General features: G+C 68.5%; 40 protein-coding genes and 11 pseudogenes. 24 read left to right on the top strand and 27 right to left on the bottom strand.

The genetic code is table 11. From position 1 onward, the window contains the following. Positions 1 to 92: 92 nt before the first annotated feature. The 3 genes and pseudogenes from KUM38_RS28775 to KUM38_RS28765 all read left to right on the top strand — a co-directional run. Positions 93 to 734 (top strand): annotated as a pseudogene (locus tag KUM38_RS28775) (IS3 family transposase); the annotation flags it as partial. Positions 735 to 785: 51 nt separating this feature from the next. Continuing rightward, positions 786 to 1304: a hypothetical protein gene (locus KUM38_RS28770; RefSeq protein ID WP_217133447.1), complete on the top strand. Its 519-nt coding sequence runs from the start codon at positions 786 to 788 to the stop codon at positions 1302 to 1304. Between the two features lie 201 nt (positions 1305 to 1505). Next, positions 1506 to 1715 carry a hypothetical protein gene (locus KUM38_RS28765; RefSeq protein ID WP_217133445.1) on the top strand — a complete coding sequence of 70 codons (210 nt, stop codon included), beginning with the start codon at positions 1506 to 1508 and terminating at the stop codon, positions 1713 to 1715. A gap of 21 nt (positions 1716 to 1736) precedes the next feature. Here the strand turns inward: KUM38_RS28765 and KUM38_RS28760 are convergent, their stop codons facing one another. Next, on the bottom strand, positions 1737 to 2315 hold the full coding sequence (locus tag KUM38_RS28760; RefSeq protein WP_217133444.1) for a DUF6461 domain-containing protein: 579 nt from the start codon (positions 2313 to 2315) through the stop codon (positions 1737 to 1739). A 163-nt stretch (positions 2316 to 2478) separates the two neighbouring features. Between KUM38_RS28760 and KUM38_RS28755 the strand changes: the two are divergent. Continuing rightward, a pseudogene (locus KUM38_RS28755) lies at positions 2479 to 2910 on the top strand (aldo/keto reductase); the annotation flags it as partial. Positions 2911 to 2927: 17 nt separating this feature from the next. Here KUM38_RS28755 and KUM38_RS28750 read toward each other — a convergent pair. From KUM38_RS28750 to KUM38_RS28720, 7 genes and pseudogenes are all read right to left on the bottom strand, one after another. After that, the gene (locus tag KUM38_RS28750; protein WP_254397908.1) at positions 2928 to 4178 is read right to left on the bottom strand and encodes a serine hydrolase; all 1251 of its coding nucleotides are present in this window, start codon (positions 4176 to 4178) and stop codon (positions 2928 to 2930) included. 578 nt (positions 4179 to 4756) lie between these two features. Beyond that, complete coding sequence (locus KUM38_RS28745) at positions 4757 to 4912, bottom strand: DUF6131 family protein (protein WP_086173352.1); 156 nt, start codon at positions 4910 to 4912, stop codon at positions 4757 to 4759. Between the two features lie 90 nt (positions 4913 to 5002). Beyond that, positions 5003 to 5173, bottom strand: a pseudogene (locus KUM38_RS28740) (transposase); the annotation flags it as partial. Positions 5174 to 5192: 19 nt separating this feature from the next. Further along, a complete protein-coding gene (locus tag KUM38_RS28735; RefSeq protein ID WP_217133442.1) occupies positions 5193 to 5843 on the bottom strand; it encodes a transposase in 651 nt (216 codons plus the stop codon). Then, positions 5819 to 6685 (bottom strand): transposase, encoded by an 867-nt coding sequence (locus KUM38_RS28730; protein ID WP_217133440.1) that lies wholly within the window; start codon positions 6683 to 6685, stop codon positions 5819 to 5821. Before KUM38_RS28730 ends, KUM38_RS28735 begins: the two co-directional genes overlap by 25 nt. Before the next feature lie 100 nt (positions 6686 to 6785). After that, a pseudogene (locus tag KUM38_RS28725) lies at positions 6786 to 8108 on the bottom strand (NF041680 family putative transposase); the annotation flags it as partial. Continuing rightward, positions 8092 to 8511: a hypothetical protein gene (locus KUM38_RS28720; protein WP_217133438.1), complete on the bottom strand. Its 420-nt coding sequence runs from the start codon at positions 8509 to 8511 to the stop codon at positions 8092 to 8094. The gene KUM38_RS28720 and the pseudogene KUM38_RS28725, both read right to left, overlap by 17 nt. Positions 8512 to 8539: 28 nt before the next feature. Here KUM38_RS28720 and KUM38_RS28715 point away from each other — a divergent pair, with 28 nt between their 5' ends. After that, the gene (locus KUM38_RS28715) at positions 8540 to 9313 is read left to right on the top strand and encodes an MBL fold metallo-hydrolase (RefSeq protein WP_308409079.1); all 774 of its coding nucleotides are present in this window, start codon (positions 8540 to 8542) and stop codon (positions 9311 to 9313) included. On the opposite strand, the gene KUM38_RS28710 is transcribed toward KUM38_RS28715, so the two are convergent. Beyond that, positions 9232 to 10170, bottom strand: a complete 939-nt coding sequence (locus KUM38_RS28710; protein ID WP_217133436.1) for an SDR family oxidoreductase — start codon at positions 10168 to 10170, stop codon at positions 9232 to 9234. The genes KUM38_RS28715 and KUM38_RS28710 overlap by 82 nt on opposite strands. Positions 10171 to 10455: 285 nt before the next feature. Here KUM38_RS28710 and KUM38_RS28705 point away from each other — a divergent pair, with 285 nt between their 5' ends. Next, positions 10456 to 11298, top strand: coding sequence for a helix-turn-helix transcriptional regulator (locus KUM38_RS28705; protein WP_217133434.1), 843 nt, complete (start codon positions 10456 to 10458; stop codon positions 11296 to 11298). A 37-nt stretch (positions 11299 to 11335) separates the two neighbouring features. Here KUM38_RS28705 and KUM38_RS42355 read toward each other — a convergent pair whose 3' ends face one another. Then, positions 11336 to 11584, bottom strand: a complete 249-nt coding sequence (locus tag KUM38_RS42355) for a hypothetical protein (protein ID WP_254397921.1) — start codon at positions 11582 to 11584, stop codon at positions 11336 to 11338. A gap of 299 nt (positions 11585 to 11883) precedes the next feature. Next, positions 11884 to 12642: an IS6 family transposase gene (locus KUM38_RS28695; RefSeq protein WP_254397907.1), complete on the bottom strand. Its 759-nt coding sequence runs from the start codon at positions 12640 to 12642 to the stop codon at positions 11884 to 11886. A 1273-nt stretch (positions 12643 to 13915) separates the two neighbouring features. On the opposite strand from KUM38_RS28695, the gene KUM38_RS28690 reads away from it, so the two are divergent. After that, a complete protein-coding gene (locus KUM38_RS28690) occupies positions 13916 to 14785 on the top strand; it encodes an IS5 family transposase (RefSeq protein WP_217133430.1) in 870 nt (289 codons plus the stop codon). 22 nt (positions 14786 to 14807) lie between these two features. On the opposite strand, the gene KUM38_RS28685 is transcribed toward KUM38_RS28690, so the two are convergent. Beyond that, positions 14808 to 15269, bottom strand: coding sequence for a MarR family winged helix-turn-helix transcriptional regulator (locus tag KUM38_RS28685; RefSeq protein ID WP_217133428.1), 462 nt, complete (start codon positions 15267 to 15269; stop codon positions 14808 to 14810). 127 nt (positions 15270 to 15396) lie between these two features. On the opposite strand from KUM38_RS28685, the gene KUM38_RS28680 reads away from it, so the two are divergent. Beyond that, entirely contained in the window at positions 15397 to 16134 is a 738-nt protein-coding gene (locus KUM38_RS28680) for an SDR family oxidoreductase (RefSeq protein WP_217133426.1), read from the top strand. 66 nt (positions 16135 to 16200) lie between these two features. Here KUM38_RS28680 and KUM38_RS28675 read toward each other — a convergent pair whose 3' ends face one another. Together KUM38_RS28675 and KUM38_RS28670 are read right to left on the bottom strand one after the other, a co-directional pair. After that, positions 16201 to 17016, bottom strand: coding sequence for a transposase family protein (locus KUM38_RS28675; RefSeq protein ID WP_217133480.1), 816 nt, complete (start codon positions 17014 to 17016; stop codon positions 16201 to 16203). A 289-nt stretch (positions 17017 to 17305) separates the two neighbouring features. Then, a complete protein-coding gene (locus tag KUM38_RS28670; RefSeq protein WP_217133424.1) occupies positions 17306 to 18190 on the bottom strand; it encodes an alpha/beta fold hydrolase in 885 nt (294 codons plus the stop codon). 93 nt (positions 18191 to 18283) lie between these two features. Here KUM38_RS28670 and KUM38_RS28665 point away from each other — a divergent pair, with 93 nt between their 5' ends. The 3 genes from KUM38_RS28665 (at position 18284) to KUM38_RS28655 (ending at position 19574) form a co-directional block, all read left to right on the top strand. Next, positions 18284 to 18766, top strand: coding sequence for a MarR family winged helix-turn-helix transcriptional regulator (locus tag KUM38_RS28665; RefSeq protein ID WP_254397906.1), 483 nt, complete (start codon positions 18284 to 18286; stop codon positions 18764 to 18766). A gap of 90 nt (positions 18767 to 18856) precedes the next feature. Then, positions 18857 to 19180 (top strand): hypothetical protein, encoded by a 324-nt coding sequence (locus KUM38_RS28660; protein WP_217133423.1) that lies wholly within the window; start codon positions 18857 to 18859, stop codon positions 19178 to 19180. A gap of 10 nt (positions 19181 to 19190) precedes the next feature. Beyond that, the gene (locus tag KUM38_RS28655; protein ID WP_254397905.1) at positions 19191 to 19574 is read left to right on the top strand and encodes a DUF4238 domain-containing protein; all 384 of its coding nucleotides are present in this window, start codon (positions 19191 to 19193) and stop codon (positions 19572 to 19574) included. A gap of 653 nt (positions 19575 to 20227) precedes the next feature. On the opposite strand, the gene KUM38_RS28650 is transcribed toward KUM38_RS28655, so the two are convergent. Then, positions 20228 to 21757 (bottom strand): FAD-dependent monooxygenase, encoded by a 1530-nt coding sequence (locus tag KUM38_RS28650; RefSeq protein ID WP_217133421.1) that lies wholly within the window; start codon positions 21755 to 21757, stop codon positions 20228 to 20230. An 80-nt stretch (positions 21758 to 21837) separates the two neighbouring features. Beyond that, the gene (locus tag KUM38_RS28645; protein WP_217133417.1) at positions 21838 to 22716 is read right to left on the bottom strand and encodes an NAD-dependent epimerase/dehydratase family protein; all 879 of its coding nucleotides are present in this window, start codon (positions 22714 to 22716) and stop codon (positions 21838 to 21840) included. Between the two features lie 86 nt (positions 22717 to 22802). On the opposite strand from KUM38_RS28645, the gene KUM38_RS28640 reads away from it, so the two are divergent. Continuing rightward, positions 22803 to 23375 carry a TetR/AcrR family transcriptional regulator gene (locus tag KUM38_RS28640; RefSeq protein ID WP_217133415.1) on the top strand — a complete coding sequence of 191 codons (573 nt, stop codon included), beginning with the start codon at positions 22803 to 22805 and terminating at the stop codon, positions 23373 to 23375. A 21-nt stretch (positions 23376 to 23396) separates the two neighbouring features. Here KUM38_RS28640 and KUM38_RS28635 read toward each other — a convergent pair whose 3' ends face one another. Continuing rightward, positions 23397 to 23552, bottom strand: a complete 156-nt coding sequence (locus KUM38_RS28635; protein ID WP_217133413.1) for a hypothetical protein — start codon at positions 23550 to 23552, stop codon at positions 23397 to 23399. A gap of 745 nt (positions 23553 to 24297) precedes the next feature. Further along, positions 24298 to 25142, bottom strand: a protein-coding gene (locus KUM38_RS28630) for an IS5 family transposase (protein ID WP_374227099.1) whose coding sequence is annotated in 2 segments (ribosomal slippage) — positions 24298 to 24770 and positions 24770 to 25142 — 846 coding nt in all. Because the reading frame shifts where the segments join, the coding sequence is not laid out codon by codon here. A 33-nt stretch (positions 25143 to 25175) separates the two neighbouring features. Between KUM38_RS28630 and KUM38_RS28625 the strand changes: the two are divergent. From KUM38_RS28625 to KUM38_RS28615, 3 genes and pseudogenes are all read left to right on the top strand, one after another. Next, positions 25176 to 25724, top strand: a pseudogene (locus KUM38_RS28625) (transposase); the annotation flags it as partial. Between the two features lie 86 nt (positions 25725 to 25810). Next, positions 25811 to 27021 (top strand): IS3 family transposase gene (locus KUM38_RS28620; protein ID WP_217133411.1). Its coding sequence is split into 2 segments (ribosomal slippage): positions 25811 to 26057 and positions 26057 to 27021, totalling 1212 coding nucleotides; the frame shifts between segments, so codons are not numbered across the junction. After that, positions 27018 to 27539: a DDE-type integrase/transposase/recombinase gene (locus KUM38_RS28615; protein ID WP_217133409.1), complete on the top strand. Its 522-nt coding sequence runs from the start codon at positions 27018 to 27020 to the stop codon at positions 27537 to 27539. The genes KUM38_RS28620 and KUM38_RS28615 overlap by 4 nt, the downstream gene beginning before the upstream one ends. Before the next feature lie 44 nt (positions 27540 to 27583). On the opposite strand, the gene KUM38_RS28610 is transcribed toward KUM38_RS28615, so the two are convergent. Beyond that, positions 27584 to 28195 (bottom strand): TetR/AcrR family transcriptional regulator, encoded by a 612-nt coding sequence (locus KUM38_RS28610; RefSeq protein WP_254397902.1) that lies wholly within the window; start codon positions 28193 to 28195, stop codon positions 27584 to 27586. A gap of 150 nt (positions 28196 to 28345) precedes the next feature. Between KUM38_RS28610 and KUM38_RS28605 the strand changes: the two genes are divergently transcribed. Then, positions 28346 to 29881 carry an MDR family MFS transporter gene (locus KUM38_RS28605; RefSeq protein ID WP_217133407.1) on the top strand — a complete coding sequence of 512 codons (1536 nt, stop codon included), beginning with the start codon at positions 28346 to 28348 and terminating at the stop codon, positions 29879 to 29881. Between the two features lie 67 nt (positions 29882 to 29948). Next, a pseudogene (locus tag KUM38_RS28600) lies at positions 29949 to 31073 on the top strand (FAD-dependent oxidoreductase); the annotation flags it as partial. A gap of 542 nt (positions 31074 to 31615) precedes the next feature. On the opposite strand, the gene KUM38_RS28595 reads toward KUM38_RS28600, so the two are convergent. The 6 genes and pseudogenes from KUM38_RS28595 to KUM38_RS28570 all read right to left on the bottom strand — a co-directional run bounded on the left by KUM38_RS28595 (position 31616) and on the right by KUM38_RS28570 (position 36636). After that, positions 31616 to 32662 (bottom strand): Tn3 family transposase, encoded by a 1047-nt coding sequence (locus KUM38_RS28595; RefSeq protein WP_217133472.1) that lies wholly within the window; start codon positions 32660 to 32662, stop codon positions 31616 to 31618. 22 nt (positions 32663 to 32684) lie between these two features. Continuing rightward, positions 32685 to 32906 (bottom strand): annotated as a pseudogene (locus KUM38_RS43750) (Tn3 family transposase); the annotation flags it as partial. 185 nt (positions 32907 to 33091) lie between these two features. Next, the gene (locus KUM38_RS28585; RefSeq protein ID WP_217133401.1) at positions 33092 to 33811 is read right to left on the bottom strand and encodes an IS6 family transposase; all 720 of its coding nucleotides are present in this window, start codon (positions 33809 to 33811) and stop codon (positions 33092 to 33094) included. A gap of 201 nt (positions 33812 to 34012) precedes the next feature. Beyond that, a complete protein-coding gene (locus KUM38_RS28580; RefSeq protein WP_217133400.1) occupies positions 34013 to 34963 on the bottom strand; it encodes an alpha/beta fold hydrolase in 951 nt (316 codons plus the stop codon). A gap of 511 nt (positions 34964 to 35474) precedes the next feature. Continuing rightward, positions 35475 to 35822 (bottom strand): ATP-binding protein, encoded by a 348-nt coding sequence (locus tag KUM38_RS28575; RefSeq protein ID WP_308409078.1) that lies wholly within the window; start codon positions 35820 to 35822, stop codon positions 35475 to 35477. Between the two features lie 352 nt (positions 35823 to 36174). Next, complete coding sequence (locus KUM38_RS28570) at positions 36175 to 36636, bottom strand: transposase (RefSeq protein ID WP_217133488.1); 462 nt, start codon at positions 36634 to 36636, stop codon at positions 36175 to 36177. Between KUM38_RS28570 and KUM38_RS28565 the strand changes: the two are divergent. After that, positions 36622 to 37284, top strand: a pseudogene (locus KUM38_RS28565) (monooxygenase); the annotation flags it as partial. The gene KUM38_RS28570 and the pseudogene KUM38_RS28565 sit on opposite strands and share 15 nt — an antisense overlap. A 340-nt stretch (positions 37285 to 37624) precedes the next feature. On the opposite strand, the gene KUM38_RS28560 reads toward KUM38_RS28565, so the two are convergent. Beyond that, on the bottom strand, positions 37625 to 38068 hold the full coding sequence (locus KUM38_RS28560) for an Rrf2 family transcriptional regulator (protein WP_217133398.1): 444 nt from the start codon (positions 38066 to 38068) through the stop codon (positions 37625 to 37627). Positions 38069 to 38229: 161 nt separating this feature from the next. Between KUM38_RS28560 and KUM38_RS28555 the strand changes: the two genes are divergently transcribed. From KUM38_RS28555 to KUM38_RS42340, 5 genes and pseudogenes are all read left to right on the top strand, one after another. Beyond that, positions 38230 to 38700 carry a nuclear transport factor 2 family protein gene (locus tag KUM38_RS28555; RefSeq protein ID WP_217133397.1) on the top strand — a complete coding sequence of 157 codons (471 nt, stop codon included), beginning with the start codon at positions 38230 to 38232 and terminating at the stop codon, positions 38698 to 38700. A gap of 592 nt (positions 38701 to 39292) precedes the next feature. Beyond that, positions 39293 to 39451, top strand: a pseudogene (locus tag KUM38_RS43745) (transposase); the annotation flags it as partial. Next, on the top strand, positions 39452 to 39583 hold the full coding sequence (locus KUM38_RS43740) for a hypothetical protein (protein WP_374227098.1): 132 nt from the start codon (positions 39452 to 39454) through the stop codon (positions 39581 to 39583). Continuing rightward, positions 39580 to 39876, top strand: a pseudogene (locus KUM38_RS42345) (IS3 family transposase); the annotation flags it as partial. The gene KUM38_RS43740 and the pseudogene KUM38_RS42345, both read left to right, overlap by 4 nt. Positions 39877 to 40014: 138 nt before the next feature. Beyond that, the gene (locus KUM38_RS42340) at positions 40015 to 40542 is read left to right on the top strand and encodes an integrase core domain-containing protein (protein WP_308409081.1); all 528 of its coding nucleotides are present in this window, start codon (positions 40015 to 40017) and stop codon (positions 40540 to 40542) included. Between the two features lie 163 nt (positions 40543 to 40705). Here the strand turns inward: KUM38_RS42340 and KUM38_RS28540 are convergent, their stop codons facing one another. Then, positions 40706 to 41362: a LysR substrate-binding domain-containing protein gene (locus KUM38_RS28540; protein ID WP_308409077.1), complete on the bottom strand. Its 657-nt coding sequence runs from the start codon at positions 41360 to 41362 to the stop codon at positions 40706 to 40708. Positions 41363 to 41416: 54 nt separating this feature from the next. On the opposite strand from KUM38_RS28540, the pseudogene KUM38_RS42335 reads away from it, so the two are divergent. Continuing rightward, positions 41417 to 41548, top strand: a pseudogene (locus tag KUM38_RS42335) (IS6 family transposase); the annotation flags it as partial.

Here is a 41548-nt window from a genome sequence, read left to right as displayed (position 1 = left end):
CTGATCGGCCTCGGCAAGGGGCGTAGCGGGCGGGCGTTGGCGATGCCTTGATGGGGCCGGTGGGAGTTGTGGAAGTCTTCGAACTCGCGTAGCGCGTGAGCCGGCTGATGAGGATCAACCACATCGTCGGCCGTCATCTGCGGCGCAAGAAGCGCACGACGATCCAGGACAAGACGGCCCCGCCCGTGCCCGACCTGGTGATGCGCGACTTCACGGCGGACGTGCTGAACACCAAGTGGTGCGGCGACATAACGTACGTCGCCGTCGGCTCTTCCTGGCTGTATCTCGCCACGGTCATCGACATCTGCTCGCGGCGCGTGATCGGCTGGTCGATCGCGGACCACATGCGCACCTCGCTGGTCACCGACGCGATCGAGATGGCCGTGGCCTCCCGCGGCGGCCAGGTTCATGGCGTCGTCTTTCACACGGACAGGGGCGCGCAATATCGCTCGGCCGCCTTCGACGAGGTCTGCCGCCGGCACGGCATCCGCCGCAGTATGGGCCGCGTCGGCTCGAGTTATGACAATGCCCTCGCCGAGTCGTTCTTCCAGAGCCTCAAGCGCGAGTTGTTCCACGGGAGGCGCTGGATCTCCAAGGCGCAGACGCGGTTGGAGTTGTTCAAGTGGCTGTCGTACTACAACCGGCGCCGCCGCCACTCCGCTCTCGGCTACATCGCGCCAGCCGAGTTCGAACAGCAACTGACCACCTCACGTACGCTGTCACTCGTCGCATGAAACCCGGTGTCCACTCCCGGGGATCAACCTCAGTGCCAGATCGATCCCAACGTGAAGTACACCTACTTCGACAACGACGGCAAGATCGCCGGTACCGCACTGTTCGCCACCGCCCAGCAGATGGACCTGTCCACCACCAGCCTGCAGTGGAGCGAAACCGACCAGCTCGTGATGCTGAAGTCGACGGGCGACCTCCCGCCGCTGACCATCACCTGGACCACCAAGTGCGCACCCACCTGCAGTCCCGGCAGCACCACGTTATGGACCAAGCAGCCGATCAGCGTGGGACAGCGACTGGAGAAGACGTACACGATCTCCGACACACCCACGACGACGTACGACTACCTCGACGTGACCTACGAGCTCGACATCGACGCTCCCAACGCCGATCAGCTCACACCGCCGATCAGCTGGGGCTCCGAAGTACGCTGCGACGACAAGCTCTCCATCGCCAACACCTCCGGCTGTGTCGTGCCCTGGACCACCCCAACCCTGTTCGTCTCACGCGCCGAGTACGGGTCATCCGCCGACATGATCGACTGGGCGCAGCAGAATCTTTCAGGGCACTGAGGGCTCAAGGACACCGGCGCGCCGCTGCACCGACTTCAGAATGACTCGGACCAGAAGGCCAACCGCCGGGCGATCTGCGACAAGAGCAAGTTCACCAAGGACCCGGCGATCACGGACGACACCTGTGACGAGTTCCCCTTCGCCGGCACCTACGAGAGCGGTGCCCTCAACGGCGTCACTCACGGTAAGGACTGCGCCCAGGTGACCGCTGTCCGCGCCGGCAACACAGGTGACAACGCCACCGACTGGCCCACGATCACTCCTGTCGGCCCGTTCACCGGGGAGGAGAAGTGCGTGCGCGGCCACATCCCCGGCAATCTCAACTCCGACCTGGGCGGTACCTACGGAGTTTTCATCAAGAGCGCGCGTCTGGCTGACAATGACGGCTTCTGGCTGAAGGTGACCTTCTAACCGGCGGCCGCTGCTGGTTGGTCAGTCGACCCGTACGGGAATGACGACCGTCGGCAGCGGCCCCGCCACTTCCCGCGGGTCCACCACCAGGCCGAACTCGCTCTCCACCGCCTCCAGAGCGGCAGCCGGATCAGAGAAGTCGTCACCCGGCTCGTCCAAGAAGAAGCCGACCCGCTCCAGGGCCCGGTTGAGCCGGTCCGGATCCGTCCCGGACGCCGGGTCAAACTTCCACGAGTCGAACAGGGCGAGAATCTCCCCATCACGGGCGTGCGCCACCCGAGTGGTGCCGTCGAGGAACTTCCACACGGACACCGCTTCCGTGCCCCTGGACAGCTCCTTGAGCACCGGCTCCCTGAACGGGACACCCACCTGCGGGAGCGCATCGAACACATACGCCCAACCCGTCCCCTCCGGGCAGTAGACTCGCACCGCCCAGCTGCCCAGGCTGTAGTGCTCAGCCACACCGTCGATGGGATACCGGGGCAGCGGATCCGGGCCGACGGCACCCAGCCGGGCCAATACGTCCGCCTCCCCCAGACTCCGGACCGCGGTCACGCAGAACCACTCGTTCCCCAGCACATCGAACAGCGTGGAAGCCATCACGACCCGCGCCTTCCCGATCAACATCCGCCTGGCGGCCGAACGCTACGACACGTACCTGAACTCCCGGTGACGAACGCGGGCATCATGAAATCGGCAAGGACCTGGTGGCTGGTCTCCCGGTTACCCGGCCACAACAGACTGAACCGCTCCGGGAGCCTCCATCGAACCCGGAGCGGTTCACTCGCAGGCCGAGGCCGTGCTGCTGGTGGAGACGGTCCGCAAGACCGGCCTGCACAAGGCGCTATCGGTGGCGTTCGCGCCGTGGCGCAAGGCCCGGGCGGTGCAGGGTCCAGGCAAGGTGCTGCTGGATGTGGCGCTCGCGGTGGTGCTGGGCGGGGACTGCCTGGCCGATGTCGCGATGCTGCGGGCCGATCCGGCCGTGTTCGGGCCGGTCGCCTCCGACCCGACCGTCTCCCGGCTCGTCGACACCCTCGCCGTCGGCGGGATACGGGCCCTGACCGCCCTCCGCGCCGCAGTACGCGAATCGCTGGAGGCGAGCCTGCGACGTCTGAGAACCGATCGAGTGGACCTGTTGTGGGCCCACGCTTCCGACTACGCGACTCCTATCGAAGAAATCAAGCGGTGTCTTCTGCGGGTGTGCGCCTCTGGTCACCCGCGCTTCCGGTCGCCGCACACCGCCCGGTCCAGCAGGCGGACCGCGGCCTCCGCCTGCTCGAGGAAGCGCTTCTCGTCACCGAAGCGCGTGGTGAAGACAGCGGCCGCGGCCGACACCCGGCCGTCGGGCGTGACGGCGGTCTCGGAGGCGGTGCCGAAGGACGTGCCGCCGTGGTACCAGATCCCGCCCCCGCAGCTCTCGGCCGGGCGCCAGGCGAGGCCGAGCCCGTAGCGGGTCCTGCCGTCGGTGGCGTAGCCGGGCGCCGGGACGGTGGTGCGCATCTGCTCCAGCTGCTCCGGCGGCAGCAGCCGACCGCCCATCAGAGCGCGCAGGAAGGTGTTCATGTCGCGGGTGGTGCTGATGATGCCGCCGTCCGCGCCGCCGCCCACGGCCAGCGTGGTGTCGGTGAGGTCGTCCCGGCCGGGGAACTGCGTGTACCCGGCGGCCGTCGGCATCGGCACGTACGGCGAGGTGTCCGGTATCAGCGTGCGGCGCAGCCCCAGCGGCTCGATGATCCGGTCGTGCACCTCCTGCGCCCAGGGGTTGCCAGTGGCCTTCTCGATGACCATCTCGAGCAGCACGTAGTTGGTGTTGGAGTACGCCCACTGCGTCTCGGCGCCCGGATCGTCCGCGTCCGGCAGCCAGCCGGGGGCGCGCTCCATCGCCACGGCGACCTGCTCCTCGGGGGTCTGCGAGCGGAACCGCTGTGCGTGGAGGCGCTCGGGCGTCAGCTCTGCCGGGTCCTCGAAGGCGATGTCCGTGTAATTGGCCAGGCCGCTGGTGTGCTGGAGCAGGTTGCGCAGGGTGATGCGGCTGCCGTCGTTGCCGTTGCCGGCGACCACCCCGGGCAGCCACTGCTCGACGGTGTCGTCCAGGCTCAGCGTGCCCTCGCCGACGAGCTGGAGCGCGGCCACGGCCGTGAAGGTCTTGGTGTCGCTGCCGATGCGGTAGTAGGCGTCGAAGGGCACCCGGCCCCCGTCCTTCAGGCTCGCAGTGCCGGACCTGGCCTGCGTCTCGCGCCCGGCCGCGTCCCGGGCGAGCACCGTCAGCCCGGTGGCTCCCGTGTCCCGTACCGCGTCCGCGTCCCGCTGCAGCCGCGACCGCGCGTCCCCGCCGCCCATGGCCTCGGCCGTGGTACCCGGCCCGAGAAGCGATGCGGTCCCGATTGCGGCGGCCCCGGCCACGGCCAGCCCCGCACGCCACCGTCCGGACCGGCCCCACCGCGCACTCTTCGTGATCTCCATGGCCGGAACGCTACGGAAGGCCGGCGCCGCGGACCATCCAGCTGGCTGCCCGGACGGGGGTGGTGCTGGCCCCCTACCACCCGGCGGCCACCGCCCTCCTTGCCGCACCCCCTGCTGATTGTGCCGGTGAGAAGCAGCAACGTGCGATGGTGAAGTCCTGCCGTCCAGCTCCGAGGGGTACTGATCGCACACGGCCCTCGCGCACGCATCACCAGTTCCAGTGCTGTCGCCGGCACCTGCGGCGAGCCGGACCGGCCCGCTCAGGTTGGCCCTCGGCCAGCAGGCGGGGCTTGGTCGCAGCAGGCGTGAGATGAACCGTGTGCAACCCGAGGAGAGCCGTCGGTCGCGCCCGGAAGGCCGGTTCGGGGCCGTAGGTGGGTCCCGGTTGCTCCATGGGGAAGGCGACGGCGGCGGCGCGATGTCCTGCGGTGTGTTGGGAGTCTCTGGCTTGCATCTCTGTATGGCACCCCGCCCACACCCCCGCCCAACGCGTCCCCTGCACGCGCTGGAGGACATTTGGGCGAGTGCGCCGGGCCCTGCCTGGGATCGCCGCCGGGTTCAGTTCGTGTTCCGGGAGATCACCAGTAGTGCCGGCGCCCGGCGACGGCGTGCCCCATGGAGCCCATGATCCACAAGATCGCGCCGATGACCGCGAGGATGATTCCGATCGTCCACAGGATCGATATGCCGGTGACGAAGCCGACGACCAGCAGGATGATGCCGAGGAGGAGCATGACCGCCTCCGTTGCGCAGGAGTACTGCTCTCACTATGAACCGCAGCACTGCGTCAGGGAAGCCTCAGGGTGGCTGAGCTTGTTCTTTATCTACCAAGATCGGCCGGGTTTGCCGATGGCCTTGAGGGTCTCGGGGCGTTTGACGGTCTTGCCGACCTCGTAGCGGGGTGCTCGGCGCTGGTTCTTGGCGCCGGGTGGCCGTCCGGGGCCGGTGCCTCGGGGTTTGGGAACACGGGCCGGGCAGGCGAGAGGCTGTCGCACGGCTCCTGCCCGGTGAAGGTCAAGAGCGATTCTTGGGCGTGTGCTTGATGAGTTTGTTGAGGTTGTGCACTGTGCCGAGGAGCTTGATCTCGGCGTCCACCGCGTGGCGGCCGCGGTAGTTGAGGTGTCGTCCGAAGCGTTGGAAGATCTGGGCGAATCCCGGCTCGACCAGGGCACTGCATTGACGGTACTGGGCCCGTCCTGTCGGGGTGGCAAGGCGGGCCGCCATGTCCTGCTGGCCGGCAGGGGCCTGCTGGCGTTTCGCGGGAAAGCCTGCCTGGTCAGCATCGCTGGTGACCGAGACCAGTAGCGGGAGGTCGGCGAGGGTCTCGAAGGACGCGGCGGAAGCGTATCCGCTGTCAGCGAGCCAGAGTTGGATGTCGCCGGGGAGTCGTGCGGCCTGGTGATTGTGCTGCGTTTTCTTCACCATCGGAACGAGGGCCGTCCTGTCCGAGGGATTGTCGTGCGCTTCGATGGCCAGCAGGAACTGACGACGGGCGCAGACGATCTGGATGTTGTATCCCTGCAGGTAGCCGCCGCGTTTGCCGGGAATTAGCCTGGAGTCGGGATCGCTCAGGCAAGCACGGGACTCCGGGGATGGGACGGGTCGGGGTGTGCGCGCCCGCTCCAGCCAGGCCCGCATCTTTACCAGTCGCGTTCGCTGGCGCACGAGGAGGTCTTGCGCTCCATCGGGACCGGCGGACGTCCGTTCGCTCCACGACGTCCTGCCGCCCGGTCCTCTCGGACACGGAGCTCGTACCTCCTCAGTTTCTCCTGGTGAGCCTCGGTCTCCGCGGCCAGGCGCTTCTCCGCGCGGGCCACCATCCGCTCGGCGGCTTCGACCTTGATCCGGATCTCCGTGGGTGAGGGCATGGCCCGTTCATGCAGTCTGTCCTTGGCCAAGCGGGATCTGGTGAGTCGGTCACACAGCCGGGACAAGCGAGGCCAGTTGTCGCACGCGTCCTCACCATCGCCCTGTGCTGTCGAACCATCGGCCTCGACGCTCAGCGCGTGGTCGGCTGCATCTTCCATCAGCGCGTGGATCTCCTTCTCGCACTGGGAGGCGGTCTCCTCCAGGCGCTGGAGCCGCTGGTTGGCGTCGCGTGAGGCGTTCGCGTCCATCGGTGAGCCGTCGACGGCGACCGCAGAGAGATCGACCAGGCCACGTCGGCCGCACAGCGCCAGCACCTGCACGAACAGCGAGTTGAGGGCGGCACGGTGGCGTCGGACGAACCGCGCGACGGTGGCGTGGTCCACTCGGCGGTTCGCGGTGATGATCCGGCAGCCCACATCGTCCCAGCAAGCCTGCTCGATGCGACGGGAGGAACGTATTCCCTTGCTGTAGCAGTACAGGAGCAACGCGATCAGGCTCGCGGGAGGGTAGGCCGCACCTCCCCGCCCGTCATCACGGTAGCTGTTCTCGAACGCCGACAGGTCAAGCAGCTCGACGATGTCGAGCACCTTCCAGCACAGGTGCTCGGGCGGCAGCCACTCCCGCACATCCCGCGGCATCTCAAGATCATGTTCACGGTCGCACGACAAGAAGTTCCGCCCCACCAACCAAGATTCCGACGCTTCCTTGATCCTCGGAACCGAACAACAAATCGCTCTTGACCTTCACCGGGCAGGAGCCGTGCGACAGCCTCGCGAGGTGGGAGCGGATGTTCCTGAACCCCCGGCGGACCCGGGCCGGGGTGAGCCGGTCGAGGGCGGTGGGTTTCTCCCAGAGCCGGCGGAGGTCCGTGGCGAGTGTCCGGGCCAGCCGGAGCTGGGTGTGAGCAACGATCAGGATCCAGGTCCAGCGGTCCGCCGCCTCGGGAGTGCGGAGTTTCGGGGTGGTCCAGCCAAGGGTCTGCTTCGCGAAGCGGAAGGTGTGCTCCAGATCGAAGCGGCGGAGAAACGCCTGCCAGAAACGGTCCACGTCGTCCGGGGTGGCACCGATCTTCGAGGACCATAGCCACACCGGCGGGGCATCCCGGTCCTTCGATAGATGCTCGACCTTCAGCCGGATCAACGTGCCTTCCACCAAGGGAAGTTCGCCTTCATGGTCGAGCCATGAGGAGCGGTGGGTGAGCCGGGGGTGGACCCGGTCCCACGCCTGGGTCTCGGCCTTGCCGTAATTGGCGGTGCCGGTGACCGTGGTGATCGCAGGCTCAGGCCAGGTCTCCGGCTTGGTGAAGCGGAACTCCGGGTCGTGCTTGGGCGGCCGGCCGTTCGTCCCCGGCCGGCGGGGCGGCTTCGGCAGGCGCATCACGCAGTCAGAGCGGACCCGGCCGACCAGTTCGACGGGCAGGTCGCGCAGGACCCAGGCCAGGCGAGTGACGTCGTAGCCGGCGTCGCTGACGATCACGATATGTGGGTCCCCGTTCTGCCACTGCCCCGCGGTGATGAGTCGCTCGACGACTCCCCGCAACTGGGCGGCGGTGATCGCGGTCGCGTCGTCCGCCGGGCCGAGCCGGACCGCGTCCAGGATCGCGGTCCAGGACGTGGCGCCCGGCTCCAGCGCGGCCACGAAGGAGTAGGGCCAGCCCGGGATGAACTGCGACGCCGTCTTCGCCCGGCCGTAGACGTGGCAGAACAGCCGCTCCGCCGAGCACGGTGCGTCCGAACGCAGCCACGGCGACACATCGACCGCCAGGACCAGGCGCCCGCCGTCGAAACGCGGCAGCGACAACCCGGCCAGCACCGTCCGCAGTCCGCCGGTGTCGATCCGGCCGTGGTTCAGACCGCCGTACATCGCTCCGTGCCCACGCCGGTGCTCGGGCAACAGCGTCAGATCCACAGGGGGCTTCACCGCACCATCCGCACACAACACCGCGTCGGCGAGTTCGAACAACTCGTCGCGCCGGGCGGTCAGACACTCGTAGAAGTCACCCCGGAAGCGTGACGCTTCCGCGAACGATTCCCTCCGGACAGCATCAGGCAGCAGACTCACCCTCACGGCCTTCGTCTTGATCACGTGCACCTTGGTCGGAGCACAGGATCAGACGAAGGCCGCCCCCGCGTCCGGAGAATCCCCAGGTGAGCGACCCAGTTCGAGGCACCGTTCGAGGCCGGAAGAAAAAGAACAAGCTGAGGACTCCGAGCAGCGGCAGGTCGTGACCGAGCTTCAGGCACTGGTGGCCGAGCAGCAGGAATTCGCGGCCCGCCAAGGCGTGGTCGGCAACACCTTCAACGGCCCCGCCGCTCTGCAGGTCGGAAACCACAACCAGCAGGAGAGCCGCTTCCACATCGCGAGCTACCTGCCCGCTCCCGTAGGCCCCCGGGTCGTCCTCCAGGTCTCCAATTCCATTCCTGTGTACGACCTGCCCGACGGGAGCCAGGACCTGGGCGATCATTTCGTCAGCGTGGAGGCGGTCAACACCGGTGACCAGCCGATCGCCATCACCAGCTGGGGCACCGAGCTCCCCGGCGATCGGCGCACATTCGTCACGCGAAGCGAGAACTGGGCAACTCCACTCCCCCACGTGCTCGCTCCCGGCGCCCCTCCGCGGAGAACGGCATCGAGGCGCGCCGCAAGAGCGGGGGCGGCCCCGCCGTATCGGCCAGCTGACGGTGACGCCGGTCGCCTCGCTGGACTGGCGGGGCAGCGAGTCCGACCAGGTCGCCTGGGTGGTGGAGGGCGTCGGGGCCCGGATCATCCACTGCGGGGACACCATGTGGCACGGCGACTGGTGGGGCATCGCCCGGGAACGCGGCCCCTTCGGCCTGGCCTTCCTGCCCGTCAACGGGACCATCGCCACGTTCGAGGGTTACGAGGCGGACGTGCCCGTCACCCTGACGCCCGAGCAGACCGTCGAGGCCGGGGCGATCCTCGGCGCCACCGCCGTCTGCGCCAGCCACTACGAACTGTTCGACGACCCGCCCACCTACGTCGAGCAGCGCGACATCGCCGGGCGGTTCGTTCGCGCCGCCGCGAGGCGCGGCCTTACCGCCCACCTGCCGGGTGTCGGCGAGGTGGTCCCCCTGGTCACCCGTCGGGGCGGGAAGGCCGCCTGGCCCAAGCCGCCGTCGGCCTTCGGGCCGTCATACCGCGGTGGTGAGGGTCGCCGTCGCGCTCAGGCGCAGCGGACTCCGGTCAGTTCCTCGGAGCGGGCCCAGACGCGGTGGGCCTCGTCCGTGCTGCGCAGACGGCTGTAGAGCTTCTGCCGCACGGGCGGGCCCCCGAGGTGGCCGGGCCCACCGGGACCGTAGAACGCTCCGCCCTCGGCCTCGGGCGAGGTGGCGGCGTACAGGGCGGGGAGCTGCGCGGTGCGGACCGTGCCGAGGAGGATGCCGCGGGCGGAGAGGGCGCGGACGACGCGCACGCCCACGGTGTCCTTGGCGCGGCCCAGCTCGGGGCGGGCGGCGAGGAGGCTGGTGGGGGCGACGCCCGGGTGGGACAGGTTGCTGGTGATGCCCCAGCCGCCGGCCGCACTGCGACGGTCGAGTTCCAGGCCGAACAGTCCGGCCGCGATCTTCGACTGGCTGTAGGCGCGGCCGCCGCTGTACGAGCGTTCCCAGCCGAGGTCCGCCCAGTTGATCGCGTAATGGTTGGCCGCGATGCTGATCTGCGTCGTCACACGGGCGCGGCCGGCCCGGAGCAGCGGCAGCAGATGGGCGACGAGGGCGAAGTGGCCGAGGTGGTTGGTGCCGAACTGCAGCTCGAATCCGTCCGCGGTCGTCTGTCGCTCGGGCGGTGTCATGACGCCGGCGTTGTTGACGAGCAGATGGATCGGGCGGTCCTCGGCCAGCAGGGTCTTGCCCAGTGCCGTGACGGACGTGAGCGAGGAGAGGTCCAGCGTGCGCAGCGCCACGTCCGCGTCGGGGACTGCCGTGCGGATCGCGGCCAGTGCCGCCTCGCCCTTGCGAGGATTGCGGACCGGCAGAAGCACCTCGGCGCCGGCGGCCGCGAGGCGAGTGGCGAGGGCGAGTCCGATGCCGTCGCTCGCGCCGGTGACGACGGCGCGCCTGCCGGACAGATCGGGGACGGTGATGTCGATGTCGGTACGTGGCATGAGTGGGCTCCCTCGTGATGTGCGGTGAGACCACCGTGACCCGATCCGCCGGCTGGGTGCAGGGCCTGCCGAGCCACTGATCGCGGGGCCGTGGATACGGCGGACTTCCTCGGGCACAGCGGACTTTCCTCGTGTTTCGGCGCGCCAAGGATGACGCCAGGCCGCCGACCGGGCGCGTCGCGGCCGGAGCGCCGCCCCGAGAGGGGGATCGACGATCCGTGGCTGCGCCACCGTGACCACCTGTGGAAGGCGGTAGAAAGGAAAGCGTCACGGAGGAGGGGAAACATGGCGATCGACCGGGCCGGACTGGCCGCGTTCCTGCGGCATCGGCGGGAGTCGCTGCAGCCCGAAGACGTCGGCCTCCCCCGCGGGCAGCGCCGCAGGACGAGCGGTCTGCGGCGCGAGGAGGTCGCGGCGCTCTGCCACATGTCGACCGACTACTACGCACGGCTGGAGCGCGAGCGCGGCCCCCAGCCCTCCCCGCAGATGGCCGCCTCGATCGCACAGGGGCTGCATCTGTCCCTGGAGGAGCGCGACCATCTGTTCCGTCTCGTCGGGATCAGTCCGCCCGTGCGCGGCTCGGCCGGTGACCACGTCGGCCCCGGCTTGCTCCGCATCCTCGACCGCCTCGCCGACACCCCCGCCGAGGTCGTCGGCGAACTCGGCCAGACCCTGCGCCAGACCCCGCTCGGTGTGGCCCTGACCGGCGACACCACGCGATTCACCGGCCCCGAGCGCAGCATGGGCTACCGCTGGTTCACCCGGCCGGAGACCCGTGCCCTGTACGCGCCGGAGGACCACGACCACCTCTCCCGCATGTTCACGTCCGGGCTGCGGGAGATCGCCACACTGAGGGGTCCGGGTTCGCGGGCGGCGCACTACGCCGACCTCCTCCTGGAGCGCAGCGAGGAGTTCCGCACGCTGTGGGACACCCACGAGGTGGGTGTCGGCCCCCAGCCGGTCAAGCGGTTCCTCCATCCCGAGGTGGGGCTCCTGGAGCTGAACTGCCATTCCCTCCTGGACACCGACCAGTCGCACCGGCTGCTCGTCTACACCGCCGCCCCCGGCTCCGAGAGTTACGAGAAACTGCGTCTGCTGTCCGTCATCGGTACCCAGACGGTCGGCTGAGCCCGGGCACGGGCGGCGACTGCTCGGTAATAGTCCCTCAGCCGAGGTAGTCCGCAATAAGGTCGGCGAACTCGTCGGGGGTGGCCAGGCGGATACCGCGGCTCCCGGCCTTGGCCCGCTTCGAACCCGCGCCCGCGCTCGCGGTGGTGGTGTCGCCGGCCAGCAGCATCCGCTGCGCCCCGCTGTCGCGGGGCGTGAGAATCAAATCGGAGCCGGGCAGGTCCGCGGCGGTGGCGCGGACGGCGGCCGTCCCCTTGAGCGACTGTGACTGCGGGAACCCGGGCACCGGAGAGCAGGGCGGTGACCGTGACAGTAACCGTCACCTTCGCCCCCGGCCGGGGCCTGGGCCACCTTCGGCGTGACGGCCAGCTACGAGGTTCCCGACCGACCCGGGCAGGAACTGTAAATCGTTCGGCCCTGTCTCACATTCGGTTGTGACGGAGAGTCATGAGGGTCGTTGGCCTTCGTGTGAAGGACGTCAACGAGCTTGTGCAGATGGTGTTTTCGGGCGTTGTCACGTTGTTGGGTGCGTGACTGGTTTGATGGGGCTTCGGGGCGTGGTGGGCCCACGGCTCGGGCCTGTATTCAGGCCGTGGTGGGCTGGCCGGCGGCGCCAGTGACCTGCTCCCAGATGGCGAAGCGGACGGTCGTCTCGGCTCGGTGGTCGGGGGCGGTCATCAGGTGACGGCGAGGCCGGAAGTGCGGTGAGATACCGCTGAACGCGGACAGGAACCGCTGGGCCCCGCCGACGCTGCGAAAGCTTTTCATGGCGCGTTCGCGCTGCCGGGTGGGCTGGTGGGAGTTCTCGGCCCGGTTGTCCAGGCCCTTGTGCGGGCGGTGCTCCACCGACGGCATCGCCTCGCGGTGGGCGGCGCCGTAGGAACGGAGCGTGTCGGTGACGATCACTCGTGGCACCGACTGGGTGGCCTTCCTCAGCTTCCTGAAGAAGCGCTTGGCCGCGGCCTTGTCACGACGGTTGTGCACGAGTATGTCCAGCACGGTCCCGTCGGCTTCCACCGCCCGCCACAGGTACTTGTGCTCTCCGTTGATTTTGATGAAGACCTCGTCCAGGTGCCATCTGTCCCCCGGGCGGGAGCGTCGGCAGCGCAGTGCGTTGGCGTAGGACTGCCCGAACTTCAGGCACCACCGCCGGATGGTCTCGTGGGAGACGAGCACATCGCGCTTCAGCATCAACTCCTCGACCTCGCGGAAGCTGAGCGGGAAACGGTGGTACAGCCACACGCAGTGCGCGATGATCTCCACCGGATACCGGTGACCCCTGCACGACGGCGGCGCGGACGACACGAGCGATCCCCTCCCCGGCACGATCAACTCCAAGATCATCTCAGACCGGTCAGCCAACGTGACAATGCCCCGACGAGAGAATCCAGCCGGGTGCCGCTATCGATGCTGGCGAACGGTCGCATTCGACGGCTGCAGCTCCACCAAGGCGCCTGACCGGGCGTGTCAACGCTTCAGCCTCCCCTGGCACTGCAACGACTTCGCCGCCGCGGCCGGGCGAGCACTGGCCGTGATGGCGTCCAAGGTCGAGGATGCGGGCCTGTTGTGGGAGGCAGGCGCCGCCCTGGGCGGTGACATGCCGCTGATTCCACTCGTCGAGACGGCCCTCGGAGTGCGTCTCTGCCGGGTATCGAGCGTCGTAGGCCCTGCGTTCGGCAGCGTGGACCCGGCGGCGCAGCTCCACGTGGACCACCACTCCAGAGAAGTCCTGCGTCACGCGTGCTCGGAACTGGTGATCGCCGCCGCGGCTGCGGGGTGTGGCGCCCCGTGGGCGGGGCCACCACCACGCTCAACTGCGCGGACACCCTCGACACCGACCTGCGGCATGCGGTGACGCTCGGCTTCACCGGCAAACTCTGCGTCCATCCCCGCCAGGTCACCACCGTCAACGACGCGTTCACCCCGTCGCCCTACTCGGCCACCTGGGCCCGGTCCGTTCTCCGGGCCGGCCAGGACGGATCCGCGACGTCACATGCTGGGGAGATGATCGACCAGCCTGTACTCCTGCGGGCCGAGGCGATCCTTGCGGGTCACCGGACTCGGCTGACCGCGATGACGCCAGCACCCGGGTGGTGGACTCACTGGACGCCGGCTCGAACGTGCTCCGCAGTGTGTCGGTACGGCTCCACGGCGAGGACGGCCAGTTTGGCGTCGTCGGCACATGGCGGACCTGGGCCTCAGTGACCTCGGCGACGTCGTCGGCCGGCCCCAGCCTCCTGGCATCCAGAATCTGACGCCACGAGGTCCGCCCCGACTCCAGAGTAGTGACGAACAAGTAGGGCCAGCCGGGCCGGAGGCTTTGGACTATAAGGCCAGCCATGCCTGAAAAGATGCGACGGTACAGGACCAAACGCCCAGTCAGAGGTCGTTTTCGTCTGGATTATCTGTGTATTCGGCGATTTTCAGGCCGTCGGGTTGTGGTGCTCGTGCTGCTGAAGATGCGGGTTGAGTCTTGCTGGTCAGATGGGGTGACAGGTGAGGCGGGAAGCGACCTGTGCCTGTCTCATCCCAGGATGCCCGGCCGTCTCGGACGCGTGCTTCCGTTGATGTCGCTGTGCGCCTGGGCGCACTCGGTCCGCGGCGGTACGCCGGAAACATGCCGACGCGACGCCCGTATCCGAGTGATCTGTCCGATGCCCGCTGGGAGTTGATCGAGCCGGTGCTCTCCGCCTGGCGGCTCGAGCGCCGTGTCAGGGCCCTGGACTTCGGCCGGCCGCCGGAACACGACCTGCGCGACGTCATGGACGCGATCTTGTATGTGGACCGCACCGGGGTCCAGTGGCGCTACCTCCCCCACGACTTCCCGCACTGGAACACCGTCTACGGCTACTTCGCCAAGTGGCAGCAGGACGGTATATTCGCCCAGCTCAACGGCCTGCTCCGGCAGCAGCTACGAGAGAAGGAAGGACGGGACGCCGAGCCGTCGGCCTGTGTGATCGACGCGCAGAGCGTCAAGACCTCCACCAGCGTCCCCGCCGCCGGCCAGGGCATCGACGCCGGGAAGAAGATCGTAGGCAGAAAGCGGAACATCGTCACCGACACCCTCGGACTTTTGCTTGCCGTGCTGGTCACCGCGGCAAGCGTGCAGGACTCAGCCGCTGGCGCCCGGCTCCTGGACCAGGTCGCCGCCGACCATCCCGGCATCCGCAAGACCTGGGTCGACGGTGGCTACCGCCAGCACCTCGTCGAACATGCCGCCGTTCTCGGCATCGACATGGAAATCACTGCCCGCAAGCCCGGCACCAGGGGTTTCACTCCGATCCCGAAGCGGTGGGCGGTCGAACGGACCTATGGCTGGCTCATGCTCCACCGCCGCCTCGCTCGCGACTACGAAACCCTGCCCACCCGCTCCGAAGCCATGATCCACCTCGCCATGACCGACCTTATGGCCCGCCGCCTTACTGGCGAGAACACCATCTCCTGGCGCGACCCGACACCACAGACTAAACAGCAGATTCCGGGATAAAACATCGGGCGAAAACGACCTCTCAGAAAGCGGGTTGGGAGCCGTCTTTGCTGCGCCGAGCTACGAGTTCGTCCTCGATTCGCCGCAGCGTGGCGTTGACGATCTTGATCGTAGCGGGGTCATCGACGATGCCGCGAAGAGTTCGGTCCCAATTGTCGCGTAGGCACTGGAGATTCTGGTTGGCCTTCTCGGTGGGGTACAGGCGCACACCTCGAGCGTTGCGGTCGTCTATGACGCGGTTCACAAGGCCTCGCTTCTCCAAGCCACGCAGTACGCGACTGAAGTTGCTCGATGGAAGTAGCGCTGCTTCCGCCGCCGCCCGGGCAGAGGCGCCAGGGTTGCGATTGATGAACCGCATGACACTGATCTCAATCGGCGTGCACGGCTCGAAGGCAGGGTCAGTCGGGGGTCGCAGCTGCCGACTCACAGCGAAGATCAGGTCGGCCAGCTCATGCAAGCTCGATGCGTGGACATCATCTCTCATGACGCGAGGGTCTCCTATCAAGTAACAGCTATCACCTGATAGGATACAAGGGATGGCGGTCGCTCGGCTGCAGATCGCGACCGCGCTGCATGCAACCATTCCCTACTCGCACATGAGGATACTTCCCATGGACATCAACAGATCCGTAGTGCTCGTGACTGGAGCGTCATCGGGCATCGGAGCTGCTACTGCACGGGCCGCTTCTGAGGCCGGCGCGCGGGTAGCGCTCATCGCCCGCCGCGAGGAGCACATCCGGCGGCTCGCCCTGGAACTTGGCCAGTCCGTAGCCATAGCTGTTCCCTGCGACGTGACCGACCGGACGCAAGTCCAGAAAGCCGTGCAGGCAACGATCCAGAAGTTTGGACAAATCGACGCCCTCGTGAACAGCGCAGGTCAAGGGCTCCAGGCCGGCATCGACGCTATCGATCTCGACGACTTCCGAAGTATCCTCGAGCTCAACCTCGTCGCACCCTTGATGATGACGCAGGCGGTCCTTCCGCATATGCGTAAGCAGGCAGCCGGAGCCATCGTAAACGTGGGCTCTGGCATTGTCTGGTCCACGCTGCCCGGGTCCGGCGCGTACTCCGCTTCCAAGGCCGCCCTGCAAAAGCTCACGGCCATCGCCCGCGCGGAGCTCGCAGGCGAAGGCATCACCGTGTCAATGATGTTCCCCTCGATCACCGAGACCGAGTTCGTCGGAACGGTCCGCGGTGACGTCGAAGGGGCACGTCGGATGGAAACCGCCAGCGGGTTGGTGCCACACTCACCCAAGAACGTCGCCGATGCCATCATTGGTCTGCTCAAGAGTGGTGCCGCGCAGGCCGACTTGCTCCCGGAGAAGTTCGGTGGCACGCTCAAAAACTGACATGCGAGACATACCCGGCCAATGAACTCTTCTCGGTAACGCTTCGTGACGCGTTGTGATCTTCGTTCAGGTGGTGCGGCCGTGTTCGAGCTGGAGCAGGACGAGGACGGCGCGGGCGATCCGGATGATGGCCGCGGGGTCGAGGCTGACCCGGCGTAGGGCCTTGAAGGTGACCTTCAGCAGAGCGTTGGCGCGTTCGGCGACGGCGTGGACGCCTCGGATCACGGCGTTGAACGCCTTTCCATGCTCGGCGAGCTCACTGCCCCTGGGCTTCTTGACTGGGTGCCGGAAGCCGCCTCCGGTGTTCTGGTAGCCGAGGTCGGTCAGGGTGGGGATGCCCAGGGTGGCGGCGAGCCGGTTCAGGGCATCGACCAGGCCGTGGGCGCGGGCGCAGGTGGTGTCGTGCTCGCGGCCCAGGCGGACCGGAGAGATCCAGTTCGGCCAGCCGTCCGGGGCGGAGATGACCTGTACATTCCCGCCGTGGTGCTTGTGTTTGCCGGACCACCACAGGTCGGTGCCGTTGGGGCCGGGGGCGGCAACGCGGTCGGTGCGGATCACGGTGCCGTCGAGGTTGAGGTGGGTGTAGCCAGTCGCGACGGCTCGCTCCAGGGCGGTGGCCAGGTCGGGCGCGTGGTCAGCGAGCACGGTCAGCCCTTCGTGGAGGTAGCGGTAGGATGTCGGTGTGGAGACGCCGTTGTCGCGGGCGAGTTGAGTGACGCGGGTTCCGTCGACGAACCAGCGCAGGATGAGCACCGCCTGCTTGAAAGGGCCCAGGGCGCGGGTGTTGTTGCGGGTGCCGAGCCGCTCGCGGTGCTGTTGGAGGAGCCGGGCGAGGAACTCGGCGGTGGTCCTGCTGACGTCGAGGACGGCGGTGTAGGTGATACTGGAGGGCGCATGAAGCCTTTGGTCTTACGGAACTTGATCTTCACAGACCCGTTCCTACCAGGGGCTTCACGTGTATCTGACGCCAGATCACCACTCTCGGTCCCAGTGACCGCCCACGGTCACGCACCGCAACCATCATGTTCCCGAGAAGGACCCAACGGTTTCGCGGCGCTGTCGAATCGGCGCCGCCCGCCTGAACTTCATCGTGTGACCGCGTTGCTCACACGATGAAGGGCGCTCTGCCTCTGTAGGCGCGCTGTTCCGTGCTCAGGGCTGGGTCCGGGGGTTATTCCGGGCTGTCGATTTTCCGGTAGAAAGCGAGGAGGGCGTTCGCGAGCCGTTCGGGTGCTTCCATCGCCGCGTAGTGGCCGATGCCGTCGAGCGATGCGGAACTTACGTCCTTGGCGACTTGGCGTAGCGTCGCCGGCGTGAAGTCTCCCGACCCGCCGCCGATGGCAAGCACGGGCATGGTGAGCTGCCCGGAGGCCAGTTCTCGGATTTCCTCGCCTTCGCGGAGCATCGACCGGTAGAGCCCGGCCGCACCCTTGAACGCGTCGGGTCGCGTGTAGGAGCGGGTGAGCTCGTCGATGTCCTGGTCGGTGAACGCGTCAGGGGTAGCGCTGAGGGAGGGCAGGGCGTATTCGGAGAGGAATGCGCGCTCTCGTCCGGCGAGCAGCATCTCCGGGACGCCGGGGGCGGCGAGGACGCCGATGTGCCAGGCACCGCCGTGGGTGACGTCCGCGAGCATTTCCAGGCCGAACCCGGGCAGGCCGGTCTCGATCGCCGTATAGCTGCGCACCAGGTCGGGGTGTGCGGCCGCGACACGGAATGTGGTGGGACCGCTGATGTCCTGGCCCGTCAGGTGAACGGGGCCGAGGTCGAGCAGAGTGATCAGTTCGCTCAGGTCTCGGGCCGCGGTCGCGCTGTCGTGCTCTCCGGTGGCGGTGGCGGAGTCGCCGAAACCGCGCAGGTCGGGAGCGAACACCCGGTGGTGCGCGCTGAGCAGGGGTATCAGCTTGTGGAAGACCCACCAGGTCTCCGGGAAGCCGTGGACCAGCATGACGGGGGATCCGGCGGTTCCCGCCGAGACGTAGTGAAGCTCTGTGCCGTTGAGGCTGACGCGGTGGTGTTCGAGGGCCGGAAGGGTGGCGCCGGGGGGCGTGGGGGCCATTGGTTTCCTCCATTTGATCGACAACCTGGTTGCCAGCCTATAGATCGACAACCAGGTTGTCGACCCCGGCGGGATTCTCGTATGATGCGCCTTATGACACGGTCACCAGGCGCTGAGCTTGCGCTGCTGCTGCTCGGCGGCTTCCAGTCGATGGTGGACGACGTAGTCGGCGAACTGGCAAGCCGCGGACACGAAGGCGTGCGCGCATCCCACGAGTTCGCCCTGCGCGCCATCGGGGAGGGAGCGGACACGGCCACGGAACTCGGCCGCCGGTTGTCGGTATCCAAGCAGGCCGCCGCCAAGACGATCGCCGCCCTCGAGCGACTCGGATACGTCGAGCGGGAGACCGACCCAAGCGACGCACGCGTCAAGCGACTTCGCGTCACGGCCCGCGGCCACGACATGATGACTCTCGGTGCGACGCTCTTCACTGAGGTGCGTGACCGCTGGGCGGCGCAGATCGGAGCCGAGCAGCTCGACGTCCTCGAAGCGCACTTGGCCCAGCTCACCAAGAACCGGCCAGCGGGCGCGGAGGGCCTCGCACGACTCGGCGGGGATCTCGGTGAGGCGATCTGACAACGCGGGCTGAAGGTCACCTTCAAGGCCCTACCCCGAGTCGGCCTCGACCCTGCGGCCACCACCCGGATCGCCCGTGCCGCCCTCGTCGTGCTCCAGCTTGAACACGGCCGCACCACCAAGATCACAAAGCGTCACGAAGCGCTACCGAGAAAAGTTCACTATATGCGGTCACACCGCTATCGCGATGTGTACACCACGGCGTTCGAGACTGTGCGCGTGAAGGTCCGCAGTGAGCTCGTCGAGCGGTTCCCGGAGCCGCTGCGCCGTGAGGCGTTGCGGCAGACCGGGCTGCACCTGGCCGGTTCAGGTTCCCTCGATGCCTTCACCGCGCGTCTCGTCGAGCAGTCCGAGGTCACCCAGGATTTCGGGACAGGCGCTGTTTCGCACCAGCATCGAGAGCATGTTCAATAAGGTGCGTGCCATGGCGTCGAAATGGCACTTGGAGGTGCTGACGCCAGAGAGTGGGCAGTTCCTGGTCGGTGACAATCCGGCGGTGTCCGTGCACACGGACATCACGCCTTGGTCGTACAACATGGCCTTCGGTGACGCGCACTCCATCGTCTTGCCCATCACTTCCCGCCATCTGCTGGCCCTAGGAAGGGAGGACATAGTCGACACCATCCCCCGGACTCTCATGAACAAAATCAACACCGTGCAGATCCGTGCTGCCGACCGCTACGTCTACATGCATCCTCGGAGCAGGAGGCTGGAGACGTTCGCGAGGGAGACGGCGAGGCGGTGGCGAGCGGACCGCGTGAGCCCCTACCGCGCGTCGGCGTCGAGCTTGAGAAGCAGGAGGTCGTAGACCGGGCCACCGGGCACGTGCGGTACGGGCCCGCGTAGGTGTAGCCGAGACAGTCGTACAGACTGCGCGTCGGTGTTGTCCGAGCGGATCAGGAGCGAGACGTGGTCCGGGTTGATGTCCTTGAGGAGCGCAGGGTGAAGGCGGGAGCCGATGCCCTGGGCCTGAACAGGGATTACGGCAAGCTCGTACAAGCCCATGAGACGGCCCGCGCGAACGTGTTCGGGGATTTCGGGGAGCAGCTCGCCGTACTGGTACTCGGGCGCGCAGGGGAAGGCGTAACCGACCATTGTGCCTGCTCTGTACGGGTGACCAGGGGCCGCGACTGCAGTACCCGGGCACGCGGCCCCTCTCGCCTGCGTCTCGTGGCGCCTCCTCGTTGGACCGGGCGCAGCGACGTCAGGGCAGGCGATCGGCGGGCGTCAGGCCGGGATTTTCCCTTCGAGGAAGGCCGCAGTGTCGTTCTGGAAGGTCTCTATCCACTCGCCGCGCCCCTCGTGCAGAGGGTGACCAACCGTGGGGATTCCACGGCGGCACAGGTCTCGCAGATCGAGTGCGGTGACATCCTCTCCGTACTACAGCCATTGGTCCACCCGAGGCCGGTCACGACGCCGGACGGGCAGGGTGCGCCCGTCCGGCGTCGTGACCGGTGATTGTCAGACGTGCTGGGACGGCGAGCCGAACCACGTCCGCAGCGCTGCGGCGAGTTCGGCGGGTTCGGTGCCTGCCCACGCCACGTACCCGTCGGGGCGGACCAGGACCGTCTCGCGTGGCGGGGCCCCAGGTGCGGCGGTGACGGTCAGCAGGTCCACCCGGCCGGACCAGGGTGAGGCCGTGTCCGCCAGCGTGTCCGCCTCCGACGGGCACAGCAGCATCGGCCTGCCGTGGCGCGCCCGCTCCGCCAGCCGCACGGAGCCGCCGTCGGCGTTCACCCGGAGGTCGGCAACCCACCTGCCCGTCGACGGGTGCCCGCCTGGTGCGGCGGACGGGTAGACGACGTCGGAGCCCGACATCATCGCGGCGATCCGGCGGGCCGCCGTGGGGTCCGCCAGCAGGTCGCCGAGCACTTCGCGCAGTGCGGTGACGTCGGCCCCAGGGGCCAGCAGTGCCGACTGCGCCCTGCTGGAGCTCATCACCCTGCGTCCGGCCAGGTGGCGTTCGGCGTGGTAGGTGTCCAGCAGGCCGGGCGGCGCCCAGCCGCCCAGCTCGGCGGCCAGCTTCCAGCCGAGGTTGGCCGCGTCCTGCAGGCCGAGGTTGAGCCCCGGTGCGCCGACCGATGAATGCGCGTGTGCCGCGTCGCCCGCCAGGAAGACCCAGCCCCGTCGGTAGTGCTCCGCCAGGCGCGAACTGGTGCCCGTCCGGCGGCGCAGCAGGTGCGTGCCGCTATCGGTCGGCCGGCGCATCGGCACCTCGCGGCCGGTCACGCGGGTCACCGCCGAGCGGACCTGGTCGAAGGTGACGGGCTCGTGTTCCTCCTGCCTGCCCCACTCCATCGTCACGACCCGGTGCGTGCCGGGACCGGCCGGGACGCAGGCGAACACGCCGTGCTCGGTCCGCCGGTAGGTGAGGCCGACGGGGGTGGAGTGGTCACCGGTCAGCTCCGCCAGGTGCTCGTCGGAGAGCACGGCGTCCGCGGCGTAGGTGAGCGGATACGGACTGCTCGTTCCCGTGAAGACGATGCCCGCCTGCCTGCGGACCCTGCTGTGCGCGCCGTCGCACCCGATCAGGTACCGGGTGCGCACCGTGCCCGTGGTCAGCCGCACCGTCACCCCGTCCGTGTCCTGCTCGAAACCGACCAGCTCGCTGCCGCGGCGGATCTCGGCGCCCAGCTCCAGCGCCCGCTCCTCCAGCCGTGTCTCCAGGTCCCACTGGTGGACGGTGAAGCCGTACAACTGGTTCTCCGGCCAGTCGTGCAGGCGCAGTGTCATCCCGCCGTAGAGGTACGCCTCCAGCGGCCGGGGAGGCTCGGTGTCCCCGGTGATGCGCTGGTACAGGCCGCGGTGGTCGAGCAGCCTCACGACCTGTCCCACGATGCCGCCCGCCTTGGGCTCCCGGGCGCGCTCGTGCGCGCTGTCGACCACCAGGGGCCGCACGCCGGACAGGTGCAGTTCGGCGGCCAGCATCAGACCGACCGGACCTGCTCCCACGATCACCACGTCGGGATGTTCGGTGACGAACTCATTCACCAGTGCTGCTCCATGTCTGTTGGCACATGCGCCGGTTTTGGCCGTGCGCGTGAAAACGAAAGCGGTGCCATCGGCGGCGGTCAGCGGAAGTAGTGGCCGGCCTCCAGGTCGGCCAGGAGTCCGGGCTCGCGGGGGAACCAACCCAGCAGGTCCTGTGTGAAGGCGCTCGAGGCCGGCTGGTCGACGGCGAGGAGGCCGCCGAGGAAGCCGAGGGTCTCGGCGGGCAGCGACGCGCTGGGCAGACCGAGGTGCCTGCCGATGATCTGGGCGACGGCCAGGATGGGTACGCCTTCGTCGCCGACCGCGTGCAGGACCGATCCGGCGGGAGCGTCCTCCAGTCCGGCGCGGAACAGCCGGGCCGCGTCGAGCACGTGCACGGCAGGCCAGCGCTGCGATCCGTCGCCGACGTAACCGGAAACGCCGTCCCTGCGCGCGATGGCGACGAGCTGGGCGATGAAACCGGCGTCGCCCTCGCCGTGCACGGACCGGGGCAGCCGCACCACGCAGGACCGGACGCCGTGCCGGGCGAGGTCGAGCACGGCGCGGGCGTTCGCCACGCGCACCGCGGCGGGACCGTCCCCGGCGGAGTCACTGCGCTCGGTGGCGAGAACGCCGGGTTCCGCCGGGGTTCCCGACGCCACCACCAGGGGCTTTCCCGAACCGGCCAGCGCCGCCCCCAGTGCCCCGAGTATTTCCCCCTCCTCCTTCACCGACTGTTCGAACCGGGAGAAGTCGTGGTCGAAGGCCAGGTGGATGACGCCGTCGACACCGCGGGCCAGTGCGGCCACGGCGTCGAGGTCCGCCACGTCGCCGAGGACCGGCTCGCCCCCGGCCACCGCCACGGCACGCGCTGAGGAGTCCGACCGGACGAGGCCGACGACCTGGTGTCCGGCGGCGAGGAGTTCGCGCAGGACAGGAGAACCGATCCAGCCGGAGGCGCCGGTGACGAAAACGCGCATGAGTCGCTCTCTTCCACAGTGATGAGACTTGGTCCCGTCAACGTAGCACGGTGACGGGACCAAGTCCCATCGCTTATCCTGGGCGCATGAGCCGCTGGGAGCCGCAAGCGCGGGAACGACTTGTACGCGCCGCCGTGGAACTGTTCGACGAGCACGGTTACGACAACACCACCGTCGTGCAGATCGCCCAGCGGGCCGGCCTGACCAAGAGCACCTTCTTCAGGCACTTCCCGGACAAGAGGGAAGTGCTCTTCGCCGGCCAGGACGCGCTGTGCGAGCTGCTGGCCGACGGGATCGACGCCGCGCCCGACGAGGCGACGCCGCTGAGCGCCGTCGCGGCCGGCCTGGAGGCGGCGGCGGGCAACTTCACCCCCGAGCTGCGCGCGATCGGCCCCGCCCTGCGCGCCGTCGTCGAGAGCAACAGCGACCTGCGGGAGCGGGAGGCACTCAAGCACCACTCCTTCGCCGACGCCATGACGCTGGCGCTGCGCCGGCGCGGCATCGCCGACCCGGCGGCCGAGCTCGCCGCCTGGCTGGGCGTCCTCGCCTTCACCGACGCCTACGCGCGCTGGGTCGATCCCGCATGCGATCAGGAACTGGCCGCACTACTCCGCCTGAAACTCCGCGAACTGCGCGCGGCCATTTCCTCCCTCGACTGAACCCTGCGCTTGCCGATAACCTCATCCGCCCTGGTCGGAGCTGGTGTGCAGGGCGTGCGCGATGTCGAGTGCGGTCGGTCGAGTCTGTGCCGTCGCGCGGCTGTCGATCAACGCGGCATGATGACCAACCGTGCTGTTGCGACTGGCCTGCTGGGGCATGGCGAACGCGTTCGCCATGCTGCGCCTGCTACCGATGAGCGATCGGGACAAGGACATGGAGATCCTCGCCCTGCGCCACCGACTGCCGGCGCTGGAGCGCCAACTCGGTAAGGAGAGGGCGTGCTTCAGCCCGAGTGGCCGGGCTTTCCCGGCGGCGCTGCTGTACCGGCTGTCGCGGGACGTGCTGCGTAGGCTGCTGGTGCGGCCGGACACGGGGCTCCGTTGGCACCGCGACCCGGTCGCCCGCCGCCATGCCGCCGAGTCCAGGCCGAAGCGCCCGGGCCGGCCCCGCACCGTGTGCTCCATCCGCGCCTTGGTGCTGCGCCTGGCACGGGAGAATCCCACGCGGGGCTACCGGCGCCTCCACGGCGAGCTGCTGGTGCCGGGCGTGAAAGGCCGCCGCCTCCACGGTCTGGGAGATCCTGCGGGAAGCCGGGACCGACCCGGCGCCCCAGCGGACCTCCAGCACGTGAGCCGGCTTCCTGCGCTCCCAGGCCGACGCGCTGCCGGCCTGCGACTTCTTCGAGACGGTCCCCCTTGACCGGGACACGACCGTAGGTGTTCGCCGTGATCGAGCACGCCGGCCGACGGATCCGGATTGGGCGCGACCGCGCACCCGACGGCCTCGTGAGTGGCGCAGGCCACGAGGAATTCCGTCATGGGCCCGGAAGATGTCGACCGCCGGGCACGGTTCCCGATCCGGGACCGCGAAGGAAGTTGCACACCCGGACAATGCCCGGCCGCACCAGCCCGCTTACCGGCCCTAACAAAGCCTCTGGACGTGCCGGTGGGTGATCAGGCAGACGGCGAGTCCGAGAAAGGCCTCGTGGATGTCGTCGCGTCGTTCCCACCGGATGCGTAGGCGTCGGAAGCCGTGCAGCCAGGAGATCGTCCGCTCGACGACCCAGCGGAAGGTGCCCAGACCGGTGCCGTGCGGCTGGCCACGCTCGGCAATCACCGGCCGGATCCCGCGCTGCCGAAGGAGCCGGCGGTACTTGTCGTGGTCGTAGCCGCGGTCCGCGAAGAGCATGTCCGGCCGCCTGCGCGGCCGGCCGACCACTCCCGCGACCGCTGGAATCTTGTCCAACAGAGGCAGCAGTTGCGTGACGTCATTGCGGTTCCCGCCGGTCAGCGACACCGCAAGTGGGATGCCCTGGCCGTCGGTGAGGACGTGGTGCTTGCTGCCCGGACGTGCGCGGTCGACCGGGCAGGGTCCGCTTTTGGGCCCCTGCGTGCGGCCCGGACGTGGGTGGGGGTGCCCCCGGCGAAGCCAGGGGGAGAGTCAATCACCGCCCGCGACCAGTCCAGCTGGTTCTTCGACCGCAGCTTGTTCAGCAGCAGCTGGTGCGGCTTCTCCCAGACACCGGCCTCGTTCCAGGCCGCCAGGCGCCGCCAGCACGTCATGCCCGAACCGAAGCCCAGCTCCTGCGGCAGGTACTCCCACTGGATACCGGTGTGCAGCACGAACAGGATCCCGCACAGGGCCTGCCGGTCGGGCACCCGAGGCCGTCCCTCCACCTGCTTCGGCGGTGGCTCGGGCAGCAACGGCTCGATGAGCGACCACAGTTCGTCCGACACGATCCACGGCCGCGACTGACGCTTCCCCATGCCCCCATCAACGAACGATCAAGCGGACAGTCACATGATCAAACCGCTTTTGTTAGAGCCAGTTATGGCGGGCTCGGTCCGCCTACACTGTCCCGCCATCGCACCCCACCGCGAGCCGTCGCCGTCCTCGCCGCACAGGCCGGTGCCCGCCAGTTCACCGAGGTGACCTGGCGACAGGGCAGCAAGGGCGCGATGACCTCACGCTTCGCGGTGCTGGAGGTCCGACCCACAGGCAAACAGTCCCTGGCCGCGGCCCAGGAGGCGGGCGGCGGCCGCAACCGGTGGGACGGTGTCCTGCCCGCCCGGACGCTCCTGGTGGAGTGGCCGGACCTGCAGGACGCTCCGACCGGCTACTGGATATCGAACCTGCCCGTCACCACACCGGTCGCCGACCTGGTGCGGTGGGCGAAGATGCGCTGGCGCATCGAGCACGACTACCGCGAACTCAAGCACGGCCTGGGACTGGACCACTTCGAGGGCCGCACCTGGCGCGGCTGGCACCACCACGTCACCCTCGTCACCGCCGCCCAGGCCTTCCTCACCCTCCGGCGGCTCGACCCAAAAGCCCACACACAGGCCTGACCCTCTACCAGGTCCTCGACTGAGGCTGATCCCTTGGAGTGGACACCCTGACAATGGATCTTGATGGTCCAGGGAGGGATGTCCAGGTGGGACGCAAGTCTCCGTATCCGGAGGAGTTCCGGAAGGACGCGGTAGCGCTCTACCGTGCCGCGGCCGGGAAGCGGACGTACGCGGCGGTGGCCGCGGATCTCGGTATCACCGCGGAGTCGCTGCGGACGTGGGTCCGTAAGGCCGAGGCCGAGGCCGTGCCCGGATGCCGTGCCGCGGGCGGGAGCGAGGCGGAGGAGCTGGCCCGGCTGCGGGCGGAGAATGCCCGGCTGCTCAAGGCCGAGCAGGAGTGGCACCTGGAGCGCGAGATCCTGCGCCGAGCAGCCGCCTATTTCGCCCGGGAGGTGAAGTGACACCCCACCGCTGGGTCTTCATCTCCGACAACCGCGCCGACTTCGGCGTCAAGCGGATCTGCCGGGTGCTCGGGGCGTCCCGCGCCGGCTACTACCGCCACCTGGCCACCGAGCCCGCCCGCGCCGAGCGCCAGGCCGAGGAGAAGCAGACCGTGGACGAGATCCGCTCTATCCACCTCGAGCACCATGGCGCCTACGGCGCCCCGCGCGTCCATGCCGAGCTGCGGGCGAGGGGACGGAGGATCAACCGCAAGCGCGTCACCCGGCTGATGCGGATCAACCACATCGTCGGCCGGCACCTGCGGAAGAAGAAACGGACGACAGTCGCGGACAGGACCGCGCTGCCCGCGCCGGACCTGGTCATGCGCGACTTCACCGCCGACACCCTGAACACCAGGTGGTGCGGCGACATCACCTACATAGCCGTCGGCACGACGTGGCTCTACCTCGCCACGGTGATCGACATCTGCTCGAGGAGGGTGGTGGGCTGGTCGATCGCCGACCACACGCGCACCTCGCTGGTCACCGACGCGATCGAGACGGCCGTGGCAGCCCGCGGCAGCCGGGTGAACGGCGTCGTCTTCCACACCGGCAGGGGCGCCCAGTACGGTGCGGCCGCCTTCGCCGACGTCTGCCGCCGACACGGCATCCTCCGCAGCATGGGCCGGGTCGGCTCGAGCTACGACAACGCCCTGGCCGAATCGTTCTTCCAGGGCCTCAAGCGCGAGTTGCTCCACGGGAGGCACTGGACCTCGAAGGCACAGACCCGGCTCGAGCTGTTCCGCTGGCTTTCCTACTACAACCGGCGCCGTCGCCACCCCGCGCTCGGCTACCGGACACCAGCCGAGTTCGAACAACAACTGATCACCACACGTACGCTGTCACTCGTCGCATGAAACCCGGTGTCCACTCCTCGGGAGCAGCCTCAGTCGTCTACGTCGCCTTCTTCGTGGACACCTTCTCCCGCCGGATCGTCGGCTGGTCGGCCGCCACCGTGAAGGAAACGGTCTTCGTGCTGGACGCCCTGGAGATGGCGCTGTGGCAACGCGACCGCGACCAACACCCCGTTCAGCCGGGCGAGTTGATACACCACTCGGATGCCGGGTCGCAATACACGAGTTTCCGGCTCGCCGACCACCTGGAGACCGCCGGCATCGCCGCCTCCATCGGATCGGTCGGCGACGCCTACGACAACGCCCTGATGGAGAGCACGATCGGCCTGTTCAAGACCGAACTGATCAAGCCCAGGCGGCCATGGAAGACGCTGTCCGACGTCGAGCTCGCCACCGCCGAGTACGTCGACTGGTACGACCACCGGCGACTCCACGGTGAGATAGGCCACGTCCCACCGGTCGAATACGAGAACAACCACTACCTCGCAACCACGAAACCCCAGGTCACACCCAATGTCTGAGATCTCTACCGAACCCGGAACGGTTCACAGCGCCCGAGGCTCAGTTACGGGGAAGTAAGGGCGCGCCAGCCGTTGTCGAGGAGGTCGAAGGCGACGGTGATGGCCTGGCGGGCGTCGTCGCCGTGACTGCGCGCAGCGCGCGGCGCTTCGAGGGCGAAGTGGGCCAGGGCGGTGCAGGCGGGGTCGTTCTCGGGCAGGCCGCTCTCCTCGGCGATGGCCTGGGCCAGGGCGTCGGTATGACGCAGCCACATGGCCTGGACGTAGTCGCGCAAGGCTGGGGTGCTGCTGACCAGGTCGAAGAACGCGGTGAAGCGGGCGTCGCTGTCTGCGGCCGCCATCCGGTAGCGCAGCGCGTGCTCGCGCAGGGCCGCGGGGATGGACTGGCCTTCGGGGCGTTCGCGTACGGCAGCGAGCAGGCGGGACTCCTGGTCGGCGTCCTCGTCGAAGACGAGGGCTTCCTTGACCGGGAAGTGCTTGAACAGCGTCGTAGTGGACACGTCGGCGGCGTCCGCGATCTCGCGGATGCCCACATCGTCGTACCCCCGCTCCAGGAACAGGCGCAGCGCGGTGTCGGCGATGGCCTGGCGGGTGGCGGCCTTCTTGCGCTCACGGCGCCCCATCGGCGCAGGTGCGGCGCCGGTCTCGGTGTCGGTCATATCCCAGAGCCTACCCTTCGGTTGCCCAACTTCAAAAGTGCATCCGTTGCACTAATTGGGTTGGTGTGCTCTTCTGGAGAAGTGGTTGCAGGGCGCTGCGTCTGACTACATCCCCTTTTCACCTTCCCTGTCCGAAAGGAGTGATCAGTCATGTCTGCGTCTGTATCTCTCCCTCCCGCCGGCCCTGCGGCCGCGCCGAAGAACGTGCGCTGGGTGCTGCTCGGCGTCATGCTCGCGATGCTGCTCGCCCTGCTCGACAACATGGTCGTCAGCACCGCGATGCCCACGATCGTCGGCGAGCTCGGCGGCCTGGAGCACATCTCCTGGGTCGTCACCGCCTACACGCTGGTCACCGCCGTGACCACACCGATCTGGGGCAAGTTCGGCGACCTGGTCGGCCGCAAGCCCATGTATCTGGCTTCGATCGCGGTGTTCATAGCCGGCTCTGCCCTGTGCGGGGCCGCCCAGTCGATGACCGAGCTGATCGCCTTCCGCGTTGTGCAGGGCATCGGCGCCGGCGGTATCGGCGCGGGCGCCTTCGCCCTGATCGGCGCCCTCGTACCGCCGCGTGAACGCGGCAAGTACCAAGGCATGAGCGCCTCCGTCATGGCGATCGGCACCATCGGCGGCCCGCTGCTCGGCGGGTTCATCACCGGTCACTTCGACTGGCGCTGGGCCTTCTGCATCAACTTGCCGCTGGGCCTGGTCGCCCTGGTGTGGCTGTGGCGGACGCTGCACGTGCCCGCCAAGCGCATCAAGGCGAAGATCGATTGGGCGGGCATCGTCCTGCTCACCGTCTCGATCAGCGCGATCGTGCTGGCCGCCACCTGGGCGGGCGCTACCTACGCCTGGGGTTCCTGGCAGATCCTCGCGCTCGCCGCCGTTGCCGTGCTCGGGCTCGCCCTGTTCATCTGGGTGGAGAAGCGGGCCGACGAGCCGTTGCTGCCGCTGAGCGTGTTCACCGGCCACCGCAACTACCCGCTCGCGATGACCATGGTCCTGATCGCCAGCGTGGTCATGTTCGGCGCCGGGCTGTACCTACCGCTGTTCCAGCAGACCGTGCAGGGCGCCTCGACCACCAACTCCGGCCTGCTGATGCTGCCCATGATGGTCCCCGTCGTGATCGTCTCGACCATCGCGGGCAAGGCCATGTCCGCCACCGGCCGGTACAAGATCTTCCCCGTGCTCGGCACCGTGTTCCTCACGGCCGGCCTGAGCCTGCTGGCCACCATGGACACCGGCACCTCACGCCTGCTGACCGGCGTGTACATGGTGCTCGTCGGCATCGGGCTCGGCTTCACCATGCAGATGTCCGGCACCATCGCGCAGAACAGCGTCTCCATGCGTGACATGGGGGCCGCCATGAGCTCGGTCAACCTCTTTCGCACCCTGGGCGGATCCCTCGGCGTCGCCGTCTTCGGCTCGCTGTTCACTCGCGCTATCCAGTCCACGCTGCCCGCCGGCGCCGCATCCGGCCCCGGCGCCCTGCTGAACCTGCCCGCCGCGGCAAAGGACGCCTATCTCACCGCCGCCAGCACCGGCACCAGCCATATCTTCCTCACCGCCGCGATCCTGTCCGCCGTTGCCTTCCTCGCCGCGCTCTTCGTCATCGAGGTCCCGCTGAAGAAGGCCGGCCCGCCGCCCGCCCCCGCGAGCACGCTCACCTCCGCCACAACCGCCAGCTGACCTCTGCACCTGCCAGACAGCGCACCGGCATAGCAACCGCCGTGCCCCTCACGAACGGAGCACCACCGTGAACACCACACCCACCCCCCGCATCTCGATCATCGGGGCCGGCCCTGGCGGCCTGACATGCGCCCGCATCTTGCAAAAGCACGGCATCGACGTCACGGTCTACGACCGCGACCTGGACGCCGACGCCCGCAACCAGGGCGGCAGTCTCGACCTGCACGCCGACGACGGTCAGCTCGCACTGCGCGAGGCGGGCCTGATCCAGCAGTTCTGGAAGCTGGCGCGCCCGGAAGGACAGCAGATGCGCCGCTGGGACACCGCCGGCAACGTCCTGCTCGATCAGATCCCGGACGAGGACGACTTCTACAAGCCGGAGATCGACCGCGGCCAACTGCGCGACCTGCTCCTCAGCTCCCTCGCACTGGGCACGGTGCAATGGGGCCGCACCCTCGCCTCGGTCGCCGGCCCCGCCGAGGGGCCGCGCATTCTGCACTTCACCGACGGAACGAGTGTCGAGACCGATCTGGTCATCGGAGCGGACGGCGCGTTCTCCCGGGTCCGCCCGGCCGTCTCGGCAGCTGTCCCGTACTACTCCGGGGTCACCTTCACAGAAGCGTGGTTCGACGACGTCGAAAACCGCCACGCCGATCTTTCAGCGCTGGTCGGCAACGGCAGCGCGACCGCTACCGACGGCGACCGCGCGCTGTTCGCCCAGCGCAACAGCGGTGGGCACATCCGGGTCTACATCATCCGGCGCGCGCCGGCCGACTGGATCACTGCAGCCGGTCTGACCGCCGAGGACACCGCCGGCATCCGCGCACACCTGCTGGATGAGTTCACCGGATGGGCACCCAGCATGCAGCAAATGATCAGCAACAACGACGGCCCCTACGCCGACCGGCCGCTGTTCGTCCTCCCGGCACCGCACACCTGGGACCACGTGCCCACCGTGACCCTGCTCGGCGACGCCGCACACCTCATGCCGCCGATCGGCGTCGGCGTCAACCTGGCCATGCTCGACGCCCACGACCTTGCTCTCGCCCTGGCCACCCACCCCACCGTCGACGAGGCCGTCCGCGCCTACGAGAAGACCATGGTGCCGCGATCCACCGACCTGGCCGAGGCCCTCGTCGGCGGCGCCGACTTCCTCCTGGAGGTGAACGAGCAGCCCGACGGCGAGGACGAGGCCCGCGCCCTGCAGCAGAAGCTCAAGGAACAAAGGGAGGTTGATGGAACCTGGAACCTCACCTTCAAGACCGGCGGTGGCGAGGAGACCGCTGAACTGGTCCTGGCCACCGCCGGCACGACTCTGGTCGGCACGTACGGCGGCAGGCCGATCACCGACGGGCGCATCGAGGGAACCACCGTGCGCTTCACCGCGGTAGTCACCTCGCCGGTCAGGATGAAGATCAAGTGCACCGCCGAACTGGCCGGCGGCACCATGTCCGGCATGGCCAAGTCCATGATCCTGTCGCTCCCGTTCACGGCCGTACGGCCTCCCACGGATACGCGCTGACCTCGTACACGAAGCGAACCTCACCCGGCCGCCCTCGCCGACACTTGCCGGACGGCCCGGCTCAAAGTGCGCCGCCTTCGCCTTCCTCGTCCTCCGAGATCGGGGCGTTCGGGTCGTACAGCGGGCGCAGGCGCCCCGATCCTGGGTAGGGAACGCGTCGTGAGCGTCCTGCGCCGCTGAAAGACGCCACCAAGGGCGGGCACCCTGATGGTTCAGGCTGCCTGGCCAAGTCCGGCGGCGGTCAGACCCTGGTCGCGGAGCTGGGTGAAGTCGACGTCGAGTTTCGGGTCGTATGCCTCGGGCTGGATGCCGAGTTCGTGGGTGGAGTACTCGCCGAACCGTTTGATGTGTCCGGTCAGGTACGGCGAGAGGTGGGCCAGGTCCTCCGGGTCGATTTCCCATCCCTCCTCCAGGAGCTGACGGATGATCTCCGCGATGTCCAGGGCGTTGTGGAAGATGACGGCGTTCGTGAGCAGGGCGTTGAACTTCAACGCCTTCTCCTGCTCGATGGGGTCATCGTCGGCGAGGACTCCCTGGTTGCCGAAGCCGACCCACTGGGAGAACCGGTTGAACGACTCAACCTTGTTCGTCGCCGCGGTCACCCGTCGGCGCAGTGGCGCGTCCGAGAGGTAGCGCAGCAGCTGCACTGTGCGGATCACGCGTCCGACCTCGCGGAACGCGGTGTAGGTGGAGTTCTTGTGCGAGCCCGACCGCAGTCGCTTCAGCAGGGTTGAGGAGGAGATGGCGCCCTCGCGTACGGACACGGCGACCTTCATCAGGTGCCGGAACTGGGACTCGATGAGATCCCAGTCGATGACGTTCTTGCCTGGCTCGCCGAACAGAGAGTCGATGTGGACGTATTCGCTCTGCTTGGAGGGGCGGTAGAAGGTCAGGCCCTTCCAGTTCCTGATCCTGGGCATCAGGTCGAAGCCCAGCAGGTGTGCCAGGGCGAAGACGGGCACGCTCTCGCCCTGGGTGTCGGCGTGCACGGTGGTCGGCTTGACCTCGGAGGTGTTCTTGAGGAGGCCCTCGATGATGTAGACGGCCTCCCACACCCCGCACGGGATGAAGTGCGTGAACAGCGCGATGTAGGTGTCGGAGATGTGGTGGTAGGCGATCCCGCCCGCCTTGCCGTACCGCACGCTCGTCTCGGCGAGCAGGCTGTTGAGGTAGGTGTCCATGTGGGTGCCGTCGGCTGCCACGGCGGTGCCGTAGCCCCACGCCTGAGAGATGTCGAGGCGGGCGTGCGCGTTGACCAGGTCGGCGGACGGCCTCGTTCAGCAGGGTGATGGAGAAGTGCCGGTTGGCGACGTACGACAGCTCGTGCCCGGACACCCCAGGGATGTGCTTGGCCACCTCGTACGGGCCCATGTTGGTGCCCTTGACGAAGGTGGTCAGCACGTACCGGCCGAACGGGTCCTTGAGCTTCGGGTCGTTGCCCGAGGGCGGCCCGAAGCGGCGCCACCACTCCACCCAGTACGCGGTCCGGGCCACGATCCCCATCAGCGTGCGCTCCGGCATCCGGACCTTGACCTCCTGCTCCAGGCGCTTCGCCGAGGGACGCTGCCCCTCGGAACGGTGCGGCTTGAGTGAGGGGATGCCGGTCTCGGGGTGGCACTGGCACGTTGTTGGGCGGGCGGTCTCTGATGGTGTGTCACGGCCTGGTGGGGCCTGGTTCCGAGCTGCGCTCAGGCCGCGGTGGCGAGGCCGGCGACGCCGGTGATCTGCTCCCAGATTGCGAAGCGGACGGTCATCTCGGCTCGGTGGGCAGCAGCGGTCATCAGATGACGGCGGGGCCGGAAGCGGGTTGAGATGCCGCTGAACGCGGAGAGGAACCGCTGTGCTCCACCCACCGAGCAAAAGCCTTTCATCGCCCGCTCGCGTTGCCTGGTGGGCTGATGGCTGTTCTCCACCCGGTTGTTCAGGTACTTCGACTGCCGGTGTTCGACGCAGGGCATGACCTCTCGGTAGGCGGCGCCGTAGGAGCGGAGCTTGTCGGTGACGATCACCCGCGGCACCGCACCGGTCCTCTTCAGAAGTCTGCGGAAGAAGCGCCTGGCCGCTGCCTTGTCACGGCGGTTCTGCACCAGGATGTCCAGGACGCTGCCGTCCTGGACGACCGCCCGCCACAGATACTGCAACCGCCCGTTGATCTTGATGAAGACCTCGTCCAGGTGCCACGTGTCCCCGGGCCGAGGCCGCCGGCGGCGCGGCGCGTCTGCGTAGGCCGACCCGAACTTGGCACACCAGCGGCGCACCGTCTCGCAGGAGACGACGATCCCGCACTCGAGCATCAGCTCCCCGACCTCGCGCAACGACAGCGGGAAGCGGAAGTACAGCCACACACAGTGGGAGATCACCTCGACCGGGTACCGGCGCCCCTTGTACGACGGTGGCGCGCTGTCCACGGACGATCCCTCCCCGGCATGACCAACCAGAAGATCATCCCACCCGGCCAACCAACGTGACAGCGCCCGTCTGCCAGGACGAAGCTCACGGTGGCGGACCGCCTGGACGACGGGTGACGGCGTGGGCCTCGCGCGCCCGAACCCGCCCGAGCTGCTCCGCCACCGCTCCTGGGAATCCCCGCCGGCCGGCCCGGGCCCCCGTCACCGTCCCGCGTGCCCCCACCGGCCGCTGTTCTGCTGGGTGACCTCGGCGGCGACGCGCTGGATGGACTTGACCGCCATGTCCTTGCGGTCGACGTAGATGTAGTGGCCGCTGTCCTCGGCGACGCGGACCGTGCCGCGGTGGGACACGGTGGCCCACTTGTACTGTGCCTTCGTCCAGTCGGACTCGAGGGTGGGGCCGTACGTGGGGAACGCGGCCAGGTACTGCTGCCCGTGGCGGAGCACCTCGGTCGGGATCCATCCGGCGGAGCGGACCCGGCCGTCGGGGACGACGAGGTTCTCCGGGTTCCCACCCCGCATCGTGCTGACGGTCTGCGCCCGCAGGTCGCCCGCGTCGCCGGTGGCGGACTCGGGGATCGCGCGGGTGATGTCCGCGGTTATGGTCGGGGAGGTGGCGTCCATCAGGACCAGGCCCTTGACGCGGTCGCGGTGCTCGGGGGCGTAGCGGCCGGCGATCAGGCCGCCCAGCGAGTGGCCCGCCAGCACGACGGGGGAGTCGCCGGCGACCCGGTTGATCACCCCGGTGAGGATCCGGCCCGAGTCCTCCAGGCTCTGCGGCCCCCGGGGCTTGTCGCTCTTGCCCTCGCCCAGGCGGTCGTAGGAGCAGACCCGGTTCTTCTCGCTCAGCGTCTTCTGCAGGTCGGCCATCGCGTCGAGGCCGTCCCCGAGGCCGGCCATCAGCACCACCACGGGCTTGTGACCCGTCTGCCGACCCGAGCAGGAGACGTTCACGGAGTATCCCCGGACTCCGATCTTCTTCTCCCCGACGAAGGAGTCGGCGCGGCCCGCGTGATCCGGGTGGGTCACCCTGGCGGTGGTCCTGTCCGCCCCGCCCCCGTGTCCCTCGGCCTGCGCCACGCCCACGTAGCCCGTACCGGCGACGGTGCAGCACAGTGCGGCGACGGCGGTGGCTTTGAGCATGCGGTTCATGGGGTCCTCCGGGAGCACAGGAAGGCGGATCTGTGAACGACGGGCCCTTCGCCGGGCCCTCGGCCCGGACGTTGCGGCCATGACCGAACGCTATGCGAACGCGCCTGAGGAAGCGTCACCCCACCGTGGGCATTGCCCGTAGCTCTCCAGGGGGACACCGCCCCTCGCGACTCCACCCCCAGGTCCAGAAGCGCCTACGGCACCGGGGGCAGTTCCGCCGCCACGTCATTCGCGACGCGGGCTCGGACGACGGCCCGCGATGCCGCGAGGCACCGCTGCCTCACTTGTCACGCGGAACCCGGGCCCGGCGTGAGACCGAGGCCCGCCTGGGGCTGGCCGCCGTCCACCGGGATGTGGGCGCCGTTCACGGCAGCGGAGTGAGGCAGGAGGGCAACCGACCACCGGCCGGCTTCTGACGGGGATCGTTTCTCGCCGGTGCGGGCGCCGGCCAGAGCCGACGGACAGAACTGCCCGTGAGTACACGCGCGTTGGTCCCCGGGCCACCCGGCCCCTACCCCTTTGTCCGTCCACCTCGTGGATGACGGGGCCGAGTGGTCCCGCAGGCGAGGTCCAGCTTCGCCCACACCGTCTTCGACGGCGGTGGGCCGACGCGTACGCCCCACCTCGTCGCCAGCTCCTCCACCAGCAACAGCCCGTGCCCCGACTCGCCCGGTGGCTCGTCACCCCTGCGCCCCAGTTCCGGCATCCGTTCACCCCGCGTGTCCGTCAGCTCGATGCGCAGCGTCCACGGGGTGGCCAGCGTCAGCGTGAGGCGGAAGCTGCGGCCCGGCACCCTGCCGTGCAGCGCCGCGTTCGCCGCCAGCTCCGCCACGATCAGTCGCGCCGGCTCGGTCGGCACGTCCCACTCCGCGAACTGCTCCGCCGCCAGCAGCCTGGCCAGACGCGCGCCGCGCCGCGTCGCCGACAGCGGGACGGAGAAGCGGGGCCTGTCGGGGGCGCCGCACCGGAATTGCCGGTTCGGGTGATTTCTTCACTCATGTCACTCAGAGTGTTCATTCGCGTCTAGCGTGTGAAGAGTTGGTGTCGGTGCGGAGCATGACCGTCCGGGCCCTGGTTATGTGCGTGACTGGGGGCTCTGGTCCACTTCGTGGGCTCTGTCGCCGATTTGGGGGTGTCACCGGTTGATCAAGGTGACAGGAGGATGCGGCGTCGCAGGAGGTCGAAGTTGGCCCGCCCGTACATCTGTCTCTTCAGCAGCTTGATTCTGGTGACGTTGCCCTCGACCGCTCCCGAGGTGAAGTGGTGGTCAGGGCGGCGAGCACTGCTGTGCGGTCGCGCCGTATGCCAGCGGTCAGGGTGCGGAGTTCTCGCTGTCCGTCGAGACGGACATCTGCAAGCCAGACGTCGAGGGCCAGGTGCTCGCTGCGGCGTTCGCGCACCATCGCGGCCAGGCGCCGGACGTATTCGGTGGTCGTGGTCAGGGCGGGACTGCGTTCGCACAGCTCGTCGAGGCACGTGCGGTCGGTCTCGGTGAGGTGTTCGGGCCGGCGCATGATCCAGTCGGTGACCCGGCGGACGGTCAGATGGGGCGCTGTGGCGCGTTCGTTAGGTGTGTCGCTGGCCGAGGCGTATCCGCAGGTCGCGGCGATGTGGTTGCAGGAGCGCAATGGCGGGCTGACGCCGCAGAAGGCGACGCCGAGGGCGGCACCCATCTGGTCATCGTGTCGGGGCTGCACGATGACGAACCGCCCACGGACGACGACGGGTTCGTGACGTACGTCAGGAAGAGGCTGCCGCATCCGCTCCTGCATCGGTGGCTGGACGAGGCCGAGCCCCTCTCGTCGGCGTTCGGCTACCGGCGGACCGCGAACATCCGCCACCGCTACGACCTGCCCGGCCGCCGCCCGGCGGAATTCCTTGCCACCGGCGACACCCTGTGCACGTTCAACCCGATCTACGGGCAGGGCATGGCTGTCGCCGCGATGAGCGCGGTCGTCCTGCGTGAGACCCTGTCCGATCCGCGCCGGATCCCCACGACGCGGCGCGTGCAGAAAGCGCTCCTCGCGGCGTCCCGGCAGGCATGGGACATCTCCGCCGGGTCGGACCGCTCGATGCCGGGCGCGGTGGGCAGTGCCCTGGCCTCCGGGCCGGCGGACCGCGTCGCCGGCTGGTACCTGCTGCGCGTCCTGGAGCGCTACCCCGGTGACCCGGTGGTGGGGACCGCCTTCCGCTCCGTACTGGGCCTCTGCGCACCCGTCACCGGCCTGTTCGCCCCCTCCGTGGCCCGTGCCGTCCTCCTCCGGCCACCCATGCCGACGCCGGCCGAGCCGCCGACGTCACCGGAGGAACCCGGGGCCTGAGGAAGTGCGGCAGCTGATGGTCTGTCCGGCTGGGTGGGCGGTCGCAGCCTTCTGGACCTGGCGGGGGACGGTCTGGGCTTGTCGGGGTGCCCGTGCACCGTGAAACGGGGCACGCCGAATCTGTCGGGGATCTGCTGGACGGTCTTCTCCCGCTCGTCGTCGTAGAGCCGCTGGACGAGCACGGCCTGGTCCGCGGTGAGCTCGGCCTGCGCCCGTCGTCTGTTCCGGCGGCGGATCCAACGCGTTCGGCGCGGGATTCCATCTCTACGCTCACGTCACTCCGCCCCGGTGGGCAGAACCCACGCCGAACCCTACGGTTCGCACGGGGTCGCCCAGCTGATCAGAGAGGCTGGCGAGGTGCCGCGAGCACGTCCCTGAGTACCTTCTCGAGCGTGACGCGGGCCAGTTCGTGTCTCAGGGTCTCCTCGATGCCCTCGTAGATGCCCTGCATCGCCGGCTGGATGCCGTGACCCACCACGCATCCCTGGTCCGGGGTGGTGCGGTGCATCGCGAACAGCGGGCCGGGTTCCACTGCCTCGTACACGTCGAGCAGGGTCATCGACTCCAGCTCGCGTGCCAGCGACCAGCCCGCGCCCGCGCCCCGCCGGGACTCCACGAGCCCGGCCCTGCGCAGCTCGCCGAGCAGTCGTCTGATCACCACGGGGTTGGTGTTCGCGCTGGTCGCGATCTGCTCGGAGGTGGCGATCTCGTGGCCCTGGCGCTGGTAGAGACCGATCCAGGCCAGCGCGTGGGCGGCAATGGTCAGCCTGCTGTTGGCGCTCATGATCCCTCCTCCGGTCGCAACGCTCCATGTTACGACAGCGCAGTCGCAACAGTGAAGGTTGCGACAACCTGTCGTAACGATTATCGTTACGACAGCCGGGGAGGGTCCATCAAAGACAAGCGCGGACCGTGAGCGTGTTGCGAAATCAAAGGAGAACAGGAATGGAAAGTAACGAAAAGACCATTCGCGAGGCTTACCGGCTCGCGGAAGGGAACGTTCTCGACGGTGACGGTTTCCTGGCCTTGTTCACCGAGGACGGGTCGTTCAACGACATGTCGACCTCGCAGAGTTTCCACGGAGAGCAGATTCCTCAGGTGATCGCGGGCCTCGCCCGCTCGTTCCCCGATGTACACCGTGAGCTGCTCGAGGTACATGCGTTCGGTGATGTCGTCGCCGTCGAGTTGCGAATCCAGGGCACGCATCTCGGAGGGTTTCCGACTCCGGTCGGCGAGATCCCACCGACCGGGAACCGGATCGACGTGCCGGCGGCGGACCTCTGGTACCTCCGTGACGGAAAGATCGAAAGGTTCAATTGCTACAACTCGATGAGCGTGTGGCTTGATCAAATCGGGGTCCACCCTGACTTCAAGTCCGCAGTCGAAGCCACCGAGACAGCAGCCACGACGGCGTAACTCTGCCGGTCAGCGCCGAGTATGCGACAAGACACTCCCTTCTTCGGGCCGCATACCCGGCGCTGCTTCTTGAACAAAGTTGTTGTTCGCACCCAACCGCCGACACGACCCGGCAGGCCGACTCATCGAGTATCAGCAGCCCTGGCCGGCAGGTAGGGCAACGACCCACATCGAGTGACGTTCTCCGGGCCCGCCTCCACGAGACACACGGCTGCGGCGAGACCCCACCCCAAAGATCATCGAGGTACGCGGGGCCGGACTGCCCTTCCCCATGCCGCCAAGCCCTGCGCATCCGACGCTGACCGTGGACGAGTTCCACGCGTGCGCGGACCGTGGAGGGCTCGGCCTGCCATGAGTCCGTGACGATCACGAGAACCGGCGCGGAGGCCGGCGTAAGAGGCGGCACCACCCGCGCCCCTTGCTCCGCCCTTGGGCAGGACGACGACTCCCAGCTCGACGCCTTGCGGGCCACGGCATCCCGAGGGACAAGATCTTCAGCGAGAAGATCAGGGCCCTTGACCCCTGATCTTGGACACACGAGACACTGGATCCTGAGGATCTGAGAACGGACATCTCGTGGTCATGAAGCACTATCCGCCGCAGTTCAAGGCGGACGCGGTCGCGCTGTAACCAGTCGCGGCCCGAGGCGACGATCCGGCAGGTCGCTGCCGATCTGGGGATCAATCCCGAGACCCTGCGGAACTGGGTCCGGGCGGCCGGCGCGTCCCGTCCGCGGGGACGCCGTGCGGAGGTGCCGACCGAGCCGCCGACGCCGTTGGAGACGGAGAACGCCGCTCTGCGCAAGAAGGTCCGCGAGCTGGAGGAGGAACGCGAGATCCTGCGCAAGGCGGCGAAGTATTTCGCCGGAAAGACGCGCTGGTGAGCCGCTTCCAGTTCGTCGCCGACCACCAGCGCCGCTACGGCGTGAAGCGGCTGTGCACCATCCTGGGCATCGCCCGCTCCAGCTTCTACCACTGGCGGGCGACGGCAGCGGACCGGGCCGCCCGGCAGACGGCCGACGCCCGCCTCGCCACCCGGATACAGGCCGTGCACCGCGAATCGGACGGCACCTACGGTGTCCCGAGGACCACCGCCGAACTCCGCGAGGACGGCGAGCGCGTCAACCACAAACGGATCGCCCGTGTGATGCGGAGCATCGGCCTGGCGGGCGTTCGACTGCGCCGTAGGCACCGCACCACGGTCCCGGACCCGGCCGTGGCGAAGGCCCCGGATCTGATCAGCCCCGCAAGATCCTCGGCTGGAAGGCCCCCGCCGAAGTCTTCGATGAGCAGCTACGCTCACTTCAACAACCCGATGTTGCATCGACCGGTTGAACTCACCCAGTACACCAGCCGGGCCTTCGCCGACGCCTGCCGCAGAGCCGGTGTCCGCCAGTCCATGAGCGCGATCTGCTCCAGCGCGGACAACGCGCTCGCCGAATCCTTCAACGCAACGTTCAAACGCGAAACGCTCCAGGGCCGAAAGCACCGGTCCAGTGAGCGCGAGGCCCGCCTCGACGCGTTCCACTGGCTCCATCGCTACAACACCCGACGCCGTCACTCCCGTCTCGGACACCGCAGCCCGATCGCCTACGAGACGGCCTCCCGAACAACATCAACTACGCTGGCACCAGCCGCACAACCCGTGTCCAGGATTCGGGGTCAAGGCCCGCCGCACGCCTACGTACACGGCCCGATCCAGCCCGTCGAAGACCTCGCCGCCACCGACATGGCCGCTCGGGGTGACACCAGCGACGTCCTGACCGATCACGTCGCGTGCAGCCTGCGGATGCTCTCCGAGCCGTCACCGCCTACTGACACGCCTCATGTCGCCGGCCATTGATATCCAGTGGCTCGGATTGTCGACCGCGTGATTGGTTCGCCGTCCGGTGCCCGTCATTCTGCCTCCAGGTGTGATCTCGACGGTGGCCGTGAGGGCGTCCTGGAGTGTTCGCACGCCTGCGAGCATGGGCGAGGGCGCCTCCCACCCCGCGTGTCTCCCCGCTCTACCCGCCATGGCCCGTCGCCTTGCCCGCCACGGTGGCGGCCGCGCGGACGAAGGCGGCCAGGGCTGGGGAGGTGGCGTGCTCGGGCCAGGCGAGGACGAGCGTGGTGGGCTCGGCATCATCGACTGGGACAGCGACCAGGTCGTCGCGGAGCTGGTCGCGGATGGAGGAGGGGAGGACGGCGACCATGCGGCGCAAGGCGATGAGGTGGAGAAGCTGCCCAAGGTCGTGGACCTCAGGTCCGTGTGAGCCACCCTCAGATGCGCCCGGCCAGCGCGGCAGGGGCTCCCCTGCGAGGTCGTTCAGGCAGACCCGGGTACGGCCCGCGAGGCGATGCGAACTCGGCATCACGAGAAGTTGAGTCTCGGTCAGGAGGTCCTGGGTGTCCAGGCCGGTGAGGTCGTGGTGGGGGCGGTGAAGCAGGGCGGCGTCGGCACGCCCCTCCCGCAGGAGGATCTCACGCTCGCCGAAGCTGCACACCAGCTCGACCGGCAGCGCACCCGGCTCAGCCTGATAGGCGTCGAGGATCGCGGGCAGCAGGCCACCGTCGCCGCCCGGCTTGATGACCAGGACCAGACGCGGGTCGGCGCGGCCGGCCCGCCGGGTGCGGCGCGCCGCGGCCGACGCGGCGTCGAGCACCGTACGGGGCACTGTCACGTTGGCTGACCGGTGGGATGATCTTCGGGTTGATCAACCTGGGAAGGGTCGTCCGTGAGGAGCGCGTCGCTGTCGTACAAGGGTCACCGGTACCCGGTCGAGGTCATCTCCCACTGTGTGTGGCTGTACTTCCGTTTCCCGCTGTCGTTCCGCGAGGTCGAGGAGCTGATGCTCGAGCGCGGGATC

The sequence above is a fragment of the Streptomyces sp. AC558_RSS880 genome (assembly GCF_019049255.1).
Lineage (GTDB): Bacteria > Actinomycetota > Actinomycetes > Streptomycetales > Streptomycetaceae > Streptomyces.
This window is presented reverse-complemented; position numbering and strand designations above follow the sequence as displayed.

What these genes read in the sequence shown, in the direction of transcription:
- KUM38_RS28760 (WP_217133444.1), bottom strand. Translation starts at nt 2,315, where the DNA reads ATGGCTTCCACGCTGTTCGATGTGCTGGGGAACGAGTGGTTCTGCGTG.
- KUM38_RS28750 (WP_254397908.1), bottom strand. Translation starts at nt 4,178, where the DNA reads ATGGAGATCACGAAGAGTGCGCGGTGGGGCCGGTCCGGACGGTGGCGT.
- KUM38_RS28745 (WP_086173352.1), bottom strand. Translation starts at nt 4,912, where the DNA reads ATGCTCCTCCTCGGCATCATCCTGCTGGTCGTCGGCTTCGTCACCGGC.
- KUM38_RS28730 (WP_217133440.1), bottom strand. Translation starts at nt 6,685, where the DNA reads ATGCCGCGGGATGTGCGGGAGTGGCTGCCGCCCGAGCACCTGTGCTGG.
- KUM38_RS28720 (WP_217133438.1), bottom strand. Translation starts at nt 8,511, where the DNA reads ATGATCGCCCAGGTCCTGGCTCCCGTCGGGCAGGTCGTACACAGGAAT.
- KUM38_RS28710 (WP_217133436.1), bottom strand. Translation starts at nt 10,170, where the DNA reads ATGCCACGTACCGACATCGACATCACCGTCCCCGATCTGTCCGGCAGG.
- KUM38_RS28705 (WP_217133434.1), top strand. Translation starts at nt 10,456, where the DNA reads ATGGCGATCGACCGGGCCGGACTGGCCGCGTTCCTGCGGCATCGGCGG.
- KUM38_RS28695 (WP_254397907.1), bottom strand. Translation starts at nt 12,642, where the DNA reads ATGATCTTGGAGTTGATCGTGCCGGGGAGGGGATCGCTCGTGTCGTCC.
- KUM38_RS28690 (WP_217133430.1), top strand. Translation starts at nt 13,916, where the DNA reads ATGCCGACGCGACGCCCGTATCCGAGTGATCTGTCCGATGCCCGCTGG.
- KUM38_RS28685 (WP_217133428.1), bottom strand. Translation starts at nt 15,269, where the DNA reads ATGAGAGATGATGTCCACGCATCGAGCTTGCATGAGCTGGCCGACCTG.
- KUM38_RS28680 (WP_217133426.1), top strand. Translation starts at nt 15,397, where the DNA reads ATGGACATCAACAGATCCGTAGTGCTCGTGACTGGAGCGTCATCGGGC.
- KUM38_RS28670 (WP_217133424.1), bottom strand. Translation starts at nt 18,190, where the DNA reads ATGGCCCCCACGCCCCCCGGCGCCACCCTTCCGGCCCTCGAACACCAC.
- KUM38_RS28665 (WP_254397906.1), top strand. Translation starts at nt 18,284, where the DNA reads ATGACACGGTCACCAGGCGCTGAGCTTGCGCTGCTGCTGCTCGGCGGC.
- KUM38_RS28655 (WP_254397905.1), top strand. Translation starts at nt 19,191, where the DNA reads ATGGCGTCGAAATGGCACTTGGAGGTGCTGACGCCAGAGAGTGGGCAG.
- KUM38_RS28645 (WP_217133417.1), bottom strand. Translation starts at nt 22,716, where the DNA reads ATGCGCGTTTTCGTCACCGGCGCCTCCGGCTGGATCGGTTCTCCTGTC.
- KUM38_RS28640 (WP_217133415.1), top strand. Translation starts at nt 22,803, where the DNA reads ATGAGCCGCTGGGAGCCGCAAGCGCGGGAACGACTTGTACGCGCCGCC.
- KUM38_RS28635 (WP_217133413.1), bottom strand. Translation starts at nt 23,552, where the DNA reads ATGGCGAACGCGTTCGCCATGCCCCAGCAGGCCAGTCGCAACAGCACG.
- KUM38_RS28615 (WP_217133409.1), top strand. Translation starts at nt 27,018, where the DNA reads ATGAAACCCGGTGTCCACTCCTCGGGAGCAGCCTCAGTCGTCTACGTC.
- KUM38_RS28610 (WP_254397902.1), bottom strand. Translation starts at nt 28,195, where the DNA reads ATGACCGACACCGAGACCGGCGCCGCACCTGCGCCGATGGGGCGCCGT.
- KUM38_RS28605 (WP_217133407.1), top strand. Translation starts at nt 28,346, where the DNA reads ATGTCTGCGTCTGTATCTCTCCCTCCCGCCGGCCCTGCGGCCGCGCCG.
- KUM38_RS28580 (WP_217133400.1), bottom strand. Translation starts at nt 34,963, where the DNA reads ATGAACCGCATGCTCAAAGCCACCGCCGTCGCCGCACTGTGCTGCACC.
- KUM38_RS28570 (WP_217133488.1), bottom strand. Translation starts at nt 36,636, where the DNA reads ATGGGTGCCGCCCTCGGCGTCGCCTTCTGCGGCGTCAGCCCGCCATTG.
- KUM38_RS28560 (WP_217133398.1), bottom strand. Translation starts at nt 38,068, where the DNA reads ATGAGCGCCAACAGCAGGCTGACCATTGCCGCCCACGCGCTGGCCTGG.
- KUM38_RS28555 (WP_217133397.1), top strand. Translation starts at nt 38,230, where the DNA reads ATGGAAAGTAACGAAAAGACCATTCGCGAGGCTTACCGGCTCGCGGAA.
- KUM38_RS42340 (WP_308409081.1), top strand. Translation starts at nt 40,015, where the DNA reads ATGTTGCATCGACCGGTTGAACTCACCCAGTACACCAGCCGGGCCTTC.